This window comes from Methylocaldum sp. 14B, from assembly GCF_002005105.1.
In the GTDB taxonomy this organism is placed as follows: domain Bacteria; phylum Pseudomonadota; class Gammaproteobacteria; order Methylococcales; family Methylococcaceae; genus Methylocaldum.
Genome location: NZ_MSCV01000024.1, coordinates 1 through 57,671, shown reverse-complemented (window position 1 = coordinate 57,671; position 57,671 = coordinate 1). Strand labels below are relative to the sequence as shown.

Genomic DNA, 57,671 nt, shown 5'->3' with positions numbered 1-57,671 from the left:
CGTAACGCCGAGTCGCCCATTCGGCATCGTTCAGGGCTTGGCTCAGATCGGCGACATGAAACTCGACATTGCCGAGACCATTGGCTTCCGCATTCTGGCGGGCGCGTTTCACCGATTCGGAACTGCCTTCGACACCGACGACCCGGCTCGCACGCTTGGCGATCGGCAAGGTGAAGTTGCCGATTCCGCAAAAAAGGTCGAGCACCGATTCGCCGGGCGCCGGATCGAGCACTGCCATCACGCGATCGACCATCTTGCGGTTGATGTCGATGTTGACCTGGGTGAACTCGGTGGGCTTGAACAGGAACTCAATGCCCTGATTCAGCAGCGAATAGCTCAGCATCGGCGGATGCTCCGGATAAAGCGGAATGATCGAATCGGGACCCTGCCGCTGCACATAAACGTCGAACTCGAAGCGCGCGCCGAACGCCTTCAGCCGCTCCAGATCGTCCGGGGACGCATCATCGAGGATACGAAACACCAGCGCGGTGCGTTCATCGCCCACGGCGACCTCGATCTGCGGGAGCCTATCCTTGATACTCAGCGAACCGATCAATTCCGACAGTTCTCGGAGGCGCTCGCCGACCTTTGGATGCAGCACGGGGCAGGATTCCAAATCGGCGATGAAGGGGCTGGAGCGTTCGCGAAATCCGACCAGCACCCGCCCTTTCTTCGGCACGTATTTCACGCCGAGACGGGCCTTGTGGCGATAACCCCAGTGGGGGCCGGTCAACGGCGGCCACAGCGGCACCTCGTCGATTTTGCCGATGCGCCGGAACTGATCCGCCAAAAGCTTTTGCTTTTCTTCGATCTGCGCCGCGTCGGTCAGATGTTGAAAGCTACAACCGCCGCAGACGCCAAAGCTAGGACAACGGGGTTGAACCCGTCCCGGTGCCGGCGTTATGACCTCCTCGACCTTGCCTTCGGCATAATCGCGGCGAACGGACGTATAGACGAAGGTCACGTCCTCGCCCGGCAGCGCGCCGTCGATGAAAACGGCCTTGCCTTCGACGCGGGCGACGCCCCGTCCGTCATGAGCGAAGGAATCGATGTGCGCCCGGAAAGCTTCCTGGGGAAGGTTTTTTTTGCGTGCTCGTGCGGCCATGGTCAGTCCGGAAATACGCCGGTGGACAAATAGCGGTCGCCGCGATCGCAGATGATAACGACGATCACCGCGTTTTCGACTTCTTTAGACAGGCGCAGGGCCGCCGACACCGCGCCGCCGGACGAGATGCCGGCAAAAATGCCTTCGCGCGCCGCCAGTTGGCGAGTCGTTTCCTCCGCCTCTTCTTGCGTTACGTCCATGATGCGATCGACTCGGCTGAAATCGCAGATTTTCGGCAGGTATTCCTTGGGCCAGCGGCGTATGCCGGGAATCTTGGCCTGGTCCTTGGGCTGAACGCCGATGATCTGCACCGCCGGATTTTTCTCTTTCAAAAACGTCGACGTACCCATAATGGTGCCGGTGGTTCCCATCGAGCTGACGAAGTGGGTCACCGTGCCCTGCGTGTCGCGCCAAATCTCCGGGCCGGTACCTTCGTAGTGAGCGCGCGGATTATCCGGATTGGAGAACTGATCGAGGATTCGACCTTCACCCTTTCGCTCCATGTCCCGGGCCAGATCGATGGCCGCTTCCATGCTACCTTCGGCGGGCGTCAGGATGATTTCGGCACCGAATGCTTTCATCACGGCGCGCCGTTCTACGCTCATGTTTTCCGGCATGATCAGGGTCATCCGATAACCTTTGATGGCCGCCGCCATCGCCAGGGCGATGCCGGTGTTGCCGCTTGTGGCTTCGATCAGCCGATCGCCCGGCTTGATCTCGCCGCGCTCTTCGGCGCGCTTGATCATGCTGATCGCCGGCCGGTCCTTCACCGATCCCGCGGGATTATCGCCTTCCAGCTTCGCCAGAATGGTATTGCTCGTCTCGCCCGGAAGACGCTGCAATCTGACCAATGGCGTATTTCCGACAAAGGATTCGATGGTGGGAAAAATCATGTCCGTTCTCGAGAGGTTGATATTCCTGAGCGATACGCTCAACTATGGGATAATAGGAAAAGTTCAAATTTTACCATTTCACGTTTTGTGCCATGCAAAAAGTCGAATTGCTGTCTCCGGCAGGCACCCTCAAGAACATGCATTATGCCTTCGCTTACGGCGCCGATGCGGTCTACGCCGGCCTGCCGCGCTACAGCCTGCGGGTTCGGAACAACGATTTCCTGGAAAGGAATCTCGCAATGGGCATATCCGAGGCTCATGAACAGGGCAAATCCTTCTATCTCGCGACCAACGTCCTCCCGCACAACGCCAAGGTCAAGACCTTCATCAAGGATTTGGCGCCGATCGTCGCCATGGGGCCGGATGCCCTCATCATGGCCGATCCCGGCTTGATCATGCTGGCCCGGGAGGCATGGCCGGACATGCCCATCCATCTCTCGGTCCAGGCCAATACGCTCAACTACGCGGCGGTGCGCTTCTGGAAATCGGTCGGGATCGAGCGGATCATTCTGTCGCGCGAGCTTTCTCTGGATGAAATCGGAGAAATCCGGCAACAGTGCCCGGACATGGAGCTCGAAGTGTTCGTGCACGGCGCCCTATGTATTGCCTACTCGGGACGCTGCCTGCTGTCCGGTTATTTCAATCACCGCGACCCGAACCAGGGCACCTGCACCAACGCCTGCCGCTGGAAGTACGATTTGGCGCCGGCGGAAGAAAACGCCGAAGGCGATTACATTCCCGGACAACTCCGCCTGTCGTTGTCCGACCTCAATCAAAATCTCTCGGCTTGCGGCGATCAGGCCCGCCATCCCTTGGCCGACCAGGTCTATTTTCTCGAAGAAGAAACGCGGCCGGGCGAACTCATGCCGGTCATGGAGGACGAGCACGGCACCTATATTCTCAACTCGAAGGACCTGCGCGCCGTGGAGCACGTGCAGCGCCTGGTGGCGTTGGGCGTCGACAGCTTCAAGATCGAAGGGCGCACCAAATCCTACTATTACGTGGCGCGCACCGCGCAGGTCTACCGGCAAGCGATCGACGACGCCCTGGCCGGGCGGAAATTCGATCCCACGCTGCTGGGCGTGCTGGAAAACCTGGCACAGCGCGGCTATACCGACGGCTTTTACGTGCGCCACCACACCCAAGACTATCAAAACTACATCCGCGGCCATTCGGAAAGCCACCGCCAGCAATTCGTGGGGGAAATCGCCGATTTCGACGAGAACTCCGGACTCGCGGCCGTCTTGGTGAAAAACAAATTTGCCGTGGGCGACCGGCTCGAACTGATTCTGCCGCAGGGCAACCGCGACATCGTGTTGCAGCACATGGAAGACGAACGCGGCAACCCCATGCAGGAAGCACCGGGCGGCGGCTATAACGTCAGGATACCGGTGCCGGTCGGCGATTGCCGTAACGGATTGATCGCCCGGTATCTGTAAGCTTCCTGTAAGCTTCGGAAAGGCGGCCTCCTCGAATGGTCCACCCGCAAAGCTCGGTCGGGTATCATAACGCCTCCTGAATCTTACAGTGCGGAGACTGCTTATGACGTTTACCACCCCCGATCTTTGCGATCGATACTCCGGCACTCATCATTTGCAGATCGCCGAACCGATGTTTCGCCCTTTCGGCGGCAAGAGCGCCTTCAGCGGTCGCGTCACGACGCTCAAGATCTTCGAAGATAATATCCTGCTTCGAGCGGTGCTCGAAGAGAAGGTCGAGGACCGGGTTCTCGTCGTCGACGGAGGCGGTTCCCACCGCTGCGCGTTGCTTGGGAGCAATCTAGCCAGGCTCGCCTGCGACAACGGCTGGCAGGGCATCATCGTCTACGGCTGTATCCGGGACTCGGTGGAAGTCAACCGGCTACCCATCGGCATCCGGGCGCTGCATACCCATCCTTTGAAAAGCCACAAAAAAGGCGGCGGTGATCGGGACATCCTCGTCACTTTTGCCGGCATCAATTTCAGGACCGGTTATTACGTCTACGCCGACGAAGACGGCATCGTCGTGACCGAGGATCAGTTGGCCTGACCATGGGACACCGACTCACCAAGATCTATACGCGGACCGGCGACAAGGGCACTACCGGGCTCGGCGACGGAACCCGCGTCGGCAAGGATGCCCCGCGCGTCGAGGCCTATGGCGCGCTCGACGAACTCAACAGTCATATCGGATTGGTCCTAGCTTATACCGCACCGCCCAAGGTGGCGGACTGCCTGACCGAAGTTCAACAAGTTCTATTCGACCTCGGCGGAGACTTGTGCATTCCCGGACGCCGCTCCATCGACCAAAGTCATATCGACTGGCTGGAACAGTGGTTGGATCATTTCAATAACCAACTGCCTTGGTTGCAGAATTTCATATTGCCCGGCGGAAATCCGCCCGCGGCACATTGCCATGTCGCCCGTGCCGTCTGCCGCCGGGCCGAACGGGTGCTGGTTTCGCTGGGAAAAGCAGAGCCTGTAGATACGTTTGCCCTCGCCTATCTCAACCGTCTATCGGACTTCTTGTTCGTGGTCGCGCGTATCTTGGCTCGGCAGGGCGACGGAACGGAAACGCTGTGGCAGCCTCGTCGTCCCGCTCCGCAGCCGCCACATTGATTCGGCTTGCCTAAAATGTAAGAATCTCCCACCCTCTTAGTCAGAAATTACCCACACGCCTATGGAAATCATACTCGCCAATCCCCGCGGTTTTTGCGCTGGCGTCGACCGCGCCATCGAAATCGTCGAACGCGCCATCGAGGTTTTCGGAGCTCCGATTTACGTACGGCACGAAGTGGTCCATAACCGCTATGTCGTCGACGGCTTGCGCGATCGGGGAGCGGTATTCGTGGAAGAGCTTTCGGAAGTTCCGGAAAACTCCACCGTGATTTTCAGCGCACATGGAGTTTCCAAGGCCATTCAGGAGGAAGCTCAGGAACGCGGTCTCCAGGTGTTCGACGCCACCTGTCCCTTGGTCACCAAAGTGCATATCGAAGTACATCAACACGCGAACGAAGGGCGGGAAATCATATTCATCGGCCACGCCGGACACCCCGAAGTGGAAGGCACCATGGGACAGTACGTCAATCCGAACGGCGGGATTTATCTCGTGGAATCGCCGGAAGATGTCGACACGCTTCAAGTCACGAATCCGGACAATCTGGCCTATGTTACCCAAACCACCCTCTCCATTGACGACACTCAAGCCGTCGTGGATACCTTGAAAAAGCGCTTCCCGAATATCATCGGCCCAAGAAAAGACGATATCTGCTACGCCACGCAAAACCGCCAGGATGCGGTGAAGAAGCTCGCCACCCATTGCGACGTCATTCTAGTGGTCGGCTCCCCGAATAGCTCCAATTCCAACAGGCTGAGAGAAATCGCCGAGAAGCTCGGGCGTGCGGCCTACTTGATCGATGATGCCGATCAGCTTCAACGAAATTGGATAGACGGCGCTCAGAAAATCGGCGTTACAGCCGGCGCTTCGGCTCCTGAAATTCTCGTAACCAAAGTCATCTCCAAGCTTAAGGAATGGGGCGGACGGACGGTAATGGAGACCCGAGGCATCGAGGAAAAAGTCGTATTTTCTCTGCCCAAAGATCTTCGGCGCACGGCCTAAGAATCGTTATCCGCCGGTAAATCGCGTCGCAAGACCGGCGGATAAAACTCCTTTAGCACCTTCTGATCCGCGGCGGACCAGAAGGTGCACCTCCTCTCCCCGCGTCCCGCCTGACTCGTACCTCACTCTAACAATCGAGTTGGCACCGCCTCAGCAATCTATTCACTGCAATTCAACACTGGGAAGCTAGACTTACTTCTAGAGTGCCTCCATCTTGGTGTAGAGTCGCTCATTCGACCGGATTCCGGTCGAGACCGTTGAGACTACAGGAAGTCGGAACCGAAAATGCTCTTTTTGGAGCTTTTCAAGCATGCGGAATCGGGATTGAGCGCCAGATGTTAAGAGCCCAGGAAAATCGTTTCGAAGAACTGAAGACCACAGGGAAGCTGCCTTCCCCTTTCGGCGTCGCACTCGAAATCATGCGCCTGACCCACAAGAAAGACGCAACCGCACAGGAAATCGCCCAACTCGTGCAAATCGATCCGGCCTTGACGGGCAGAGTGATCCAATTTGCGAACTCGGCACACATCGGTGCACGTCGGCCGGTTGTAGCGGTCGTCGATGCCATTGGGCTTTTGGGCACGAATACCGTACGTCAGTTCGCGCTTAGCCTTTCAGTAATCCAAGGGAATCTGAGAGGGGCCTGCGGATCATTCGATTACCGGGTTTTCTGGTCCGATTCTTTAGCCCGGGCCCTATCCATCCAAGCCATAGCGACACGTGATCGTACTTTCGCTCCGGAAGAAGCGTTTACTTGCGCTCTTTTGTCCGAGATCGGCCAACTGGCATTGGCCAGCGTGTACCCGGATGAATACGCTCAGTGCCTAGCCGCATGCAGGCCCGGAGATGACGATGGGTTAATCGAGTCGGAACAGGAACGATTTTCCATAGACCATCGCCAAATCACGCTCGGTTTATTGAAAGAGTGGGGCTTCCCTGCCGTTATGCTCGAAGCGTTAGCGCTTAGTAATACCGACGCGGGGCCATTGACATCAGAGAGCACCAGAGCCGAGCGCTTTGCGGCGCAATTGCGGCTGGCGACTTTGCTCGGCCGCTGTTGCGATGTGGATGCGGACGCTAGAAACGCGCTGCTCCCGCAAATCATCGCCATGGCACAGACACTCGGCCTGGACGAATCCGATTTGGAGGAGCTTTGGGATCAAGTCACTCAACAGTGGCAGATAACGAGCCGTTTCCTGAGCATTCCGGTCGGCGAACTGCCGCTGATAAAACCGCCCGACACCGATCAAATCGGCATCGATCCAAAACCGGCTGGCCTCAAAATTCTCTTGCTGGATAGCGGTTACGAGCGCATATCCGATCTTGAAAAGCTATTAGACGCCGATGGCCACGAAGTGCTCACGACGAGCAACGCCGATGAAGGCATACAGATCACTGTCACGGAAAAGCCGCAGCTTATTATTGCAGCCTCCGACAAATGCCCCATCGACAGCATACAGTTCTGCAAAGCGCTTCGAGCCTCCGAGCTCGGGCGTCAAATCTATTTGATCGTTCTGACCTCCGCGCCGGACAACGAGTTCTTGGTGCAAGCTTTCGACGCGGGAGCCGACGATTTCATCGTAACCCCGGTCCACGACAGGGTGCTTATCGCTCGAGTGCGCGGCGGACAACGCATCATACAACTGCAGGAAGAAATGGCCCGCGAGCAGCAGGAAATCAGCCGATATGCCCGCGAACTGGCGATCGCAAAGCGAAAAATGGAAGTCATGGCGATGACGGACTCATTGACCAAGGTTCCTAATCGCCGCTACGCATTCGCCAGGCTCGACGAAGAATGGTCTGTTTGGCGCCGCACAGGCAGGCCCTTAACCATCATGCTCCTGGACCTGGACCATTTTAAGCAGATCAACGATATCTTCGGGCATCAAGCCGGCGACCAAGTATTGGTACACACAGCCAAAATCATACGCTCCATGCTGCGCTCCACCGATGTCGTGTGTCGATTGGGCGGGGAAGAATTTATCGTAATAGCGCCGAACACCGATGTAGCCGTTGCGAAAACCTTAAGCGAAAGGCTGCGAGGCGATGTCGAAAAGCATCAGATTCAGACGGTAAAGTTGACCAGACTGGTGACGATAAGTATCGGTGTCGCGGTTTCGACGGACCAGACGGTCAATGAGAACGACTTGCTTCACCGCGCGGATCAGGCCCTCTATCGCGCGAAGCACGCCGGACGCAACGCCGTTCGGTTCTACTCGCCGCAGCGAGCCGCTTAGAGATGTCGTAGCAAATCAGGAATTCATTTTCGGAGGGTAGGTTAGGCGCACATCAGCACTGACCAACCGCCGATCACTGCGCTTCGCGTGCGCCGTAACCCACCGAACGACCTAACTCACTCTACATAATGTTCACTCGAATGCCGAACGGAATTAGACTCGGCTTCAAAGAGGGTGAACGGAGGATAATACTTGCACCAGCCTGTCTGGCGCTTCCGCGAGCGATCAGCGAGAAGTACCGGCAATCTTTAATCGACGGACTCGTTTGGAATACTTCGAAAACGGTTTGAGCGCCTTGCGATCTGATGGCATGGAAAAATGATGATCGAACCTCGTTTCACGTGTCTTCCCGGGTTCGTTTGTATCTCCAGCCCCCTGCGGCGGCGGAATTTCTTCAGATGAATTCGTATCCACCAAGGGCAACCGCACCACGAATTCGCTGCCCGCGCCAGTGCCGGCACTGTAGGCTTCCACTTCTCCGCCATGCATTTCTACCAATCGCTTGACCAGGCTTAAACCGATGCCAAGACCGCCTTGTGCCCGATCAAGGGAACGCGGCTCCTGGGTAAACAAGTCGAAGATGTGCGGGAGACTCGAAGGCGATATGCCCATCCCGTTATCCTGCACCCGTATCACCGCCTTTTGCTCCTCCGCCTCGACCAGCAACTGGATAACACCGCCCTCGTCCGTATATTTCGCCGCATTATCCAAAAGATTGGAAAATACCTGCGTCAATCGAGCGAAATCGGCTTCCACCCAAAGCGGCGCGGACGGTAATTGTATGCACAACTCATGCTGACTGGCCTCGATAAGCGGACGACTTGCTTCGACGGCTTGCAGAACAGGCGTCGTGAGCTCCAGGACTTGAGGCTTGAGCGTTACCTTGCCACAGGTGAGGCGCGACATGTCCAGCAGATCGTCGACCAAGCGCGTAAGCTGGCTCAACTGGCGATCGATGATGCCCTGCGCCCAATCCACGTGAAACGGCGTAACATTCGGTTGTTTCAAGACTTCGACCGCATTGCGGATGGGCGCGAGCGGATTGCGCAACTCGTGGGACAGCATGGCGAGAAATTCGTCCTTGCGGCGGTCGGCCTCTTTCAGCGCCTCCTCGATTCGCTTGCGTTCTATGGCATAACGAATGGACCGGATGAGCAGGTTACCCTGAAACTGCCCCTTAATGACAAAATCCTGAGCCCCTTCCTGGATCAGGCGAAATCCGACAGCCTCATTGTCCAGACCGGTGAAGACGACGATGGGAACCGAACCCGCCATATCGCGGATCTTCAACAGCGTATCGACGCCTTCGGCATCGGGTAGATTGAGATCCAAAAGGATCACATCGAACCGCTGCCGCCTTAGGATTTCCTTCGCTTCGCTGAGCCGAGCCGCCCGTTCCAAATCGAAACACACCATGCCGACCTGGCCTAACGCATCTTCGACCAGGAAGGCATCGCTCGGGCTGTCCTCCACCAGGAGAACGTGGTAGTGCTGCTGCATAGGCTAAACTACCGGGTAGGAAGGCTCACCACCGTAAACCAGAAACTCTCGATGGCCTGAACCACTTTAACAAAACTGTCGAAATGGACCGGCTTGGTGATGTAGCAGTTGGCATGCAATCCGTACGCCCGAAGAATGTCCTCCTCCGCCTTGGATACCGTCATCACCACTACCGGAATCATTTTTAGATTCGCATCGCTCTTGATTTCGGCGAGAACCTCGCGGCCGTCCTTCTTCGGCAGATTAAGATCGAGAAGAATTAGGTCCGGACGTGGCGCATCAGCGTATTTACCCTCCCGCCGGAGAAACGAGGTGGCTTCCACGCCGTCCTCCACGATAAACAGCTCGGTGAGCAGCTTTGCGGATTCGAGCGCTTCTTGGGTGAGAAGCACATCGGTGGGGCTATCTTCAACCAGCAGGATATTGACGGGTCTCATCGGATCGCTCTGAGCTTGGTAGGAAAAGTAAAAAAGAAGGTCGTACCGCGGCCGGGCTCGGATTCCACCCAAATCCGCCCGCCATGTCGCTCCACGACTCTCTTACAAATCGCGAGTCCGATCCCGGTGCCGGGATAGTCGTTCCGCGCGTGCAATCGCTGAAAAATCCTGAATATCCGTTCGAAATAAGGGGATTCTATACCGATGCCATTGTCGGCGACCGCAAATACCCACTCGTTGTTTTGTTTTTTTACGCCGATATGAATCTGTGGTGTTCGGTCACCGCGGAATTTGACGGCGTTGCTGATCAAATTCTGAAACAGTTGGATGAGTTGGCCGGAATCCGCGGAAATCGTGGGCAGGTGGTCATGGGTTATCTTGGCTCCGCTTTCGCTGATGGGGACTTCGAGATTGGCCAAGACTGTGTTTAAGATCGCTTGACAGTCCGTCGGTTCAAAAGGTTGATCCCGTGAGCCGATACGCGAATATGCCAATAGATCATTGATGAGGTTTTGCATGCGTGCGGCGCCGTCCACCGCATGCGAAATCACCTCATCCGCCCGCACGTCCAGCTTTCCCTGGTATCGCCGCCGAATGATTTCCACGCAACCCGCCACTGCCCGTAACGGCTCCTGTAGATCATGGGAAGCCACATAAGCGAATTCCTGCAATTCGGCATTGGAGCGCGCCAGCTCCTGCGCTTGCGCGGCAAGTTGCTCCTCCGCCGTCTTGCGTTCGGTCACATCGAGCATGATACCGATCATGCGGACGGGACGACCGTACCGACCGTACAAGACTTGGCCTCGATCGTTGACCCACCGAATGCTGCCGTCGGTGTGCAAGACGCGATATTCCAGATTGAACGCATCCTGCTTCCTTTGCGTCATAAACCGTTTGATCACCGAATCCACAGCCTCTTTTACGACGGCTCGATCATCGGGATGCACTCTTTCGAGCCAATTCTTGGCGGACGCCTCGCACTCTCCCGGCTTGAGCCCAAGCAGATGATAAGAGCCATCCGACCACATCACTTTGTCCTGAAGTATGTCCCAGTCCCAGGTTCCCGCCCTTGCAGCGCTCAAAGCCAAATTCAAACGCGCTTCGCTTTGCCGCACAATCTCTTCGGCCTGCTTGCGCTGAGTGATGTCGGCTATGGCTGCCAACACATAGTTTTTCTTATCGACATGTATCGGATTCAGAGCGATTTCGACGGGAATTTCCTCGCCGTTCTTGCACAAACCGTAAAGGTCCCGCCCCATGCCCATGGGTTTTCGCTCGGGATCCTTGTTAAAGCTTTGGCGATATGCCTCGTGCCCGATTCTAAACCGCTCGGGAATGAAAACGTCGATCGAGCATCCAAGCAATTCGTCTCTTGAATAACCGAACAACTGCTCCAAATACGCATTGACTAAAACGATCCTGCCGTCATGGTCGACCAGCACCAGCGCATATGGCGCACTCTCCGTAATCATACGGAAGAAGGATTCTGGTCTGTTGCCTGCTTCATCCATGAGGAGAAACGAGAAGTGAGAATTTAAAGCGTCACAGATTGCGGGACTTATGTTGCCCCAAGCCCGGTCGAAAGCGCATCGACCATCAATAACAAGTGACCTGTTAGGGAATCAAATTTTTGCCCAAAGGTCAACCAGATGTTACGAATGATAGAAAACAAATTTGCATGCGTTTCTGATCATTATGCGCTGACAATTTATTTTCATTCGCGTTCCGGGAACGCATGGAAAATCTCGAGCCAGCGCTCTTTCAATTCGGGTGTAAAGGCAATCGAGTCGTCCCTGTACGTGCATTTAATTCCAAATCGCTTTCAATCAGGAATTAATTTTTGTAGGGTGGGTTAGGCGCACATCAGCACTGATCGACCGCCAATCACTGCGCTTCGCGTGCGCCGTAACCCACCGAGCGACCTCGGACCGGTGGGTTACGCTGCGCTAACCCACCCTACGATTAACGTGCATTCGAATGCCGAATGGAATAACACCGAATGTTGTTAACGCGGAATGAAAATGGTTTAGCGGGGCTGTTGCCCCGGCGTGGTCATAGTTGCAGGATTGTGGGCGCGATTGTGCACGCCGGTTGAAGATTGCAATGATGGCAGCAGCGGAATTCAGCCGTCTAGGTCCGCTGAAATTCGCGTCCTGCCTTGACTTCGAGTACATAGCCCGCCCGGATAACGAAATCGCCGAAAGACTCTCCCGTCCGGCGCTCGCGCGCATAGTGCGCGATGATAGGACCCAGTGCATCCACAATTTCGTCTTCCGAAAGCCCTTCCCGGTACAGGGAGTTCAAGCGGCTGCCGTCGGAGCCCGCCCCCAGATAAAGGTTGTACTTTCCCAAACTCTTGCCGACCAGTCCGATTTCGCCGAGATACGGACGCGCGCAGCCGTTGGGACAGCCGGTGACCCGGAGAGTAATGGCGTCTCTTTCCAATCCGGCCTTTTTCAGCAGCGGCTCGAGCCGCGCGAGAAGCGCCGGCAACCAGCGTTCGCTCTCGGCCATGGCCAATCCACAGGTGGGCAAGGCCACGCACGACAAGGCTTGCCGCCGCAAGCCGCTCCAGCGCTCGGCGTCCGGAATTCGATACCGGTCGAGCAAGGCTTCGATCTTAGGTCTAGCGGATTCGCCGATCTTGGCGATAATCAGATTCTGGTTGGCGGTCAAGCGGAAGTCGCCCTCATGGAACTCGGCGATTTCGCGCAGACCCGTCAGCCAGGCGGCCTCGGGCGTATCTCTCAGACGCCCGCTGAGGATGCCGAGCGTCAGGTGCCACTGCCCCCGGTCGTCCCGCACCCAGCCGAAGCGGTCGCCGGTGCTTTCGAAACGAAACGGCCGCGCCGGTTCGAGCCGCCAGCCGAGCCGAGTTTCCAATTCGGCCTTGAACCATTCCGTGCCTCGGTCGTCCAGGGTGTACTTCAGCCGGGCATGTTTGCGGTTACTCCGGTCGCCGAAGTCGCGTTGCACCTTGAGTACGTTTTCGGCGACTTCGATGAGACGATCGGGCCGGCAAAAACCGATGCCTTCGGCGAGACGCGGGTAAGTCAAAGGCTCGTTATGGCTCATGCCCATGCCGCCGCCCACAGCGACATTGAAACCGAGCAACTCTCCGCGTTCGGCGATGGCAATGAATCCCAAGTCCTGGGCAAAGACGTCGATATCGTTGTGGGGAGGCAACGCAATGCCGATCTTGAACTTCCGCGGCAGATAATGCTTGCCGTACAAGGGTTCTTCCTCGGCCGGCGTCCCGGCGATGCGCTCCCCATCCAGCCAGATTTCGTGGTAGGCCCGCATCTTCGGGAGCAGGTGCGCGCCAAGGCGTTTGCTCCAGTCGTAAAGTTCTTCGTGCAGCGGGGAAAGATAGGGGTTGTTGTGGCAAACCACGTTGCGGTTAACATCCCCGCAGGCGGCGATGGTATCCAGCAAGGCGTGATTGATGCCGGCGATAGTCGCCTTGAGGTGCCGTTTCAAGACGCCATGAAACTGGAAGGTCTGGCGGGTCGTGATGCGCAGCGAACCGTAGCCGTAACGGCGCGCCAGTTCGTCCAGTTGCAGCCATTGCCGAGGCGTGCAGACGCCGCCCGGCATCCGCACCCGGACCATGAAGCCGTAGGCCGGCTCCAGCTTCTGCCGCTGGCGCTCGTTGCGGAGATCCCGGTCGTCCTGCTGATAGGTGCCGTGGAACTTGAGCAGCTTGGCGTCTTCCGGGGATACGGCGCCGGTCGCCCGATCGGCCAGGCTTTCCTCGATTGTTCCCCGCAAATAGAGGCTGCGCGCCTTGAGGTCTTCGTCTTCGCTGGCTTGCATGCGTTCTTCCATCATCACCTCCTCAATACACGTCACGCTGGTAGCGCTTCGAGGACTGCAAGTTCCGGACATATTGCTCGGCCCGTTCACGGTCGATGCCCCCTTCTTTTGCCACGACGGCGATCAAAGCCTCGTGAACGTCGGGGGCCATACGCTTAGCGTCGCCGCAGACATAGAAATACGCCCCCTCTTCCAGCCACGCATACAGCTGACGGCTTTGTTCGAGCATCCTGTGCTGCACATAGACCTTATTGTCGTCATCACGCGAAAACGCCACATCGATCCGGCTCAAGAGACCGTTCCTCCGATGAGCTAACCACTCCCGCTGATACAGAAAATCGGTGTGGAAATTTCGGTCGCCGAAAAACAGCCAGCTCTTGCCCCTGGCCCCCGCGATCTCGCGCTCCGCCAGAAAGGCGCGAAAAGGCGCCACGCCCGTTCCCGGTCCGACCATGATGATCGGAGCGCCAGGGTCCTCGGGCAGCCGGAAATTGGTGTTGCTATCGACGTATACCGGCACCTGCCTCTCCTCGGCCACCCGATCGGCGAGAAATGTCGACGCGACGCCATGACGCTCCATCCCGTGACTTTCGTAGCGCACGACACCGACGGTGAGATGCACTTCGTCGGGATTGGCATTAAGGCTCGATGCGATGGAATAAAGCCGGGGCGGAAGTTTGCGCAGCATGGTGACGAACCGATCGGCGCTGATGCCGGGCACCGGATAGCGCCGCACCACATCGATGATTTCCCGACCGCCGAGAAAATCCCGAAAACGCGACCGGTTTTCGTCCTTGAGCAATTCGGCCAATTCGGCGGAACCGGACAGCTCTGCATACTTCTCCAAAAACGGACGGGTAAGCGTCGTAATTTCAAAATGATGCAGAAGCGCATCTTCCAACGTGGTTTCGACGCCGTCGGAGCCGGAAACGGCTGCGCTTGGATCGAGCCCGATGCTCTCCATAAGATCGGCCGCCCGCTCCGGCCGGTTCGAGGGAACCACGCCCAGAGCATCGCCCGGCTCGTAGCGCAATCCGGAGCCCTCGATGGAAAGTTCGATATGCCGCACGTCCTTGGTGGAGCCTCGTCCCGTCAATCGGACGTTTTCCAGCAGGGTAGCCGGGAACGGCTGTTTCTTAGAGTACGCGGATACCTGATCCGACGCGGCCGGGGTCGATACCTCCACCCGCGGCTCCCGAGATCGGGCCAAGGCCGCCAGTACGCCCTCCATCCAGCCTTCCGCCGTTTCCTCGTAATCGACGTCGCAATCCGCACGGGGATGAAGGCGGGTCGCGCCCAAGTCTTCCAACCGGCTGTCGAAATCGCGCCCGGTTTTGCAGAAATATTCGTAGCTGGTATCGCCAAGGGCCAGGACGGAAAACCGCAAACCCTCCAGCTTGGGTGCTTTCTTCCCGTGCAGGAACTCATAAAACGGGCGGGCATTGTCCGGCGGCTCGCCCTCGCCGTGGGTGCTCGCGATCACGAGGAGGCAACGGTCGCGTCTGAGTTGGGCGCTCTGGTAGCTGCCCATGTCCTCCAGCCGCGCCGCGATGCCGCTTTGCTGCAATCGAGCATGCAGCGCTTTGGCGATCTTTTCGGCGTTTCCGGTTTGCGAGCCGAAAAGCACGGTTACCCCCGCGGACGCCTCCGAAGATCGAAGCGGAGGTGATGGAATGCGTTTCTGCTCGGCATCGCCGAATCCCGCCAGATAACCGCTGGCCCAAACTCTCTGCTCGTGGGAAAGCCCTTCTGCCAAGCGTCTCAAGATATCCCATTGTTGTGGGTTCAAGGGGCCGCTGAGTGTGCTCACTGAATAGTCTCTTGAAGAAGTTGCTGCCGAACTGGCGATTAGACCGGTCCACATGGCCTGCTACGCCACGATCATGGACCTAAAGCCGGCGGCCTTGCCGCATCGCGGTCGGATTCGAATCGCCACTAAACGCCATGCCACAGGAAACCTGAGGATCCAACGCCCTACAAGACAAACGAAAGCCAGTGACCCGCACGGACGCACTGGCTTTCGGCCACCCTGTCGGCATGGCTTGAATACATTGGGAAAAAATATATCAAAAATGCATGAATAACGATAAAGAATATTAATTCATTTCATTAAACCATTTCGGAATAAAAAGATGCCGCAGAACCCGGGGGTGCGCTCTAATCCTTCCCGGCAGACCGAGTATCAATCCCTCACCCAATCCTCGATCAGCCGGCTCGGTATGTGAGGCGATTCGCTGAGCGGCGGATGGGGTTTCCGGGCCAGAATCAGCCCGCACACCCGCAAGGTGTCACCGGCCAGGATCCAGGAAACGGCCAGGAACAGCGCAGTCAACCCGGCGTCGAGATAATCGTTGAAGATGAGCTGTGACGCCTTGGCGGCTTGATCCTCGGGCAGCAGCCCCGCCGCCAGCTTGTCGCTTAAATCCCGTGCATGCGCCAGAAACCCGATGCGAAGCTCCGGGCTGAACAGCTTTTCCCATGCCGCCGAAGTGGTGATGATCAGAAGCCACGCGAGCGGCACGCCGGTTACCCAAGCGAAACGAAGCTTCCCCGTTTTGACCAGGATGGTGGTGGCCACGCAGAGAGCAATTCCCGCCAGCATCTGGTTGGCGATACCGAACAAAGGCCACAGGCTGTTGATACCGCCCAAGGGATCTATGGTGCCGATGTAGAGGAGATACCCCCAGCCGGCCACCACTAATCCGGACGTCAGAATCACGCCGGGATACCAGGAGGTCCGCCCAAGCGCGGGCATCCAGTTACCCAACACGTCCTGTAGCATGAAGCGGGCAACGCGGGTACCGGCATCCAGGGTGGTCAAAATGAACAGCGCTTCGAACATGATGGCGAAGTGATACCAGAGCGAGAGCAAGCCCTGCCCGAAAGCGCTGGCAAAAAGAGATGCCATACCCACCGCCAGCGATGGCGCTCCGCCGGTGCGGGCGAACAGGGTAGATTCGCCCATTTGCTGAGCCAGCGCATACATCTGCCCGACGGTTACCGGAAATCCCCAGGCGGAAATCTTCGCTACCGCTTCCGCCGCATCTTTGCCCACCACGCCCGCGGGGCTGTTGATGGCGAAATAAACACCCGGATCAAGGACGGTCGCCGCCACCATGGCCATGATGGCTACGAACGACTCCATCATCATCGCGCCGTAGCCGATGAATCGGGCGTCGGCTTCATTGGCCAAAAGCTTGGGCGTAGTCCCCGACGAAATCAGGGAATGGAAGCCGGAGATGGCGCCGCAGGCGATGGTGATAAAGACGAACGGAAACAGCTTGCCGCCGAAAATGGGTCCGCTGCCGTCGACGAACCGGGTCAGGGCCGGCATCTTCACTTCAGGGTGAAGGATGACGATGGCCACCGCCAAGGCTGCTATCGTTCCCAGTTTCATGAATGTGGACAGGTAATCGCGCGGAGCCAGAAGCAGCCATACCGGCAGCACGGCCGCTGCAAAGCCGTAAGCGATAACCATGAGCGCCAACTGCGGTCCCTCGTAGTCGAACCAGCCACGGAGGCCCGCCACCTCGTCGATGGCGCCGCCGCCCCAAACCACCAGCAGCAGCAGGCTAACGCCAAGCACCGTCGCTTCGATCACTCGTCCCGGCCTGAGATGCCGCATGTAGATACCGACCACCATGGCGATGGGAATGGTTGCCGCCACCGTGGATGTAGCCCAGGGACTGTGTTTCATGGCATTCACCACCACCAGGCCCAGCACCGCGATAAGGATGATCATGATGCACATGACGCCCAGCAACGCCGCGTTACCGCCGATGGGACCGAGCTCGTCGCGCGCCATCTGGCCTAAGGAGCGCCCGTCGCGCCGGATCGAACAGAACAGGATCACGAAGTCCTGCACGCAGCCGCCGATGACGGCTCCGATCAGTATCCACAAGGTGCCGGGCAGATAGCCGAACTGCGCCGCGAGGGTCGGACCGATCAAAGGTCCTGGGCCGGCGATGGCGGCAAAATGATGGCCGAATACGACCCAGCGATTGGTCGGCACGAAATCGCGCCCGTCGTTGAAACGCTCAGCCGGCGTCGCCCGCGTGCCGTCCAGACCCAGAACCTTGGCCGCAACGAAGGCGCTGTAGAAACGGTAGCCCAGAGCGTAGACGCAAACCGCCGCGGTCACGAACCAAAGGCTGTTGACGCTCTCCCCCCGATTCAAGGCGATCCCGCCGAACGCCGCCGCTCCGATCAGAGCCACCAAGAACCAAATCGCCAATTTTTGAATACTCGAACCCTGTTCTCTCATTTCTTGCGCTCTTTTCCGAAATAGCCGAGGCAAACGTCGTCAAAATGCGCCATAGGATAAAGCCAAATCCAGCCAAAGCGTGAATTTCAGATATGCCTGTTCCTGAAAGCTTTCCACTATGTTCGAGTCCGGCGCTCATTTTCTAGCGGTCATACAACCCATCGGCACCTGACAAAATTTGCAATCAACATGATCAGAACGCTGTGCTCGGCCTTGTCCTCAAAACTGTCATATTTCTGTGACATCTTCGTCACAAAATTCTTAGCTCTAGCAACACTGTTTCAAGCAGACGTCTCACTCATGACTTTCAAACAAAAAATTTTTCTCTCTGCCGTAATTGGCTTTTCCTGTGTCGGTCTGATTACCGGGCTCGCCTGCTGGGGGCTGTTTGCGCAGTCCGAAAGCGTCACCAAGTTGCACTTGAAAGTTCAAGCGCTGAAAAGCAGCGCCGAAGCGGATCGGTTGCATCACGGCTTGTTCGGCGCAGTCAGCCGCGCGTTGTTGCTGCACCCGGACGCTGCTTCGGAAGAACGTGAGGAAATTCGAGGCGTGTTGCGGGACACCAGCGAACGACTGCGGCAATCCATCTCATCGCTCAGCACCTACAATCTTCCCGAAGCGGCATTGCACGAACTGGACGCGGTCAAGCCGCTGATCGAGATCTACGAGTTCGACGCCAATGTACTGGTTTCGAGGGCCTTGTCGGACGGAGAAACGTCCCGTGATCTTCCTCCCGATTTCCTGGGCACGTTCCGGGACATCGAGACCAAGCTCTCGTCCTTGTCCAGCATGATCGAAAATACCGCCGACGAGGCCAGTGCCGAAGCCGACCGTTCCAAGGAAAAAACGCTGGCGATGCTACTCTCCTTCGGACTCGTGACCTTGACCTTATCAATGCTTTCCTGTGTTTACCTGTACCAAGGTGTTTATCTTCCCCTACGGACGGTCGCCGACCATTTCTCGACCATCAGCCAAGGTACCAGCGACTTGACGATTCGCCTGAACGATCAAGGCCGCAACGAAGTCGCGTCGATTGCCGGCAGCTTCAACCGCTTCGCCGCCAAGCTCCAGGACACCTTGCATCAGCTGCTGGCCTGCAGCGAAAGGATCAACCAGGAATCAAAACACTTGCTGAACGTCAGCGATTCCGCAAGTCAGGGCGTCCAGCAGCAGCAAAACGGAATACACCAACTGGTTGCGGCCGTGGAGCAGATGACGGTCGCGATTCAAGACGTTGCCCGTACGGCACATGCCACAGCCGAAGCGGTTCAGGCGACTAATCGGGAAACGCAGAACGCCAAACGGATCGTAGACAAGGCAACGGAAGCTATCGACGTCTTGGCGATCGATATGGGCAAAGCCACCGAGGTCGTCGGCATTCTGGAAAAGCAGACCGAACGCATCGGCGCTGTCTTGGATGTGATACGCAATATCGCCGATCAAACCAACTTGCTGGCCTTGAACGCCGCCATCGAGGCCGCGCGGGCCGGCGAATCGGGACGCGGCTTCGCGGTCGTCGCCGAAGAAGTCCGCAGTCTGGCGAGCAAGACCCAGCAATCGACCGCCGAGATTCAAGCCACTATCGAACAGCTTCAAGCGGAAGCGAAATCCGCGGTCCAAGCTATGGAAGACGGCCGCAATCAAATGAAAGCGACCATAACCGAGGCCGGCAAAGCGGGCGAAGCCCTTGCGCGCATCACCCAGATGATCGGCCAGCTCACCGACATGAACACGCAAGTCGCAAGCGCCGCCGAGCAGCAAACGGCGGTCGTGGGCGACATCAATCGCAACATCGTTGCCATCGGACGCATCTGCAATTCGACCGCGGAGGGCGCGACCCGGTCCGCCCAGGCCGCCCGCGATTTGTCGCTGACCGCCGATTCGATGAACCGCGTGACGGCGTTGTTCAAGGTCTAAAACTTCCGACGGATGCTCAGCTTCGGAGTCGCCACCCAGAATGCTCCAAAGTTGTAAGCCTTTGGCAGCTTCTCGGGGCAACTGAGATCCGAAGCCATCTTGCATCCATCTTCAGCGAGACAATCCCATGCGTCCAATGCATCCCTTTCCGGCAGTACACAAATATTTGGAGCAGAAATTTCCGGACATGGACGTCTCTGAGGTCATTCACCAAGGGACGGTGGCGCGCCTCTTGAAATACGTACCTCCTCTTTCGCGGAATACCGGCTGCCTTGATGTTTTGAGCTTGTTCATCAAGGATCAGGAGCTTTATTCGGCTGCCATAACGGACGAAAACCTCGTGCCGATCGGCATCGTCGATCGCCATTCCCTGGTCGAAATCTTTATTCAGCCCTTTGCACGCGACCTGAACTACAAGAAAACGATCGACGAGTTCATGGACCCCAGCCCCATCGTCGTCGAAGCGCATACTGGCATCGACGATCTGGCCAGCATCATCGTCGACGCTGGAATGCGGCACATGGTTAACGGCTATATCGTTACCAAAAACGGCATCTATGCCGGCATGGGCACCGGACACGACCTGCTCGACGAGATTACTCGAAGAAAACAGGCTCACCTCTATTATCTCGCCCACTTCGATCAACTCACCGGACTTCCGAATCGCTTGCTCTTCGAAGATCGACTGCAACGGGCATGTCTCAATGCGCAAAGACACGGCAGCAAGGTTGCGCTGCTCTTCATCGATCTGGACCGGTTCAAATTCATCAATGACACCTTCGGACACGCCAGCGGAGACTTGCTGTTAAAGGGCGTGGCCGAACGGCTCGTTGCCTGCGTCAGAAAAAGCGACACAGTGGCCCGGCTGAGCGGCGACGAATTCACCGTCATCCTCGAGAACCTTCACAACGCCTCCGATGCCGTCTTGGTGGCCGAATCGATAACGGCTGCCTTGGCCAGGCCTTTTTCCGTATTGACCAATGACTTGCATATCACTTCTAGCATCGGCGTCTCGCTTTTCCCCGACCATGATCTAACTACCGACGGATTGATGCGCAAGTCGGATGCCGCCATGTATAAGGCGAAGGAAAACTACGGAGGACAGTGCCTTGTTTATGACGAGCACATGGAGAACGGGGTGCTGGAACGGTTGACCATCGAAAAAGGGCTACGTACGGCACTCGACGACAAGGAATTCAGACTCCATTACCAGCCTCAATGCAATGCAGTCACGGGCGAAGTCTTGGGGGTGGAAGTCCTCCTCCGCTGGCATCACCCGCGGTTAGGGCTGGTCTCCCCAGCCAAATTCATCCCGATTGCCGAGGAAACCGGACTCATTGTCCCCATCGGCGAATGGGTACTGCGTGAAGCGTGCCGACAGCATATGGCCTGGCAAGGCGAGGGACTGCCCCCAATCCGCATAGCGGTTAACATTTCGGCCGTGCAGTTCCGCCAGAGGGATTTTCATGGCCTGGTGAAAGGCATCATCGAGGAGAGCGGCATCAAGCCCGAATACCTCGAACTTGAACTTACCGAAGGCGTGGTCATGGGCGATGCGCCAACTACGATCGATTCTCTGGCCCAACTCAGGCAGTTGGGAGTGAGGCTTGCCATCGACGATTTCGGTACGGGGTATTCGAGTCTTAGTTACTTGCGGGAGTTTCCTCTGGATCGACTCAAGATCGACCAGTCGTTCATCCGCAATATCGACAAGGTTCCGGCGAACCTTGCCATCGTGCGCGCCATCGTGGCGCTCGGAAAAAATCTGGGGCTGGAAATCATCGCCGAAGGCATCGAAACCAACTCAGAGTTGGCCTTGGTTGCGGCGAACGATTGTGCCGAGGTGCAGGGTTACCACATTTCCAAACCCGTGCCGCCCGATCATTTCGCCGCATGGTTCCTAAGCCGCCCCGATTGCCGAATGAACTTCGAATCCGGCATCGTCTAGCCCAGATGCTGCTCACCCAGACTCACGCATCGACAACGGCGCGCAATCCCCCCACGAGCCGCCGAGTTCCCTCGGCGGCCGTCTCGGGCTCCAGAGCACCGTAGGCAACCCGCAGATAACAGCCCGTTTCCAGCCCGAAAGCCTTGCCCGGAATGACGGCCACCTTGTGCTCACGGATCAGGCGTTCCGCGACCATCATTGAGTCGAGCTCGGTATCGAGCTTTAGCAGAAGATAGAAAGCGCCCTGGGCTTCCGGAACCCGGCAGATATCGGCCAGATTCCGCAGTCCGTCCAAAACGATCTCGCGAACCCGGCCGATGGTCTCCAGTTTCTCGCGGCAATAGCCGGAACCTGTCTCGAGCGCTCCGACCGCTGCGTGCTGCGAAATCGAGGGCGCGCAGATGAGATTGGTGTCCTGGGCTTTCAGCACCGCCTCGTACAAATGCTCCGGAATCACCATGTAACCAATGCGCCAGCTCGCGAAACCGTAAGCCTTGGAAAGCGAGAACAGCGATATGGTGTGCGGCTCGGAATTTTGCACGGAGGCCGGCGAAAAATGCTTCGCGCCGTAGGTGAAATATTCGTAAGCCTCGTCGCTGATATGGTATATCCCGTGTTCTCGGCAAATCGCGTTGACCGCCCGCAAGGCGTCTTCCGAATAAACCGCTCCGCTGGGATTGTTCGGCGAGATGGTGACGATTGCCCGGGTCCGATCGTTAACGGCGGCCCGGATGAGATCGGTCCGAAGTTGATAGTTCTCGTCCGTCGGCACGAACACCGGCGTGCAGTTGAGCATCCGGATCGCCATTTCCTGGTTGAAATAGTACGGAAGCGGCAGGATGATTTCGTCGCCCGGATCGGCGATGGCGAACAGAGCATTGAGAAAACCCATGTTTCCGCCGGCCGTTACTACGATGCGTCGCTCTGCGCCAACGCGGATACCGTTCTCTGCCGCCAGTTTTCGCTCGATCAACTCGAGCAGCCGAGACATGCCCTGGACGGGGCCGTACTTCTGATTTTCCGGTTTCGCGAAGAAACCGCGGATCGCTTCGTGGGCAGCCGCTGGCGGACCGTAGAACACCACGCCCTGCCCCAGCGAAATCGTTCCGGGATGGCTTCGGATCAACTCGGCAATTACCGGAATGATGGGGGCTTGCACGGCGCTCATGCGCCGGCTGACCTTCGGTCGATGCTTCGTCATGTCACACTGCCAAAAACGCGAATTGTAAGGCGCTTTCCCGCATCGGTTAAAATGCCTCTCGCTCGGCGCAGGATGCACAAGCCGGACGCCCCATGATAAAGTTTAGTGAAACACTAGGTTATCGAATGCAAATCGACACTCTGCTAAAGGCGCGCTGGATCATCCCGGTGGAGCCCGATCGTATTGTTCTGGAACATCATGCTCTCGCCATAGACGGCGGGCGGATCGTGGACATCCTGCCGATTTCCGAGGCCGAACTTAAATACCAAGCCGCGTCGGTGGAGTCGTTCGATCGTCATGCTCTGATCCCGGGCTTCGTCAACGCCCATACCCATGCCGCCATGACCTTGTTGCGCGGCGTGGCCGACGACCGTCCGCTGATGGAATGGCTGCTCGACCATATTTGGCCCTTGGAACAGAAATGGGTCGGCGAGAACTTCGTGCGCGACGGCACCGATCTGGCGATGGCGGAAATGATTCGCGGGGGCGTCACCTGCTTCAACGACATGTATTTTTTTCCCGAGGTTACTGCCCGCCAGGCGGCACGTTGCGGCATGCGCGCCGTGGTCGGCCTGATCCTTATCGATTTTCCGAGCGCATGGGCGAGCGGCCCCGACGAGTATTTATCCAAGGGACTGGCGCTGTACGACGAACTTCGCCACAACCCTTTGATCACCACGGCGTTCGCGCCGCATGCGCCCTATTCCGTTTCGGACGAGCCCTTGCTGAAGGTTCGCACCCTCGCTGCGGAACTCGACCGTCCGATCCACATGCATCTGCACGAAACTCGGGACGAAATCGATCAGGGCCGCCAGCGTTACGGCATGCGCCCCATGAAGCGGCTTCAACAATTGGATCTTTTGGGTCCGTCCTTCGTTGCGGTACATATGACCCAGCTCACGGATGAAGAAATCGGCCAGTTCGCCGAATCCGGCGGCAGCGTCGTGCACTGTCCCGAATCGAATCTGAAGCTCGCCAGCGGCTTTTGTCCCGTCGCGAAGCTCATCAAGGCGGGTATCAATGTCGCCATCGGCACGGACGGCGCGGCCAGCAACAACGATCTCGACCTGATGGGCGAAATGCGCGCCGCGGCCTTGCTCGCCAAGGCGGTATCGGGCGATGCCGCCGCGGTTCCGGCCCATACCGCGTTGCGGATGGCAACGCTCAACGGGGCCAAGGCCTTGGGACTCGAGGCGGAGATCGGTTCGCTGGAAATCGGAAAGTCTGCCGATGTCACGGCTATCCGTCTCGACGAACTCGAAACCCAACCCTTGTACGACCCGATTTCGAATGTCGTCTATGCGGCCGGACGCCATCAGATCACTGACGTCTGGGTGGCGGGACGCCAGCTTCTGAAAAACCGCGAGCTCACGACTCTGAACACCGAAGAACTTTTCCAGAAAGCCGCCGCCTGGCGGGAGAAATTAATCAGCGTACAGGAACGGCCATGACGAGCACCGAAAACGTCCACGAACACGAAATCCACAAATTCGGCGTGCTGGCCGATCGCTGGTGGGACCTCGACGGGGAATTCAAGACCTTGCATGCGGTCAACCCTTTGCGCATTCAGTTCATTCGCTCCTTCGCGGAACTCGAAGGCAGGCGTGTCGTCGATGTCGGCTGCGGCGGTGGAATACTGAGCGAAGGACTGGCGCGGGCCGGCGCCCAGGTAGTCGGTATCGACCTAGCCGAAGAGCTTTTGGACGTCGCGAAATCCCATGCGGACGAATCGGGGATCGGCGTGGATTACCGGCGGATCAGCGCCGAAGCGCTTGCCGAGGCGGAATCCGGCAGCTTCGACATCGTGACCTGCATGGAAATGCTGGAACACGTGCCGGACCCCGCTTCGGTAGTCAGAGCCTGCGCCAAACTGGTCAAGCCGGGCGGCCGAGTCTTTTTCTCGACGCTGAACCGGAAGCTCAAAGCCTATCTCCTCGCGATCGTCGGTGCAGAATACCTCTTGAACATGATTCCCAAGGGAACCCACGACTACGCGACCTTCATCAAACCGTCCGAGCTCAGCCGATGGGCGCGGGAATCGGGACTCGAGCTTCTCGGCATGGAGGGCATCGCCTACAACCCGATCACCGGGCAGTTCACCCTGAGCCGCGATTTGGATGTCAATTACCTGGCGGCATTCGCCAGACCCGAGGAATAAACGCATGGCAGCAAACCCGACGGTTTCCGCCGTGCTGTTCGATCTGGACGGAACTCTGCTCGACACCGCGCCCGATCTGGTCTTTGCCGCCAACGCCGCGCTCGCCGAGGCCGATATTCCGCCGCGTTCCGTGGACGAACTCAAGCCCTGCATCTCGGGCGGCGCCACCGTCATGCTGCGCTGCGCGTTCAACGGGGATTACGAGCCGGCGCTCTTCGGCCGAGTGCTGCAACGGATGCTGGAGCTTTACCACGCCCATGTCGCCGACCGCACCCGCTTCTTCGACGGTACCGAATCCGTGCTCGGCGAGCTCGAACGGCGCGGCATTCCCTGGGGCATCGTCACCAACAAGATGAGCAGGTTCACCGATCCCTTGCTGAAAAAACTAAATCTGGCCGACCGTGCCGGATGCGTCATCAGTGGCGACACCACCGCCGAAAAAAAGCCGCATCCCCTTCCCCTTCTGGAAGCCAGCCGGCGTTTGAATCACCCCCCGGAAGAGTGCGTCTACATCGGCGATGCTCCCGGCGACGTGGAAGCCGGCCGCCGAGCCGGCATGACGACCCTCACGGCGCTGTACGGTTATATCGCGGCGGAGCATGCGCCTCATGACTGGGGCGCCGACGGCCTCCTTGCGACACCTCGGGATCTGCTGCCCTGGCTGGACGGAGCGCTGTCATGAGCGGCTCGATGCTTGCTGACCGCGTCATTCTCGTTACCGGTGCCGGCGGCGGGCTCGGCTCGGCGGTTTCGAAGACTTGCGCCGCCGAGGGCGCGACGGTCATCCTGCTCGGAAAGACCATACCGAAGCTGGAGAAGGTCTACGACGCCATCGTAGCTGCCGGAGGACCGCAACCGGCGATTTATCCACTCGATTTGGCCGGCGCTACCGAGGACGATTACCGCGATCTCGCAGCCTCGGTCGAGCGGGAATTCGGCGCGCTGCACGGACTGGTGCATTGCGCTGCCGAGCTCGGCGCACTCGGACCGGTAAGCGATATCAGCGGTGGACTGTGGCAACGTCTGCTTCACGTCAACCTGACCGCGCCGTTCCTGCTGACCCGGGAACTCCTGCCATTGATAGCGAAATCTCCCGATTCGGGCATCGTATTCATCACCGACTCGGTGGCCCGAACCGGAAAAGCCTATTGGGGTGCTTACGGGGTGGCCAAGATCGGCCTGGAAGGCTTCGGGCGAATCCTTTCGGACGAGCTGGAAAGCCGCAAGGTTCGCGTTCACCTGTATTCGCCGGGTCCCATGCAGTCCCCGCTTCGCCGGCGCGCCTATCCGGCCGAGAACCCGGCGGGGCTGCCTTTGCCGGACATCCATGCGGAGCAAATCGCCCGCCTGCTGAGTCCAAACGAAACACCTTCAAACGCTTATCTGATTAACAACGCATAACACTTATGTACGGTTACGGTCGCGAAAGCATCGTCCTTCAGCGGGATGTCAACGTCGTCCAGATCCCCGACGGCACCCCCGGTTCACTGCCGAAAGGCCACGTAGTAAGTCTGTATCAGTCTTTGGGCGGCAACTTCACCGTGGTCACCGAAATGGGCCAGATGGTGCGCATCGCCGGAAACGACGCCGATGCCCTCGGGAAAGAACCGCCGATCATGGGCAATCTCGTGAGCGGCACGGATCCCGAATCCGTCGAAAAAAACGTTTGGGAAGTGCTGAGGACCATTTTCGACCCGGAAATACCGGTCAACATCGTCGACTTGGGGCTGGTCTACCACTGCAAGGTGACTCCCGTCGAAGAGGGCAAGAACGATGTCGACATCATCATGACCCTGACCGCACCCGGCTGCGGCATGGGCCCTGTCCTGCAATACGACGCCGAAGCGGCGGTAAGAAATCTCCCGGGCGTGAACAGGGTGAACGTCGAAGTGGTCTTCGATCCGCCCTGGTCGCGCGACATGATGTCCGAGGTGGCGAAACTTCAGCTGGGAATGATCTAGACCATTTTCCGGTTTGGTACGGTCCCCCAGGCTGCCCGTAAGTCGGCCATCCTTTGCCAACAAAACCTCTGGCCGATCTGTAAACGTCGGGAAAGGATTCCCGACCTACTCGGCCGCCCAGGCGCATCGTTGTAGGTCGGCAATCCCTTGCCGACAACCCGCTGTGTTGAGAACCGACGTCCTGGCGCTGCCGGAGCGTCCGTTTGCGATTGGGGTGGGATTCCCGACCTACAACTGATCACACGTCGCCAGACGCGCCTACCACATCAAATCGTCGGGGATCTTGTAATCGGCATATTCGTCGTCGGCATCTTGCGCTTGATCGGGCTGATTGAGCAGAACGATTCGGGTTTCATCCCGCTGCTTGATTTTTTCGGCCACCGGCAGCGGGACGATCTCATACCGAGACTCCAGGCTGGCTATTGCAAGCCTGCCCGCCACAAGACTTTGATGTACCGTTTTGGACACATAGAGGGTTTTGACCTTGTTGTCGTGCGCGAACCGGTAAGCGATCTCGTCCTCCCCCGGCGAGACGCGGTTCATCTCGATCAGCTGCTTGATTTGCGCGGCAAGCGCTTTTCTTTCCGCTTCTTTGGCTTTTTCCAGATTGAGCTGGCGGTCACGCTCGACTTTTGCCGCCATAGCGTCCTGAGCCGCGCGCTTGCTCTCGTCCTTTGCGGCGGCATTTCCGTGGCGATTCTGCTTTTCCTGTTTTCGTACTTCCTTGCTGGCCTGTTTGACCTGCTTGTCGTTGACCAAGCCCGCCTTTAGAAGCTGATCTCTCAGGGAGTTACTCATGCCCATGGCTCCTGTTTCGTCTCATATTCAATGCCACACCCACATCTTTCAATACCGACGGCAGAACGGTCAATCCACATCCCGTTTCCCAACGGACGGCCAGGCGACCAGTAAGGCCAATAAGCTGGAGCCCGCCGCCGCCGTATAAACCCAGTGAGGCCCCCACGCCGTCCAGAAGTATCCGCTGTATAGACTACCCAGCGCGCCGCCCAAACCGAAACTGAGGGCACTGTAAAGGGCTTGTCCTTTGCCGTGATGCGGACCGCGGAAATGGCGATGCACCAGATGGATGGCGGCCACGTGGGCCGAGCCGAAACTCGCCGCGTGAAGCAGTTGGCCGGAGAAAATCGCCGCAAGGCTATCGACACCCCAGGCAATCAATAGCCAGCGCACAACGCTCAGGGCGAAGCTCGCCAGAAAGATCCGGCGCAGACTGTAGCGCGCCAGTAAACGGTGCAAGAACGCGAACAGCACGATTTCCGCCAGGACGCCGAGTGCCCATAACTGACCGGTCTCGCCGCTGCTGAAGCCGTGATCCCGAAGATATACCGAGAAAAAGACGTAGTAAGGACCGTGTGCGAGTTGTTGCAGCATGCACGCCAGGAAAAAAGCAATGACGTCGCCACGCTTCAAGATATTCGACAAAGAGCTCGGTTCCGGGCCATGAATTTCCTTCGGACCTCTCGGCACAGCCAGGCTGACCAGCCACAGCCCGCCGAACAGCAGCACGATCAACTGCGGTAGACAACCGATCGAAAGGACGCGCTCCAAAGCCTTGCCGATCGACACGACCGCCGCGATGAAGCCAATCGAGCCCCATACCCGCACCCAACTGTAGCGATACGTATCATGGCGCAGGTGATTGAGCGTGACGGTTTCGAAAAGCGGCAGCATGGCATTCCAGAAGAAACTGAATACCAGCATGACCAGGGCGAATCCTGCGAATCCTTGCAGTCTTAAAACCAGGCTGAAAGCGACTAGGGTGAAAAATCCGGCGAGCCGGACGACGGACAGGGTCCGCCCCGTTCGATCCGCCAGCCACCCCCAAAGATTCGGCGCGACGACTCGGGTCGCAGCGGTAATGGCGATCAACTGGCCGATCTCCGCCGCAGAGAATCCCGTGTCCTGGAGATAAAGCGCCCAGTACGGCAAAAAGGCGCCCAGCGCCGCGAAATAGAAAAAATAAAAGCCGGACAACCGGCCGTAAGGCACTTTACGCGCCGAGAGCATGGCTGGCGGAAGATCGTTCGGGGCTACGGAGCCCTGGATGGAATCGGCGCCAATTCCGTCTTCACGTCCGGATTCTGGGCGCGATGCCGCAGGTAATGATCCATCAGCACTAGGGCCGTCATCGCTTCGGCGATGGGGGTGGCCCGGATGCCGACGCAGGGGTCGTGCCGACCCGTGGTGATCACCTCCACGGGCTCGCCCCTGACGTTCACGGAACGGCCCGGCAGGCGCAAGCTGGAGGTCGGCTTCAGTGCGATGCTGGCAACGATATCCTGTCCCGAGGAAATGCCGCCCAATACTCCGCCGGCATGATTGCTCAGGAAACCTTGCGGACTCATCTCGTCGCGGAACTCGGTGCCTTTCGCCTCGACGCAGGCGAAACCGTCGCCGATCTCCACCCCTTTGACGGCGTTGATGCTCATCAAGGCATAAGCCAGCTCGGCATCCAGCCGGTCGAAAATCGGTTCGCCCCAGCCCGGCGGCACGCCGGTCGCGACGACGTTGATGCGCGCGCCGATGGACTCCCCTTCTTTGCGCAGAGCGTCCATATAGGCTTCCAGTTCCGCGACCTTCTCGGGGTCTGGGCAGAAGAACGGGTTGTTGTCCACCTCCTCCCAAACCACCCGATCGATCTTGATCGGGCCGAGTTGGGCCAGATAAGCGCGGATCGTCACGCCGACCCGTTCTTTCAGATATTTCTTGGCGATGGCGCCGGCAGCCACCCGCATGGCGGTTTCGCGAGCGGACGAGCGCCCGCCGCCGCGGTAATCCCGGAAGCCGTATTTCATATGGTAGGTGTAATCGGCATGACCCGGCCGAAAGGAGTCGGCGATCGTGGAGTAATCCTTGGAACGCTGATCCACGTTTTCGATCAGCAAACCGATCGGGGTGCCCGTGGTACGCCCGTCGAACACCCCGGACAAAATCTTCACTTCGTCGGGCTCGCGGCGTTGCGTGGTATGCCGGGATTTGCCGGGGCGCCGCCGTTCCAGCTCCCCCTGAATGTCGGCCTCGGACAACTCCAGGCCCGGCGGGCAGCCGTCCACGATGCAGCCGATGGCGGGACCGTGGCTCTCGCCGAAGGAAGTGACGGTAAAGAGTTTGCCTAGGGTGTTTCCGGACATGGTAAAGATTTCAAACGTTCCTAAACGACGGAGCTATTAAGGTTCAAATCGCCCCCGCCACCTTGAGCCGATCCGCCACTGCCTCGGCCAGCATCCGATAGCCCGGCCCATTCGGGTGTACCCCATCGGATTTGAGCGAATTGTCCCGGATGATTTTGCTCAGCGTCCCGGTTTCGAAGGGAATCGCGAACTCTTCGGCGATCTTTGCATAAAACTCGGGCGGCGAGAACATCAGCCCGAACTTGGGCACGGCGATCAAAACCACGCTGATGCCGCGGTCCCTGGCCAATTTGACCATGGCCCGGACGTTGTCGGCCGCCTGCTGCTCGCCCAAGTTGCGCAGAAAATCGTTACCGCCGTGGCATAGAATCAACAGCGTGGGCTGATGCTCGTCCAGCAGTGCCGGCAGGCGCTCCAGACCTTCCGCACTGGTTTCGCCCGGCACGCCGGCGTTGATGACCTCTCGCCCGATCAAGCCTTGCAATACGGATGGATAACTCTGCTCGGAACCGGCGCCGGTTCCGAAAGTCAGGCTGTCGCCGAACGCGAGCACCTTCGCCTCCGTCGGAAGCTTCGGCAGTTTCGCGCTAGAGCCACAGGCCACCAGCCATAACAGCAGAACAGACATACCGGCGACTTTTAACTGAACTCTCATTGTTTCCCTCTGCTTGATCTTGTTCGTTAGTAACGGGTCGATCACGTTGAGTCAACGTGCAACAAATCCTGGGCTGTGGTTACGAGGAACCGCATAGTGAACGAAGCATACGGTTCGCGTACTCATCGCCCCCGACAAGAATAGTCGTGCCTCGGATTGCTGCTAGCAGAGATTCCATGAGAGATTGCAATATTGTCCCAGCGCTGGCGGACTTGTCAGCTTCTTCTAACTCTTCTGAAAAAGCTTGTTACACCGGTCGACCTGTTCGGCAGTCAGCAGGAACACACCCTCGCCGCCCCGCTCGAAATCCAGCCAGTAGAAGGGAACTTCCGGGTAGGCGGTTTCCAGGGCTTCGGCGCTGCTGCCGACTTCGACGACAAGAACGCCCTCCGGTTTAAGGTGGCGATGGGCGTCCCGGAGGATGCGGCGCACGCAATCGAGGCCGTCTTCGCCCGCTTCCAGGCCCAGCCTCGGCTCGGCGTGATATTCCGGCGCCAAGCCGCGCCACTCGTCGAGGTTTACGTAAGGAGGATTGCTGACGATCAGATCGTAACGCCGGTCGCCCAACTCGGAGTAAACGTCCGATTTGATGGCGTTCACCCGGTCTTCCAGGTGGTGCTTCTTGATATTGATACGCGCCACTTCCAGCGCGTCCGACGAGATATCGACGGCGTCGACCCGTGCCTCCGGAAAGGCGTAAGCGCAAGCGATGGCAATGCACGCGCTGCCGGTGCAAAGATCGAGCACGTCGTGCACCCGGTCCGCCTCGATCCAGGGAGCGAAATGGTTTTCGATCAGTTCGGCGATGGGCGAACGCGGCACCAGTACCCGTTCGTCAACATAGAAGGGCAAACCGGCAAAAGAAGCCTCGTGAATGAGATACGCCAGAGGCTTGCGCTCGACGATGCGGCGCTGGATGAGTGCGAGGACACGCTCGCGCTCGTCCATGGTCAACGTGGCCGCGAAATAGCCGCCCGGGAGATCGTAAGGCATATGCAAGGTATGAAGCACCAAGGCGGCGGCTTCGTCCAGTGCGCTGGCGGTACCGTGGCCGAAAAACAACTCCGCTTGCACGAAACGGCTGGCGGCCCAACGGATGTAATCGCGGATGGTGGTTAAGGTTACGGACGGATGGGGTGATGTCGACATGGCCGAAGATTCCGGTAGACCCGGTATTGTAATGGAAAATCGCCCCGTACCGACGAGGCTTATGGAAAATCCGCCGACGGACGCACTAGAACCAACGGGTACGTTACCACCAGAGCTACGGTTTACGCGAACGGTCTACTTGAGTCTCTGCCCGTCACCATTGAAACCGCTTTAGGGATAAAGCCCGATATTTCTGAGCCCTTTCGTTTCCTCCAGGCCAAACATCAGGTTCATGTTTTGCACCGCTTGGCCGGCTGCACCTTTCACCAAATTGTCTATGACCGACAAAATTACCACCGTATTGCCGTCCATAGGCCTATGGACGGCAATCTGGCATCGGTTTACGCCGCGCACGTTGCGAGTGTCGGGATGGGAACCCGCCGGCAGAACGTCGACGAAAGGTTCGGCTCGATAGCGCTCCTCGAATAGCGCCTGCAAGTCGCCGTGCGCGGCGCTCAGTTCGGCATAAACCGTGGCGTGAATACCCCGAATCATGGGGATCAAATGGGGCACGAAGGTGAGGCCCACGTCCTGTCCTGCGGCTTGGTCCAATCCCTGCTTGATTTCCGGCCAATGACGATGGCCTTTGACGCTATAAGCCTTGAGGCTCTCGCCCGTTTCGCTCATAAGCATGGGAATTTCTGCTTTGCGCCCGGCGCCGCTAACACCCGATTTCACGTCGGCGATGATGCGGTCCAAGCGAATCGCCCTCGCCTCAATCAATGGCAATAATGCCAGTTGAACCGAAGTCGGATAACAACCGGGGCATGCGATCAGCCGCGCCGACCGAATCAGTGCCCGATTCACTTCGGGCAGCCCGTAAACGGCTTCTTCCAACAGCTGGGGAGAAACGTGCGGCTCTCCGTACCAATGAGCCCATACATCCGGGTTTTTGAGGCGGAAATCGGCGGACAGGTCGATAACTTTGACGCCCCGCGCCAACAAGGCTTCGGCCGTCCGCATCACAGTACCGTTGGGCGTCGCAAAAAACACCACGTCGCATCCGGCTAGCGCATCCGCCGAGGGCTCGACGAAGATCGCATCGACGAAACCCCGCAGGTTCGGATACAACTCGTCGACTCGTTTTCCGGCATCGGCCCGCGAGGTGACGATGGTTATGGCGACGTCAGGATGAAGCGCGAGAATCCGCAGCAACTCCACACCGGTATAGCCGGTACCGCCTACAATGCCGACTCGGATCATTCTCGGCTCTCTCGTTCGAAACGAATTAGGGACGATTTCCGCGAAGGAAGCAGGTCAAGAAAACTCAAGACCCTCGAGATTTTTTCGCACTCGGCGCTTCGCTTTCTAGCCGAACGTTCTCGGCGTTTTGTCTCGAATACGCTTCCACGCTGACCTTCAATTTCTGTCCCGGCTTGAACGTCACCACACGGCGCGCGGTGATCGGAATCTCTTCACCGGTTTTCGGATTTCTGCCCGGCCGCTGATTTTTGTCGCGAAGATCGAAATTGCCGAACCCGGACAACTTCACTGAATTTCCTTGCGCCAGCGCGGCCTTGATCTCTTCGAAAAACTGATCGACCAACTCCTTGGCATCCCGCTTGTTAATGCCGTGGTTCTCGAAAAGCCTCTCAACCATGTCTGCTTTGGTCAGTGCCATCTTTTCAATCTCTCAACCTAGCATTGAATTCTCTGCTCAGACGTTCCAAAACGCGTCCTACTGTTTCATCGATCCTGGCGTCGGTCAAAGTTTCGGCCTCATCCTGCAACACCAAACCGAGAGCGACGCTCTTCCGACCGGTCTCGACACCCTGCCCCCGGTAAACGTCGAACACCACGACCTGGCGCAAGATAGAGCTACCCACTTCTTTCACGCACTCGATCAAACGATCGATCGTGACGGATTCATCGACGATGACCGCGATATCCCGGCGCACCTGCGGGAACTTCGATATTCCGTGGAATACCGGAATTTGCCTTCCCAGCAGCACGTCTTGATCGAGCTCGAACAGAAACACACTTTGTTCGAAGCTTAGTTGCTTTTCCAGGCGAGGATGCAGCATTCCGATCCAACCAAGCCGTTCACCGTCGAGCCGGATTTCCGCCGATTGCCCAGGATGAAGCGCCGGATGAGCAGCGGCGACAAATTCCAAACCAGCCTCCCGGCCGGTCAGTTTGACGATGCCCTCGACATCGGCCTTCACGTCGTAGAAATCTACGGAGCGGGCCGCTTCTCCCCACTGCTCTTCATGTACCGCCCCTATCGCCAGGCCAGCGATAGATTTCCGCTGTTCGATGCCGTCATCCCGCCTCGCGAAACGCAGACCTGCTTCGAACAGGCGCACCCGGTTCTGCTGGCGGAACGTGTTCTTGAGAGCCGCGTCCAGCAAACCGCACCAAAGGCCGGTGCGCATGACGGCCAAGTCGGAGGAAATCGGATTCTTCAAGGCCAAATAGGGAATTTCCGGCTCGATCAGCGCCTGCCGAGCTTCGTCCACGAAACTGTAGGTAATCGCCTCCTGGTAACCGCGATCGACCAGGAGGTTCTTAACCCGGTCCAGATCGAGTATTCGTTCGGACACCGGACGCATCGCCGTCGCCATGACCGGATGGCGGCGCGGCAACGATTCGTAGCCGTAGACCCTTCCGAGTTCCTCGATGAGATCGGCCTCTATGGCGATATCGAAACGAAATCCGGGCGGCGTCACGGTCCATCCCTCCGGATGGTCCGCGAGAGTCATTCCCAGCCGTTTGAGAATTTCGGCGACCTTCGGTCGCTCGATGCTCATGCCGAGCAGACGGGTAATCCTCTCGTAACGCAGCGGAATCGGCGCGCGTCGCGGCAAATGCGGGGGGCTGGCCGCTTCGACGATGGGTCCCGCTTCTCCGCCAGCAATGGATAATATAAGTTCGCTGGCCCGCTCGATGGCACGAGTCTGTAATTCGGGATCGACACCTCTCTCGAAGCGATGGGACGATTCGGTATTCAGCCCGTAGCGCCTAGCCTTGCCCATGATCACGCTCGGCGTGAAAAAAGCGCATTCGACGAAAATATCGGCAGTGCCATCGCCCACCGCGGAGTCGCTGCCGCCCATGATGCCCGCCAATGCCAAGGCTTTTCGTTGATCGGCGATCACCAAAACATCGGGGTCCAGCGCGACTTCCTCGCCGTTCAAGAGGCGCAGCTTCTCGCCCGGCGCCGCATAGCGAACGTGGATGCCGCCCTCCAGCTTGGCCGCGTCGAAGGCGTGCAAAGGTTGTCCCATTTCCAAGAGCACATAATTGGTAACGTCAACTACCGCATCCAGCGATCGGATACCGGCGCGCCGCAAACGTTCGCGCATCCATAGCGGCGTCTGAACGGTACGCGATACGCCTTTGATCAGCCGCCCCAAATAGCGCGGGCACGCTTCGGGTGCGGAAACGCTCACCGGGTGCTCTTCTCGAATCGTTGTAGGAGCGGCAGGGACGTCCGGTACCGCCCAATCCAGAGCGTTGAGCGAGGCCACTTCGCGCGCAATGCCTTCTACGCTTAGACAATCCGCGCGGTTCGGTGTCAGATCGACCTCGATGATGCAATCGTCCAGCTTCAGATAATCCCGAACATCGGCCCCCACTGGAGCATCCGAGGGCAATTCCATCAGCCCTGTTTGGGGATCGTCTATTCCCAACTCCTTGGCCGAACACAGCATGCCGAACGAGGCGATGCCGCGAAGCTCCGATTTCCGAATGGAAACATCCCCCGGCAGACGTGCCCCTTCGATGGCGAGCGGCACGCGCATCCCGGCCCGGACGTTGGGCGCTCCGCATACTATTTGAAGAGGCTCACCGGAACCGCCGGACACCAGACAGACTCGCAGCCGGTCGGCCTGTGGATGCGGCGAGACTTCGAGGACTTCGGCCACGATAACGCCGCTGAACGATGCAGCGGCGGGTTCGGCGCTATCGACCTCAAGACCCGCCATCGTCAACTGATGAACCAGTCTTTGCGTGTCTATCGATGGATTGACGTATTCTCGTAGCCAGGCTTCGCTGAAGCGCATGGGAAGGACCGTATGTTGTTCTTAAAATGCCGCGAATTGCGAGAGAAATCTAAGATCGTTCTCGAAGAACAGCCTGAGGTCGTTGATGCCGTAGCGCAGCAACGCGAGCCGTTCCACGCCCAAACCGAAGGCGAAACCGGTATAGCGTTCCGGATCGATTTTGACGAATTCGAAAACCCGCGGATGGATCATCCCGCAACCCATTACCTCCAGCCAACCGGTCTGCTTGCAAACGCGGCAACCTTCGCCTCCGCACATGACGCACTCGATATCGACTTCGGCGGACGGTTCGGTAAACGGGAAATAAGACGGGCGGAAACGTACCTGCATGTCCTTTTCGAAGAACAAGGTCAGGAACTCGTAGAGAATACCCTTGAGGTCGGCAAAGCTGACGTCCCGATCGACGACGAATCCTTCCACTTGATGAAACATCGGGGTGTGGGTCAAATCGGAATCGCAGCGATAGACGCGGCCCGGCGCGATGACCCTAAGCGGCGGGCTCTGGGTCTCCATGATCCGCACCTGCACCGGTGAGGTATGGGTACGCAGGAGGGTGTGCTCGTCGAAATAAAAAGTGTCGTGCATCGCCCGCGCGGGATGATGGGCGGGTATGTTCAATGCTTCGAAGTTATGGTAATCGTCCTCGACTTCGGGGCCTTCGACGATGTCGAATCCGATGTTCTTGAATAGTTGGCTAATGCGCCGCAACGTCAGAGTGACCGGATGGAGCCCTCCCGTACGCTGCCCGCGCCCCGGCAGGGTAACGTCGATGGTTTCCCGCTTGAGACGTTCTTCCAGCTCGCTCGCCTCCAGAACGCTCTTTCGGGCCTCCAAATCGGCTATAAACCGGTCTTTGGCCCGATTAACCCGGCCTCCGGCCTCCCGTCGCTGTTCCGCCGGAAGCGTACCGAGTTCTTTCATGCGCTCGGTAAATACACCTTTCTTGCCGAGATAATGTACTCGCACTTGATCGAGTTTTCCGAGCGTATCGGCCTCGGCCACTTGCTTTCTGGCCTGCACGAGAAGCTCTTCAAGGGGTGTACTCACAGCCTTGCTCGCTTGGACAACGGTTTTGAAATGAAGAACGGGAAAAACTCGGGGCGAGTCTTTCCCGTGAAGATCAGGCGCGGGCTAACCCTGGGCGATCTTGGCCAATTCAGCGAACGCATCTTTGTCGCGAACAGCCAAATCCGCCAGAACTTTACGGTCGATTTCGACGGACGCCTTTTTTAGGCCATCCATAAAACGGCTATAAGACAGTCCGAATTCGCGTGCCGCGGCATTGATTCTCACGATCCAAAGCGCACGGAATTGGCGTTTTCTCTGTCTGCGATCCCGATAAGCGTATTGGCCGGCTTTGATAACCGCCTGCTTGGCAACGCGATAAACTCGGCTACGGGCGCCGTAATAACCTTTCGCCTGCTTGAGAACCTTTTTGTGCCGGGCTCTCGCAGTGACGCCTCGTTTTACTCTAGGCATGGGCTTCTCTCTCGATGGGCAAGAAAAAATCAGCTATAAGGCAACAAGCGAGTCGCGCTCCGCACATCCGAAGGGTGCAAGGCAGCGGGATTGCGCAGTTGGCGCTTTCTCTTGGTGCTCTTCTTCGTCAGAATGTGACGACGATGCGAATGATTGCATTTGAAACCGCCGGACGCAGTACGCTTGAAGCGTTTCGCTGCGCCGCGATTGGTCTTCATCTTAGGCATATAAATCTCCAACAACTCAAGATTATTTTTTTCTCTTCGGCGCAAGCGTCATGCTTAACTGCTTACCTTCCATTTTCGGAAACTGCTCTACGACGGCGTGCTCCACGAGGTCCGTCTCGATCCGCTTCAGAAGGTCAATGCCTAATTCGCGATGACTCAGTTCTCGACCGCGAAACCGAACAGTGACCTTTGCCTTATCGCCGTCCGATAGAAAGCGAATGAGATTGCGCAGCTTGACCTGGTAATCGCCCTCGTCCGTACCCGGCCGGAATTTGATTTCCTTAACCTGAATCTGCTTTTGCTTTTTCTTGGCCGCTTGCAGCTTCTTATTCTGCTCAAAACGGAATTTACCGTAATCCATTACCCGGCAAACGGGAGGATCGGCTGCCGGCGAAATCTCGACCAGATCCAGATTCGCATCATAAGCAATTTGCCTGGCTTCTCTGGTCGACACGACTCCTACTTGATTACCGTCGGGTCCGATCAACCTGACAGTGGGCGCCGTGATCTCTTCATTCAGGCGCGGCTCTTTTCTTTCAGCAGTGATATCCTATTCCTCCGAACGCAATTATTGAAACGCAGCGCGACTCGCCACCTCGTCGGTAAACTTGCCGATCAAATCCGGCAAGCTGAAACCGCCTAGATCCTGGCCTTTCTGTGTACGAACAGAAACGGTACGGGAATCCAGTTCTTTATCGCCGACGATTAATAAATAAGGCACACGCTGCACGGTATGCTCGCGGATTTTAAAGCCGATCTTCTCATTTCTCAAGTCGGACTTTACCCGAAAGCCTTGTTTTACAAGCTCCGCAGCCAATTCGGCGGCATATTCGGCTTGATTTCCGGTAATGTTGAGCACCACCGCCTGAACCGGCGCCAGCCAAAGCGGAAAATACCCTGCGTAATGCTCGATGAGAATGCCGATGAAGCGTTCCATCGATCCTATGATCGCCCTATGCAGCATGACCGGCGTATGGCGGGCATTGTCTTCGCCCACGTATTCGGCACCGAGACGCCCCGGCATCATGAAATCCACCTGAATCGTCCCGCACTGCCATACCCGACCGATCGCATCCTTCAACGTGAACTCGATCTTGGGGCCATAGAAAGCTCCCTCACCGGGCTGCAATTGGTATTCGATGTCTTGCGCGGCCAAAGCAGCCATCAGCGCAGCTTCGGCCTTATCCCAAATTTCATCGCTGCCGAGCCGCTTGGGCGGGCGCGTGGACAGTTTGTACTGGATATCGGTAAAGCCGAAATCCGCGTACACCTTACGCAAGACACCTATGAATGCGACAACTTCCGCCTGAATTTGATCCTCGGCACAAAAAACATGGCCATCGTCCTGATTGAAACCGCGCACACGCATGATCCCGTGCAAGGTGCCGGAGGGCTCGTTGCGATGACAGGAACCGAATTCCCCGAACCGGATCGGCAGTTCGCGATAGCTATGCAGATGCTGTTTGAAAACCTGGATGTGACCGGGGCAGTTCATGGGCTTTACCGCATACTCTCTATTCTCGGACGCGGTAAAAAACATATTCTCGTGAAAGTTGTCCCAGTGGCCCGAAGCTTTCCAAAGGCTTACGTCCAGAATCTGAGGACAGCGGATTTCTTGATAGCCATTCTCACGGAACACCCGGCGCATGTACTGCTCGACCTGCTGATACAGCGCCCATCCATTGGGATGCCAGAACACCATTCCGGGAGCTTCCTCCTGAGTATGGAACAGGTCCTGCAGCTTGCCGATCTTGCGATGATCGCGCTTATCCGCCTCTTCCAGCCGATGCAGATAGGCGTCCAAATCCTTCTTGTCGGCCCAGGCGGTGCCATAGACACGCTGCAGCATGGCATTGCGGGAATCCCCCCGCCAATAGGCACCCGCCACCTTCATGAGCTTGAAGGCTCTAAGCTTTCCGGTATCCGGCACATGGGGACCGCGACAAAGATCGGTAAAATCCCCTTGCGAGTAGAGGGAGATTTGCTCGCCCTGAGGTATGGCTTCGATAATTTCGGCCTTATAGTGCTCGCCCTGGTCACGGAAAAATTTGACGGCTTCTTCCCGACGCATCACCTCCCGCCTGACGGGAATCGCCTTTGCCGCCAATTCCGTCATTTTCTTTTCGATTGCCTCGAGGTCTTCCGGCGTAAAGGGACGTTCGAAGGCAAAATCGTAGTAAAACCCGTTTTCCACCACCGGACCGATCGTCACTTGCGCGCTCGGATACAACGCCTTAACGGCCTGAGCCAGCAGATGGGCAGTTGAATGGCGAATAATCTCCAGCCCGTCCGCGTCCTTACCCGTGACGATTTCGACTGCGGCGTCATGTTCGACAAGAGTCGACAAATCGACCAGTTTCCCGTCGATTCGACCAGCCAATGCCGCCTTAGCCAATCCCGGACCAATGGACTGCGCCACCTCCATAAGCGTTACGGGGTGATCGAATGTGCGAGCGGAACCATCCGGCAGACGTATCACGGGCATCAGTCGAAACCTCTTCAACAAAAAAAGCATCGCCCAGCGATGCTTTTCGGAATTGGTAGGCGCGATTGGACTTGAACCAACGACCCCCACCATGTCAAGGTGGTGCTCTAACCAACTGAGCTACGCGCCTAAAATCAAGAGACGCAATTATAGAGCTATTTTTTGTTTAATTAAAGCCTTTCGTTCTCATCGCATTTAAGCGGCAAAATTTCACGGGTGGCAACGACGGGAATTGGTTATGATGGCCACTAGATGTGAATTCGGCAGGAGCAGTTCTGTCCAATTAAGAGGAAAGCAGTTCCGCAAGGGTGATAAACATGGCCATGTCACCGATCGAAACCTCGATTTCGGAAGTTTGTTTGGGTAGATCGAAGTTGTTCCGATTAGTATTGTTATGGATAACGCTCTTAAGCATAGCGGGGTGCGCAACCAGCCCGTTTTCGAAACCCATTCGGACGGCGACGAAAACGCAGCCATCGTTCTCGGAAATCAGCGCCCGCCCCGACGCCTACAAAGGCAGGACGGTCATGCTGGGCGGCGTGATCGTCCAAACCAGCAACCGCCCACAGTTCACCGAAATCGAAGTCTTGCAAAAACCGCTAGAAAGTTCGGATCGCCCGGAAGACGTCGACACTTCCGCCGGACGATTCCTGATTCACTGCAACCGCTTCCTGGATTCGGCGGTCTATGCGAAGGGACGCGAAGTGACGGTCGCCGGAGAGGTCCAAGGCAAGGAAACCAAGCCTCTCGATCAAATCAACTACACCTACCCGGTAATCGGTTGCAAGGAAATTCATCTTTGGGCCAACCGGCCGACTTACACCTATTATCCGACGCCATACTGGTACGATCCTTGGTGGCGAGGCTGGCCCGGCTATTACCCTTATTGGTACCCTTATTGGTAAGACTCATTCAACTCAAAAGGCTGCAACGCTACTGTGAGAGAATCTCGGATCTCGAAAAAGGACATCCGATCCGGCTACCCAATATCCTGGCCCCGCTTTCTCGGCCTGGCCGCCTTACTTGCGATCACGCTACAACTCAGCGGTTGCGGCTCGGTACTGTCGCGAGCGACCATGGACCAGGTCGATCCGAAACTTTCGCCCGAAACTGTCCTGAATAACCCAAAAGCGTTTATCGGCCAAGCCATTCTCATCGGCGGAACTATCCTTAGCGCCGAAAATCTACAGGAAGGCACGTTAGTCGAAGTACTGACCTATCCCACCGATAGACGAGGCGAGCCGGAACTCAGTGAGCCCGCATTGGGCCGATTCTTAATATTGTATCCCGGCTATTTAGACACACTCATCTACGAACAAGGCCGGCGAATTGTTGCAGCCGGTCGCGTCATCGGCGAACGCACGACGGAAACCGGCGAAGCGACTCGTGCATTTCCGTTGTTACGTCCTTTGGAGATCAAACTGTTATCCGAATATGACACCGGACCTCGGATCGGTATTGGCTTAGGCGTTGGATTTGGCTTTTGATCGATGATCATAGCCTCGCGTCTTGCCGGTCCCTGCAACACTCAATCCCACCCGATAAACCAGTTAGAAAACGTGCGGATTGAAAATCCATTCGATGCTATCCAAAATGGCGTCGCGTGCATTCGCCAAGGCGGATGCTTTTTCCAATTCGTGCTCTTTGAGGCAACTCTATGGAAAGATTTGCAGCCCCTTAAGGATTGTTAGTTAATGCCCATCTCTTATTTTTTATTTTTATAGTGAAAAAATGATTAACGGTTTACTCGACCTCCCCTGGTGGGGACTTATTGCCGTTACGCTCGGTCTGACCCACATCACCATTGCCAGCGTCACGATTTTCCTACATCGCCACCAGGCGCATCGCGCTTTGGACCTTCATCCGGCGGTCAGCCATTTTTTTCGGCTCTGGCTGTGGCTGACAACTGGCATGGGCACCAAGGCCTGGGTCGCGATTCATCGCAAACACCACGCCAAATGTGAAACCCCGGAAGACCCCCATAGCCCTCGCGTGTTTGGCATAAGCAAGGTCTTATGGGAAGGCGCGGAACTCTACCGGACCGAAGCAGCCAATCCGGAAACCTTGGATCAATACGGCTACGGCACGCCTGATGACTGGCTGGAGCGAAAACTTTACTCGCCGCACCCCGGTCTTGGCGTCGCGCTTATGTTTCTCGCCGACGTTGCGCTGTTCGGCTTCTTCGGCATTACCATTTGGGCCGTACAAATGCTCTGGATTCCCTTTTGGGCAGCGGGCGTAATCAACGGCCTGGGGCATTTCTCCGGTTATCGCAATTTTGAAACCCGCGATGCGTCCACCAATCTCTTCCCGATAGGCTTACTGATCGGCGGCGAGGAACTTCACAATAACCACCATGCCTATCCCTCTTCGGCGCGGCTATCCTCCCGTTGGTGGGAATTGGACATCGGGTGGGCCTACATTCGCCTGATGGAACTATTGAAGTTAGCAACGGTTCGCCGGGTTGCTCCAAAAATTCGCATTCTTCACGACAAGAAATTGATCGATTTGGCGACAATACAGGCCGTAATGCGTAACCGGGTCCATGTGCTGGCTTTATACGGCCGTAGCGTGGTGCTTCCGGTCCTGCGTCAAGAATTAAAGACTGCCCTCCCGGCATCCCGACGCCTGCTCCGCGATGCAAAGCCGCTCTTGGTTCGAGAGGATATCCAATTCGATGAGGCCGCCACCCACATCCTTGATCGAGCACTGAACTTGAGCCAAACACTTCACACCGTTTACCAATTCAAGGAGGAATTGAAACAGCTTTGGGCGAACTCTTCAGTCGGCTACGAAGCACGTGTGCAGTCGCTCAGAGAGTGGTGCCAACGAGCGAAGGAGACTGGCATCCAATCACTTCATGAGTTTGCCGACTTGTTGCACGGCTATACCATTACAAATCGGCTGTCCGTCAATTATTTACCCAGCACTTAAGCCAAGCACCACTCACATGCTGCCGTGCGGCGTCTCATGTGAGTCATGATATGGTCGGGAAAGTAGCGACCTGTTCATCCAGGATCAGGCTTTCTCGGCCTTCCGCAACGATCATTTGCGATTGATAAGAATCCCCGATTTACTTGGCGCACCGGTCCTTAGGTCGGCAATCCATAGCGACAAACCCATTGCGTAGAAAAAGGATTTTCGACTTACAAGTCGTGCAGCGCTGTAAGCCGGAATAAGCATTTCCGCGGGTTTATCCATGTAGCTTTGGACAGCGATGCCAAGGACACGGGCCCAAAGCTGAAAATGCTTCAAAAAAAAGCCCCATCCGAAGATGGGGCTTTTTTACACTTAAATGATCGGTCGGCGATTACATCATGTCGCCCATGCCGCCCATTCCACCCATGCCTGCCGGCATCGGAGTCTCTTCCTTCGGCTCTTCGGCAACCATTGCCTCAGTGGTGATCATGAGACCCGCCACGGAACCGGCGTTCTGCAGCGCGGTACGGGTCACTTTCGCCGGGTCCAGAATGCCCATGGCGACCATATCGCCGAATTCGCCGGTTGCTGCGTTGTAGCCGAAATTTCCGGAACCCTCGGCTACCTTGTTCAGAACCACGGACGACTCGTCGCCGGCATTGGCCACGATCTGGCGCAGCGGCTCTTCCATCGCGCGGCGGGCGATGCTGATGCCGACATCCTGATCGTGGTTTACGCCTTTCAGATCCTTGATCTTTTGCAGAGCGCGGACCAGAGCCACGCCGCCGCCCGGCACGATGCCTTCTTCAACCGCAGCGCGGGTCGCGTGCAACGCGTCTTCCACGCGGGCTTTCTTCTCCTTCATCTCGACTTCGGTGGCCGCGCCGACCTTGATCACTGCCACACCGCCGGCCAACTTCGCCAAGCGCTCTTGCAGCTTTTCTCTATCGTAGTCCGACGTGGTCTCTTCGATCTGCTTACGGATCTGGGTGATACGGCCCTGGATTCTTTCCTTAGCGCCGGCGCCATCGATGATGGTGGTCTCTTCCTTGCTGATCTGAACCTTCTTGGCATTGCCCAAATCGTTCAGACTCGCTTTCTCCAGGCTCAGACCCACTTCTTCGGAAATTACGGTGCCGCCCGTCAGGATAGCGATGTCTTCCAACATGGCTTTACGGCGATCGCCGAAACCGGGCGCTTTAACGGCGCAAACCTTGATGATGCCGCGCATGTTGTTGACGACCAAGGTCGCCAGCGCTTCGCCTTCGACATCTTCCGCGATGATCAGCAGCGGACGACCGGCTTTAGCGACGCCTTCGAGTACCGGCAGCATGTCGCGGATATTGGAAATCTTTTTCTCGCAGATGAGGATCAGCGGGTTTTCCAGCTCGGCGCTCATGCTTTGCTGATTGTTGATGAAGTACGGCGACAAATAGCCGCGGTCGAACTGCATACCTTCGACGACATCCAGGCTGTTTTCAAGGCCCGAACCTTCCTCGACCGTGATCACGCCTTCCTTGCCCACCTTGTCCATCGCTTCGGCAATGATCTTGCCGATGCTCTCGTCTGAGTTGGCGGAAATGGTGCCGACTTGAGCGATCGCGTTGCTGTCGGTGCAGGGAACGGACATCTCGTGGATAGCGTCGACGGCGGCGGTGACCGCCTTGTCGATACCGCGTTTCAGATCCATAGGATTCATGCCGGCGGCCACGGCCTTCAGGCCCTCGACCAGAATCGATTGCGCCAGAACGGTGGCGGTGGTGGTGCCGTCGCCCGCGACATCGGAAGTCTGAGACGCGACTTCCTTCACCATCTGAGCGCCCATGTTTTCGAACTTGTCGGAGAGCTCGATATCTTTCGCCACGGATACGCCGTCCTTGGTGACGGTCGGCGCGCCGAAACTCTTTTCGAGCACCACATTGCGGCCTTTCGGACCCAAGGTCACTTTCACCGCCTGTGCCAGAATATTGACCCCGCGAACCATGCGGATCCGCGCGTCATCACCGAATCTTACGTCTTTCGCTGCCATTACGATTTACCTTCGTTGGTTGATGTTGAATTCCGGGCGTGCTCAGTCTTCGAGCACAGCCATGATGTCGTCTTCGCGCATGACAAGGATATCCTCGCCATCGAGTTTCACCTCGGTGCCGGAATATTTGCCGAACAGCACCTTGTCGCCCGCTTTGACTTGCAGCGCGCGCACTTGCCCGTTATCCAGAGTCTTGCCGTTACCCACCGCAAGAACTTCACCGCGCATCGGTTTTTCCGCAGCCGTATCCGGAATCACGATTCCGCCCGGCGAAGTCCGCTCCTCTTCGAGGCGCCTCACGATAACACGGTCATTCAAAGGACGAATTTTCATCATACTCTCCTGTTCCTACTGATGATGTATTGACTGACGAGCGGTCGACCAGACCCTAGCTTTGTTAGCACTCGACTAAAACGAGTGCTAATCATAGCCGTCGAATATTTCATGTCAAGATCAACGCTCCCCCACCACATGTGGAAGAGCTGCGCGAATCCGCGTTTTTCCTGGGTTAAGATTCGTGCGCAACCAGCTTCGAGAAAAGAACATGGACCGCACCGAACGCTTCTACAAAATCGATCAACTGATCCGCGACCGGGAAAACGTCTCTCAAAAGGCGTTTCTTGAAGAATTGGGTATATCGGCAGCCACTTTCAAGCGTGATATCGAATATATGCGTAGTCGATTCAACGCGCCGATCGTTTGGGACCGAAAAACCCGCGGCTACCGCTTCGGGCCCCATGGCGGCGATGCGGCCTACGAGCTGCCCGGCCTTTGGTTCAACGCCTCGGAAATTCACGCTCTTCTCACCATGCGCCAACTGCTCGCAGACCTTCAGCCCGGACTGCTCGAACCGCATATCCAGCCGCTGCTCGCTCGCCTCAATGCCCTGCTCGGCGCCGGCGATCACGAGTGGCAGGAAGTCGAAAAACGGGTCCGGGTGTTCCATGTCGCACGGCGAACGGTGGATCTACAGCATTTCGAAGTGGTTGCGACGGCTCTGCTCAGACGCCGCCGGCTGCGAATTGTCCATTACAACCGCAGCACCGATGAAACATCCGAACGCACGGTGTCGCCGCAGCGCCTGATCCACTACCGCGAAAACTGGTATTTGGACGCCTGGTGCCATCTCCGTGAAGCGATCCGAAGCTTCGCCGTGGATGCGCTCCGCTCCGCATCGGCGCTCAACGAACCCGCCGTAGACATCCCGGACGAAGAGCTGGATCGAGAACTGGCATCCGGTTACGGCATCTTCTCCGGCGCCGAAATCCACTGGGCGGAATTGCGTTTTACGCCCGAACGCGCGCGCTGGGTCAGCCATGAAATCTGGCATCCCAAGCAAAAGACCCGGTTCGAGCCGGACGGCAGTTACACCCTCGAAATCCCCTACGCCGACGACCGCGAACTGATCATGGACATCCTCAAGCATGGCGCGGACGTCGAAATCCTCGCTCCCGAATCGCTCAGGAGCAAACTGCAAGAAACGGTTCGGGCAATGGCGGCCCGCTACGAATAAAAATTTTTACCGATAGAGTTAGTGGCTCACGCCCTGAGCGACTACCTGTCGTAGAGTATCTCCGTCGTTACACCCATCGGAGATACGATCATGTTCAACGTCTTCTCTTCCATCCGCAAAATCCGGAACGCTCGGGCTTCTGCAAGCTCCGCCACCAGCCATCCCGCCTGTCCTTTACAGCCGAGCCCGTTATCCCGCCAAACGCCGGATGCTTCGGCGCGCGTCAACTACGATATTCCGACGTACATCCGACGCGGTATCAAACTCAGCAGCTTGAACTAAGAAACAAGCACGGAACGGCACGATAAATACCAAGCCGAGAATTCGATACAATGACCATATTAACTGGTCATATAGTATCGAGGTATCAATCATGGAAATCACCGCAGCGGAATTCAAAGCCAAATGTTTGAAACTGATGGACGAGGTCAGCAAAACCCATGAGCCCGTCGTCATCACCAAGCGAGGCAAACCGATTGCCAAACTGGTACCGATCGAAGAACCGTCGGAAACCCAATTCGGTTACATGAAAGGCACGGTCACCGTTCTGGGCGATGTCGTTTCCCCTATCGACGAACCCTGGAGCGCGTTAACGGGCGACGAGGATGATCTCTACCGTGATCTCGCGCCGGGTGGACAACCCAACGATGGATGCCGGGCAAATAAATGAACGGACTGTTGCTGGATACCCACGCGTGGCTTTGGTACGCGGAAGGCAATTCCGAGCGCTTGCCGGCGGATGCGGTCGCACATATCGAAGCCATGCGCCGACAGTCGAGACTATTCGTTTCCACGATTTCCATTTGGGAAATCGGCATGTTGCAGAACAAACGCAGACTTACGCTCTCGGCGGCGTTCAATGTTTGGGTCGAGCACGCAACGGCTCTACCGGGGCTTCGATCACTGCCTCTGGATGCCGAAAGCGCGGTGGAAAGCACCCAGCTTCCCGGATCGATCCACGGCGATCCCGCTGATCGTTTTCTTATCGCTATTGCGCGAGTCAAGGGGCTGCATCTGATGACCGCCGACGAGAAGATCGCCGAGTATGCGCGGGAAGGTTATCTCAAAGTTTTCGGTTTGGCGGGCTGAAGGAAATCACATTGCCCGAAGACGATGTAAAAGGCCCAAATCCCTTATTGGAGTCCATGTAAATGTATGGAGGTGCGGTGATCTACTATGCACACAGCGATAACAAGGCCGGATCCAAGCATCCACTAGCAGAGCATTTGCGGGACGTTTCGAAACTCGCAGGAAAATTCGCGGAAGCTTCCAGCTTCGCGGACGAAGCCGGCCTTGCCGGGCTCTTGCACGACCTCGGGAAATATGGCGATCGGTTTCAGGCACGGCTTGAAGGAAAGGACCATGGACTGGATCACTGGTCGATAGGTGCTTGGCTGGCGCTACAAAAGGACTATCAAGCCGTCGCTGCGGCGCTGGCGATTCAAGGTCATCACATTGGCCTGCAATACTTGCGCGGGTCCGAGTTGGCGAAACTAAACCCGACCAAGCTCGTTCAAAGCCATCCCCAACAACTCAGTTTGAGTGAAACGGATCTGGCAACCCTCAAATCACGCCTCCTCGCCGACGGTCTGACTCCGGCAAAGCCCGAGAAAACTGTCTGTGGAACGGAAATCAGATCGGGCTTCGATCTTATGCTCGACATTCGCCTGCTGTTCTCCGCCCTGGTCGATGCCGATTTCCTCGACACCGAAGCACATTTCCAAGGCGGACCGGACGGCAAGCGCCACCGGCCGGACGGGCCGAAGTTGCAAGCTAGCGATGCGCTGGAAATTCTGCTGGCCCATATCGACAAACTCGGCCGCAGTTCGAAGGCCGATCCCGGAGTGGCAAAAGTCCAACAATGGCTGCGCGACGACTGCCTGAGCGCCGCGGAACATCCGCCGGGGCTATTCACACTGACGGCACCGACCGGCAGCGGAAAAACCCTCGCCATGCTCGCCTTCGCCCTGGCGCATGCTGCGAAATACGAATTACGACGGGTGGTCGTCGTCATCCCGTATCTCTCGATCATCGAACAGACGGCTGCCATTTACCGAAGTCTGTTCGAACCGCACTTCGGTACCGACTATGTCTTGGAACATCACTCGCTGGCCGGTTTGGGGAAGGAAGAGTGCGGGTCCGATGCGGAGGGGGAATTTGGTGACTCCGACGAACGCCGACGGCGACAACTCTCGGAGAACTGGGATGCGCCGATCATCGTTACGACCAGCGTGCAGATGTTGGAATCATTGTTTTCGAACCGGCCGTCCGCCTGCCGCAAGCTTCACCGCCTGCCCCGGTCCGTGATTCTGTTTGACGAGGTCCAAACGCTGCCCGCGCCGCTGGCAGTACCGACGCTGGCGACGCTTACTCACTTGGCTCACGCCCATAAGAGCAGCGTCGTGTTCGCGACGGCAACGCAGCCGGCGTTCGAGCATTTGCACGCCCATGTTCGAACGCATGCGCCAGCGGACTGGCAGCCTCAAAAAGTCGTTCCGGCACCGGAGCGCCTATTTACACCGATGCAGCGAGTTAAAAGAATATGGGCTGATCCAAGCCAGCCCGTAGTTTGGCCGGAATTGGCCGAGCAAATCCGTGAAAAACAGCAAATCCTGTGCATCGTCAATCTCAAGCGTCACGCGCGTAAGCTTTGGGAAGAGTTCGACGATCCGAATACCTTTCACCTTTCCACAAATCTTTGCCCTGCGCACCGGCAAGTGTTGTTGGCGGATATCCGTGAACGGCTTGCCACGGATAAACCAGTACGCCTGATCGCCACCCAATGCGTGGAAGCCGGTGTGGACCTGGACTTCCCATCGGTTTTTCGCGCTTATGGCCCGCTCGAAGCTATCATCCAAGCTGAAGGCCGTTGCAACCGAGAGGGAAGACTCGTCGATTTGGGAGAGCTGCGGATATTCATGCCCGAAGACGAAAACTATCCACCGGGCGGTTACCGCCAAGCTGCGCAAATCACCAAGATGCTGTTACAGCGGTTCGGGCCGGAAGGCATGACATTGGATAACCCCGATTTCATCACGGCCTACTATCGGGAGCTTTACGACATCGGAAAACCGGAGGCTTCGAAAAAAACGGAGGAACTCCTCCAATATGTCCGGGAAGGCTCCTTTCCGGATGTTGCTCGCACTTACCGCCTGATCGAACAGGATGCCATTAACGTAATAGTGCCCTACCAGGGAGAAATGGCCTTGTTCGAAGAACTCCTCCGGATGGCGGAAGAAACCGGATTAACCGGAGAGTTCATCAGAAAGGCACGACCGCTCGCTGTCAGCCTGTTTCGCCCCGAATCTGGTAGCCCGGTATGGGACAGTCTGTTGGAAGTTCAGACTCTGAAAAAAGGGCGACGGGGGCGACAAGAAGAATGGTATATCGCCGCGAAATCCGAGCACTATCATCCGCAATTGGGTTTCATGCCGCCGGAAAGCTTGAATTTGTGGATTGCATGAACCATGCGATTAAATCAGTCATCAGCCGCCGAATAAGACTCACTACTACAATTGATCGAGTGCATTGCTCGTTCGAATTATGACAAAGGGGGGATTACTCATGCGTGGACAAACGCACTGCTTGGAAGTGTGGGGCGATTTCGCTTGCTTCACCAGGCCGGAAATGAAGGTCGAGCGCTTCAGTTACCCCGTCATTACGCCGTCCGCCGCCCGCGGCATCTTCGACGCGATTTATTTCAAACGGAGTTACGGGTTCTACTGGCAAATAGAGCGGGTAGAAGTTTTGGCATTTCCGAAATACGTCGCTCTGCGCCGCAATGAAGTAAAAGACAAAGCTCCCAGCGAACGCACGCTGTGGGCATGGATGGAACGAAGAGAGGAACCCGAACCATTGTGGGCGGACGGCGATCGGGACTCCCTCGGCACCGATCAGAAAGGGCGCACACAAAGGCAAACCATGGCGCTTCAAGACGTGCGCTACCGGATTCACGCCCATATTCGGTTACGACACGAAACCCACGACATTCGCGAACTCGACGAACAATTCGCCCGCCGTGCACGAACCGGCAAATGCTTTTACCAGCCCTATTTCGGCTGCCGCGAATTCCCGGCTTATTTCGAACCCGTCGACGAGACCTCTCCGCGGAAACCAGCAATCGGCCTCGATTTGGATTTGGGTTGGATGCTGTATGACGTATTCGACTTGAATCTTGCCAACGATTCTTTCGGAAAACCCTCCATCAGCGTATTCCACGCTCGAATGTCACGCGGAGTGATCGAAATTCCGCCCTATAACAGTTCCGAAGTCCGTAAGAACGAGGAAGCCGGACATGCTTGATTCGGTTCTTAAGCAAGCCGGTAACTCCGAGCCAGGCTTTTCCGAAAAGACCGTCAAATGGCTGATTACCTGCACGAGCGAAGGGCAATTTACCGGGCTGGTCTCTTTAGGCGAAGGCAGAGGCCGTACATTTTCTTCCTGCCCGAATCTGACCCAACCCGAATTGGTCGGCGGCGGTGAGGTACGCAGTCATTTCCTGATCGAAGGACTCCCTACTGTCGCTCTGTATCTTGATCCGAAAGCCGACGAAAAAGAGAAAGCCAAGTTCGAAGCAAAGCACGCGTATTTCATTCATCTACTTAAGCAGGCCGCGGAGCATGCGCCGTATTTGACTGTTGCGGCGAGCCTTCTAGAAAATCCCGAGGCGCTGGCAGCAATTCGGGAAGAACTGCGCGGAGCTAAAGCCAAGTTCACCGAAACCGCAACGCTGCGTATCGACTCCATCACTCCCTTAGAACGAGACGAATGGCGGAACTGGTGGCGGACATTCCGCTCGGGCCTACGAACCGCAAAAGGTAGAAAAGCATCGCCGATGCGCTGTCTCGTTACCGGGGAACTGATCGAGCCAGCCCCTACTCATCCCAAAATCAGCGGCTTGGCAAGCGTAGGGGGTCTCCCTGCCGGTGACGTCCTGGTGGGTTTCGACAAAGCCGCATTTCAATCCTACGGACTGGATCAATCGGCCAACGCCGCCATGTCCGAGGAAATCGCAACGGCCTACACGGAAACCCTCAAACAGCTCATCGCCAAAAAGAGCGTCAAACTCGCCAACACTCTTGCCGTCTATTGGTACACCGAGACTCCCGAACTACCTGATGAAGAGAATCCGCTCAGCTGGATAACCGAAGCACCGGAACTGACCGCCGCAGGCGCCGAAGCCCTGGCCCGCGATCTGCTAGAAGCCATCCGCGAGGGCAAGCGCCCCCCCGACCTTGCCAACAATCGTTATGTCGCCCTGATGCTATCCGGCCAAGCCGGCAGAGTCATGGTGCGGGACGTAATGCAGGGCTGTTTCGAGGAGCTTACTGAGCGTGTTGGTAATTGGTTCGATGACTTGGCCATCGTTACCCGCGATGGCAAAAGCGTGGCCAAATCGCCCAAGTTTCTCGCTGTAGCCGGAAGCTTGGTCCGCGATCTCAAGGATTTACCTTCGCCCTGGCTCCAACAGCTTTGGCGAGCGGCGATAACCGGCGCGCCGATTCCAACCTTCGCTTTGGCGCAAGCGGTTCTGCGCGCCCGCATCGACGTCATCAACCACAACCTCGCATCCCATCCCCGCATGGGTCTCTTGAAAGCCTTTCACATCCGACAAGGAGATCGAGCCATGAGCGCATATTTGAATCCGGAACATCCAAACTCCGCCTATCACTGCGGCCGTTTGCTGGCCGTCTTCGCTAGACTGCAACGAGCCGCTCTGGGCGATGTCGGCGCCGGTGTCGTGCAACGCTACTACACGGCCGCCAGCCAAACGCCGGGACTGGTATTGGGACGATTGGCCGCGAACGCCAAAAATCATTTAAGCAAGCTGGAGGGAGGCTTGGCGTGGTGGTACGAAAACCAGATCGCCGACGTAATGAGCCGGATTCGCGACCAAATTCCAGGCACCTTGACCTTGGAAAATCAAAGCCTGTTCGCCCTCGGTTATTACCAGCAGCTCGCCGCATTGAATGCCGGCAAAGGCAATGGCAATAGAAATTCAGGCATAGAGACTGATCAAAGCACTTCACCCGAATCACAAGACTAACAACAACGACAAGGATCACGGACTATGGCTATCGTAAACCGTTACGAATTCCTGTTTCTGTTCGACTGCGAAAACGGCAACCCCAACGGCGACCCGGATGCGGGCAATGCGCCCAGGATCGATCCCGAAGATATGCGAGGACTGGTTTCGGATGTCGCTTTGAAACGGCGGGTGCGGAACTATGTACAGATAGCGCGAAATAACCAGATGCCCAACGCCATTCTGGTGGAGCATGCCACCAATATGAACCGGCCGATACTTAAGGCGCATGAAGAAACCGGGGGTATCCCGGAAAAAGGAGCGTCCAAGAAAAAGGTCGGCGAAGCTAGGAAATGGATGTGCCAAAGCTTTTTCGACGTACGCACATTCGGCGCCGTAATGAGCACCGGCACTAACGCTGGTCAGGTACGCGGCCCGGTCCAATTCACTTTCGCCCGATCGCTCGACCCGGTCCTGCCGCTGGATATTTCCATTACGCGCATGGCCGTTGCCGAGGACGTCAAAGGCGCAAAAACGTCGGCGGAATTTCAGCAGTGGGAGGAAGAACAGCCCGAAGACAAACTCCGCACCATGGGCCGCAAAAACCTGATTCCCTATGGTCTCTATGCTGCCAAGGGTTTCATCAGCGCCAATCTAGCCCAAGATACAGGCTTCGGCGACGACGATTTGGCCTTGTTTTGGGAGGCGCTCGCCAATATGTACGACCATGACCGTTCCGCCAGCAAGGGTTTTATGTCGTGTCGCGGCCTTTACGTGTTCAAGCATGTCGGCACCGATTCGAATCTGGAACAGCGCAAACGCCAAGCGATGCTCGGTTGCGCTCCCGCTCACAAGCTGCTGGATATTGGCAGGACCCCGGAGGAAGGCAAAGTAATCGAGATTTGGCTGAAGAAACAACTTGAGACGGCATCGCCCCGTCGCTTCAACGATTACGAAATCAATGTCCGCGCAGATAGGATCCCCGCCGGTGTAGAACTCTGGATGTGGGACGCTGAACGCGGGGCGTTGGTCAAGCAATGACCGACACAAAACCACCTGATCTCATCCCCCTCTCCGCTCTCAACCAATACGCCTATTGCGCGCGGCGCTGCTTCCTCATTCACGGTGAGGGCGAGTTCACGGACAACGTGCATACCGTGAGCGGATCGCGGGAACACGAACGGGTCGATAACGCCGGCTATGAACACAAAGCCGATGTCCGGGTCGAGTATGCGGTACCCGTTTGGTCGGATCGCTTGGGGCTGACCGGGAAATGCGACGTACTGGAGTTTCGAGATGACGGAACGATTTATCCCGTGGAATACAAGCACGGTCCCAAACGGCGCTGGCTAAACGATGACCTGCAGCTCGCAGCTCAAGCCATGTGCGTGGAAGAAATAACCGGCAAACTCGCGCCCAAGGGAGCGATCTTTCACCAAAAATCGCGACGACGGCGCGAAGTGATTATCGACGATTCCCTTCGCTCGCTGGTGAAAGAGACGGCCTCAGCAATTCGCTCGATGCTTGCCGCAGGCGTCAGCCCACCTCCTATCGAGGACTCACGGCGTTGCGGGGAATGCTCTCTCAAGACGATATGCGAACCGGAGCTTCTGCGGGCGGTTGCCCATGTATCGAAATTGGCAGCCGGTCTGTTCCAGCCTGAAGAGGACGCCGTATGACCGTTCTTCTCAACACCCTTTACATCACCACGCCGGATGCATACTTGCGCCTCGAAGGCGAAACCGTGTGTGTGATGATCGAAGAGGAAAAACGGCTACAGGTACCGCTGCATCATTTGGGAGCCTTCGTGCTGTTCGATCATGTAATGCTGAGCCCGGCACTGCTGGGGCGCTGCGCGGAGGATGGCCGCTCCATCGTTTGGCTGGACCGGTCGGGACGCTTCAAGGCACGGCTCGAAGGCCCGGTCAACGGCAACGTGCTGCTGCGCCAGGCCCAGTATCGGGCGGCCGACGACGAGTCGCAAACGCTGGCAATCGCCCGCGCCACCGTCGCCGGCAAGCTGCGCAACAGCCGCCAGGTGCTCATGCGGGGTGCACGGGAAACCGACAGCCCGCCGGAGCGGGACGCACTGGTTCAGGCGGCGCGTCTCATCGCCAATCAGATCCGCAAGATCCCCCAAGCGGACAATCTCGACACGTTGCGGGGGCTCGAAGGCGATTCCGCGCGCATTTACTTCGATGCCCTGCCCTATCTGATGAAGCCGTCGGCCCGCGAAGCTTTTCCTTTCTCGACCCGAAACCGCCGCCCGCCGCGAGACCGCTTCAATGCTCTGATCTCGTTTCTCTACGCCTTGAAGCTGGCCGACTGCCGATCGGCGCTGGAAACGGTCGGGCTCGATCCGCAACTGGGATTCCTTCACGCGGTTCGGCCGGGGCGTCCGGCACTGGCGCTCGATTTGTTGGAGGAATTCCGCGCGCCCCTGTGCGATCGGCTCGCGCTGACCCTGATCAATCGCGGCCAGATTCAACCCAAGGATTTCGACGAACGGGAAGGCGGTGCGGTGCTGCTCAACGACAGCGGCCGGAAGACCGTGATCGCCGCGTATCAAACCCGCAAGCAGGAAACCTTGAAGCATCCGGTGCTGGATGCCGAGGTATCCATCGGTCTCTTGGCGCAATTGCAGGCGAGGCTGTTGGCCCGCTATCTACGCGGCGATATCCCGCACTACGTTCCCTTCCTGAACCGCTGAGGTAAACATGTTGCTTCTGGTCAGTTACGACGTCTCGACCGAAACCTCGGAAGGCCGCCGACGGCTCCGGCGAGTCGCCAAGGTCTGCCTCAACTACGGTCAGCGTGTGCAAAAATCGGTGTTCGAGTGCAAGGTCGAGCCGATGCAACTGGAAATCTTGAAGAACGACCTGCTGGACATCATCAATGAAGAGGAAGACAGCTTGCGGATTTACCGCATCGTAGAGCCGCTTGAAAAAAACGTCATGGAATTCGGCAAGTTCAAGGCGGTCGACTTTACGGATACCTTGATCGTATGAGTGCTCTGCCGATGCGCGAACTGGAAGCAATGGCAAAATGCCGGGACATTCGCGCAGACCATAAACTTATGACTTTATTCCCTTTCGTTGCCAAGAATTCAAAATTTCTTCCGGCTTTGACACTCCCGGTCCTCCCGTTCGCGCTTTCCTGCCGTTTTTTCCTGATTTATTCTTGCTTTGCCGAAAGGCTGTATCTCCCGGCTTAATAGCCGGGAGTGGATTGAAACTTCGCCAATTCCTTCGAGCTGCGGGAAAATAAGCGGTATCTCCCGGCTTAATAGCCGGGAGTGGATTGAAACTCCAAATCAATTTTGAATGCTTAGTGTTTAAGTGCTGTATCTCCCGGCTTAATAGCCGGGAGTGGATTGAAACTCAAGACCCGCTGCGGTTCGCCTACGGGTTCGGCCTGGTATCTCCCGGCTTAATAGCCGGGAGTGGATTGAAACCCGCGTAATCAGTGTACACGGCCAGTCCAATCATGTATCTCCCGGCTTAATAGCCGGGAGTGGATTGAAACTCGAGCCGGTCGGCGAGATCGTCGCGTACAGCGGGTATCTCCCGGCTTAATAGCCGGGAGTGGATTGAAACCGGCTTTGCGGTATCGACGAGTCACCCTGGGAAGATGTATCTCCCGGCTTAATAGCCGGGAGTGGATTGAAACATCGGAGATTACACCGCGCGGGCGTTCGAGTGGCGCGTATCTCCCGGCTTAATAGCCGGGAGTGGATTGAAACAACAATCAAGTCGGAGTGGTGGAACTTTACGGACGTATCTCCCGGCTTAATAGCCGGGAGTGGATTGAAACTGGACGATCACTATTTATCTACACCAGGTCTCAGGTATCTCCCGGCTTAATAGCCGGGAGTGGATTGAAACTGAAATCGACGCTCAGAACCTGTTCGGCAACATCGGTATCTCCCGGCTTAATAGCCGGGAGTGGATTGAAACGCTGTGCCTCGGCTATGGGCCTATGTCGATTGGCGGTATCTCCCGGCTTAATAGCCGGGAGTGGATTGAAACACTGGACGGAAAACAGTTCACGAACCCGGATTTCGTATCTCCCGGCTTAATAGCCGGGAGTGGATTGAAACCGCTCAACGTCCTGGGCTACCGCGTCCCGAACGGAGTATCTCCCGGCTTAATAGCCGGGAGTGGATTGAAACCCGTCACGGCATGGATTCCGACGAACACCGTGATGGTATCTCCCGGCTTAATAGCCGGGAGTGGATTGAAACTTCTCAGGGATAATCGAACGCTGTTGTAATATCGAAAGTATCTCCCGGCTTAATAGCCGGGAGTGGATTGAAACAATCGGAACGACGACGGAGACATAGCAATCAACGGTATCTCCCGGCTTAATAGCCGGGAGTGGATTGAAACTGGATATGCTTGTTTGTATAACTCCATCCTCGAGTATCTCCCGGCTTAATAGCCGGGAGTGGATTGAAACTACAGAAAACTATCGCCTCGCGAGCTTGAAGCGCGAGGTATCTCCCGGCTTAATAGCCGGGAGTGGATTGAAACATCCTGCCGCTGCATAAGAATCCGCTGGCAATACTGTATCTCCCGGCTTAATAGCCGGGAGTGGATTGAAACTTGTTCCAAAAAACCGTTGGAACCAGTCCATACGAGTATCTCCCGGCTTAATAGCCGGGAGTGGATTGAAACACGGAGATGGCGCGGTGGCTCCGGATTCCTCCGCGTATCTCCCGGCTTAATAGCCGGGAGTGGATTGAAACTTCTCGGCTAGTTCCTTCTGCATTACAGCGCTATCGTATCTCCCGGCTTAATAGCCGGGAGTGGATTGAAACCCGCTTAATGCGTTTCTCGTGTAACTCCAAAATGCGTATCTCCCGGCTTAATAGCCGGGAGTGGATTGAAACCAATTCGCCGTCACGTAATGCGTCATGAAATCGTGTATCTCCCGGCTTAATAGCCGGGAGTGGATTGAAACATGATTGCCCATTTAATTTTATGGGCAGAAGCGCGCGT

Annotated in this window: 49 protein-coding genes, 1 tRNA gene and 1 CRISPR repeat array (1 of these 51 running past the window's edge); of the genes, 25 read left to right on the top strand and 25 right to left on the bottom strand. The window is 57.1% G+C overall.

Going from position 1 to position 57,671, the window contains the following annotated elements:
* Together rlmD and cysM are read right to left on the bottom strand one after the other, a co-directional pair.
* Positions 1 to 1,105, bottom strand: partial view of a 23S rRNA (uracil(1939)-C(5))-methyltransferase RlmD gene (gene rlmD / locus B2A78_RS16865; protein WP_077731179.1) — the 5' portion only. It extends 230 nt beyond the left edge of the window; 1,105 of the gene's 1,335 nt are visible here — the first part of the coding sequence; it begins with the start codon at positions 1,103 to 1,105; its stop codon lies beyond the left edge, outside the window.
* Positions 1,106 to 1,107: 2 nt separating this feature from the next.
* On the bottom strand, positions 1,108 to 1,998 hold the full coding sequence (gene cysM, locus B2A78_RS16860; protein ID WP_205780814.1) for a cysteine synthase CysM: 891 nt from the start codon (positions 1,996 to 1,998) through the stop codon (positions 1,108 to 1,110).
* Positions 1,999 to 2,090: 92 nt separating this feature from the next.
* Between cysM and yegQ the strand changes: the two genes are divergently transcribed.
* The 5 genes from yegQ to B2A78_RS16835 all read left to right on the top strand — a co-directional run bounded on the left by yegQ (position 2,091) and on the right by B2A78_RS16835 (position 7,832).
* The gene (gene yegQ, locus B2A78_RS16855) at positions 2,091 to 3,437 is read left to right on the top strand and encodes a tRNA 5-hydroxyuridine modification protein YegQ (protein ID WP_077731178.1); all 1,347 of its coding nucleotides are present in this window, start codon (positions 2,091 to 2,093) and stop codon (positions 3,435 to 3,437) included.
* 103 nt (positions 3,438 to 3,540) lie between these two features.
* Positions 3,541 to 4,026, top strand: a complete 486-nt coding sequence (rraA, locus tag B2A78_RS16850; protein ID WP_077731177.1) for a ribonuclease E activity regulator RraA — start codon at positions 3,541 to 3,543, stop codon at positions 4,024 to 4,026.
* A gap of 2 nt (positions 4,027 to 4,028) precedes the next feature.
* A complete protein-coding gene (locus tag B2A78_RS16845; protein WP_077731176.1) occupies positions 4,029 to 4,595 on the top strand; it encodes a cob(I)yrinic acid a,c-diamide adenosyltransferase in 567 nt (188 codons plus the stop codon).
* 61 nt (positions 4,596 to 4,656) lie between these two features.
* Positions 4,657 to 5,595, top strand: a complete 939-nt coding sequence (gene ispH, locus B2A78_RS16840; RefSeq protein WP_077731175.1) for a 4-hydroxy-3-methylbut-2-enyl diphosphate reductase — start codon at positions 4,657 to 4,659, stop codon at positions 5,593 to 5,595.
* Positions 5,596 to 5,930: 335 nt separating this feature from the next.
* On the top strand, positions 5,931 to 7,832 hold the full coding sequence (locus tag B2A78_RS16835; RefSeq protein ID WP_139841148.1) for a diguanylate cyclase: 1,902 nt from the start codon (positions 5,931 to 5,933) through the stop codon (positions 7,830 to 7,832).
* A 225-nt stretch (positions 7,833 to 8,057) separates the two neighbouring features.
* Here the strand turns inward: B2A78_RS16835 and B2A78_RS16830 are convergent, their stop codons facing one another.
* The 6 genes from B2A78_RS16830 to B2A78_RS16805 form a co-directional block, all read right to left on the bottom strand.
* The gene (locus tag B2A78_RS16830; protein WP_077731173.1) at positions 8,058 to 9,332 is read right to left on the bottom strand and encodes a hybrid sensor histidine kinase/response regulator; all 1,275 of its coding nucleotides are present in this window, start codon (positions 9,330 to 9,332) and stop codon (positions 8,058 to 8,060) included.
* A gap of 8 nt (positions 9,333 to 9,340) precedes the next feature.
* Positions 9,341 to 9,769: a response regulator gene (locus B2A78_RS16825; protein ID WP_077731172.1), complete on the bottom strand. Its 429-nt coding sequence runs from the start codon at positions 9,767 to 9,769 to the stop codon at positions 9,341 to 9,343.
* Positions 9,766 to 11,280 carry a PAS domain S-box protein gene (locus tag B2A78_RS16820; RefSeq protein WP_077731171.1) on the bottom strand — a complete coding sequence of 505 codons (1,515 nt, stop codon included), beginning with the start codon at positions 11,278 to 11,280 and terminating at the stop codon, positions 9,766 to 9,768. The genes B2A78_RS16825 and B2A78_RS16820 overlap by 4 nt, the downstream gene beginning before the upstream one ends.
* A gap of 619 nt (positions 11,281 to 11,899) precedes the next feature.
* Complete coding sequence (cysI, locus tag B2A78_RS16815) at positions 11,900 to 13,600, bottom strand: assimilatory sulfite reductase (NADPH) hemoprotein subunit (RefSeq protein ID WP_077731170.1); 1,701 nt, start codon at positions 13,598 to 13,600, stop codon at positions 11,900 to 11,902.
* A gap of 7 nt (positions 13,601 to 13,607) precedes the next feature.
* On the bottom strand, positions 13,608 to 15,395 hold the full coding sequence (locus B2A78_RS16810) for an assimilatory sulfite reductase (NADPH) flavoprotein subunit (protein ID WP_240502568.1): 1,788 nt from the start codon (positions 15,393 to 15,395) through the stop codon (positions 13,608 to 13,610).
* A gap of 372 nt (positions 15,396 to 15,767) precedes the next feature.
* A complete protein-coding gene (locus B2A78_RS16805; RefSeq protein ID WP_077731168.1) occupies positions 15,768 to 17,849 on the bottom strand; it encodes a carbon starvation CstA family protein in 2,082 nt (693 codons plus the stop codon).
* Positions 17,850 to 18,149: 300 nt separating this feature from the next.
* On the opposite strand from B2A78_RS16805, the gene B2A78_RS16800 reads away from it, so the two are divergent.
* Both B2A78_RS16800 and B2A78_RS16795 read left to right on the top strand, forming a co-directional pair.
* Positions 18,150 to 19,766: a methyl-accepting chemotaxis protein gene (locus B2A78_RS16800; protein ID WP_168175462.1), complete on the top strand. Its 1,617-nt coding sequence runs from the start codon at positions 18,150 to 18,152 to the stop codon at positions 19,764 to 19,766.
* Positions 19,767 to 19,893: 127 nt separating this feature from the next.
* Positions 19,894 to 21,714, top strand: coding sequence for an EAL domain-containing protein (locus tag B2A78_RS16795; RefSeq protein WP_077731166.1), 1,821 nt, complete (start codon positions 19,894 to 19,896; stop codon positions 21,712 to 21,714).
* A gap of 22 nt (positions 21,715 to 21,736) precedes the next feature.
* Here B2A78_RS16795 and B2A78_RS16790 read toward each other — a convergent pair whose 3' ends face one another.
* Entirely contained in the window at positions 21,737 to 22,915 is a 1,179-nt protein-coding gene (locus B2A78_RS16790) for a pyridoxal phosphate-dependent aminotransferase (protein ID WP_205780813.1), read from the bottom strand.
* A 125-nt stretch (positions 22,916 to 23,040) separates the two neighbouring features.
* Between B2A78_RS16790 and B2A78_RS16785 the strand changes: the two genes are divergently transcribed.
* From B2A78_RS16785 to sufT, 5 genes are read left to right on the top strand one after another with little or no spacing between them, the layout of a single operon-like run.
* On the top strand, positions 23,041 to 24,366 hold the full coding sequence (locus tag B2A78_RS16785) for a TRZ/ATZ family hydrolase (protein WP_077731165.1): 1,326 nt from the start codon (positions 23,041 to 23,043) through the stop codon (positions 24,364 to 24,366).
* Positions 24,363 to 25,073: a bifunctional 2-polyprenyl-6-hydroxyphenol methylase/3-demethylubiquinol 3-O-methyltransferase UbiG gene (gene ubiG / locus B2A78_RS16780; protein ID WP_077731164.1), complete on the top strand. Its 711-nt coding sequence runs from the start codon at positions 24,363 to 24,365 to the stop codon at positions 25,071 to 25,073. Before B2A78_RS16785 ends, ubiG begins: the two co-directional genes overlap by 4 nt.
* A 4-nt stretch (positions 25,074 to 25,077) precedes the next feature.
* Entirely contained in the window at positions 25,078 to 25,755 is a 678-nt protein-coding gene (locus B2A78_RS16775; protein ID WP_077731163.1) for an HAD-IA family hydrolase, read from the top strand.
* Positions 25,752 to 26,474: an SDR family NAD(P)-dependent oxidoreductase gene (locus B2A78_RS16770; protein WP_077731162.1), complete on the top strand. Its 723-nt coding sequence runs from the start codon at positions 25,752 to 25,754 to the stop codon at positions 26,472 to 26,474. The genes B2A78_RS16775 and B2A78_RS16770 overlap by 4 nt, the downstream gene beginning before the upstream one ends.
* A gap of 5 nt (positions 26,475 to 26,479) precedes the next feature.
* The gene (gene sufT, locus B2A78_RS16765; RefSeq protein WP_077731161.1) at positions 26,480 to 27,034 is read left to right on the top strand and encodes a putative Fe-S cluster assembly protein SufT; all 555 of its coding nucleotides are present in this window, start codon (positions 26,480 to 26,482) and stop codon (positions 27,032 to 27,034) included.
* Positions 27,035 to 27,292: 258 nt separating this feature from the next.
* Here sufT and B2A78_RS16760 read toward each other — a convergent pair whose 3' ends face one another.
* The 14 genes from B2A78_RS16760 to B2A78_RS16695 all read right to left on the bottom strand — a co-directional run bounded on the left by B2A78_RS16760 (position 27,293) and on the right by B2A78_RS16695 (position 40,315).
* Positions 27,293 to 27,832 carry a DUF2058 domain-containing protein gene (locus B2A78_RS16760; RefSeq protein WP_077731213.1) on the bottom strand — a complete coding sequence of 180 codons (540 nt, stop codon included), beginning with the start codon at positions 27,830 to 27,832 and terminating at the stop codon, positions 27,293 to 27,295.
* A 69-nt stretch (positions 27,833 to 27,901) separates the two neighbouring features.
* On the bottom strand, positions 27,902 to 29,062 hold the full coding sequence (locus B2A78_RS16755) for an MFS transporter (RefSeq protein WP_077731160.1): 1,161 nt from the start codon (positions 29,060 to 29,062) through the stop codon (positions 27,902 to 27,904).
* 23 nt (positions 29,063 to 29,085) lie between these two features.
* Complete coding sequence (aroC, locus tag B2A78_RS16750; protein ID WP_077731159.1) at positions 29,086 to 30,186, bottom strand: chorismate synthase; 1,101 nt, start codon at positions 30,184 to 30,186, stop codon at positions 29,086 to 29,088.
* A gap of 43 nt (positions 30,187 to 30,229) precedes the next feature.
* A complete protein-coding gene (locus tag B2A78_RS16745) occupies positions 30,230 to 30,841 on the bottom strand; it encodes an arylesterase (RefSeq protein ID WP_077731158.1) in 612 nt (203 codons plus the stop codon).
* A 225-nt stretch (positions 30,842 to 31,066) separates the two neighbouring features.
* Positions 31,067 to 31,990: a 50S ribosomal protein L3 N(5)-glutamine methyltransferase gene (gene prmB, locus B2A78_RS16740; RefSeq protein WP_077731157.1), complete on the bottom strand. Its 924-nt coding sequence runs from the start codon at positions 31,988 to 31,990 to the stop codon at positions 31,067 to 31,069.
* Between the two features lie 171 nt (positions 31,991 to 32,161).
* On the bottom strand, positions 32,162 to 33,193 hold the full coding sequence (gene argC / locus B2A78_RS16735) for an N-acetyl-gamma-glutamyl-phosphate reductase (protein WP_077731156.1): 1,032 nt from the start codon (positions 33,191 to 33,193) through the stop codon (positions 32,162 to 32,164).
* A 64-nt stretch (positions 33,194 to 33,257) separates the two neighbouring features.
* Positions 33,258 to 33,611 carry an integration host factor subunit alpha gene (locus B2A78_RS16730; protein ID WP_077731155.1) on the bottom strand — a complete coding sequence of 118 codons (354 nt, stop codon included), beginning with the start codon at positions 33,609 to 33,611 and terminating at the stop codon, positions 33,258 to 33,260.
* Between the two features lie 4 nt (positions 33,612 to 33,615).
* Complete coding sequence (pheT, locus tag B2A78_RS16725) at positions 33,616 to 35,994, bottom strand: phenylalanine--tRNA ligase subunit beta (RefSeq protein WP_077731154.1); 2,379 nt, start codon at positions 35,992 to 35,994, stop codon at positions 33,616 to 33,618.
* 21 nt (positions 35,995 to 36,015) lie between these two features.
* Positions 36,016 to 37,041, bottom strand: coding sequence for a phenylalanine--tRNA ligase subunit alpha (gene pheS / locus B2A78_RS16720; RefSeq protein ID WP_077731153.1), 1,026 nt, complete (start codon positions 37,039 to 37,041; stop codon positions 36,016 to 36,018).
* A gap of 84 nt (positions 37,042 to 37,125) precedes the next feature.
* The gene (rplT, locus tag B2A78_RS16715; RefSeq protein WP_077731152.1) at positions 37,126 to 37,473 is read right to left on the bottom strand and encodes a 50S ribosomal protein L20; all 348 of its coding nucleotides are present in this window, start codon (positions 37,471 to 37,473) and stop codon (positions 37,126 to 37,128) included.
* 29 nt (positions 37,474 to 37,502) lie between these two features.
* Positions 37,503 to 37,700 (bottom strand): 50S ribosomal protein L35, encoded by a 198-nt coding sequence (gene rpmI / locus B2A78_RS16710; RefSeq protein WP_077731151.1) that lies wholly within the window; start codon positions 37,698 to 37,700, stop codon positions 37,503 to 37,505.
* Positions 37,701 to 37,722: 22 nt separating this feature from the next.
* The gene (gene infC / locus B2A78_RS16705) at positions 37,723 to 38,247 is read right to left on the bottom strand and encodes a translation initiation factor IF-3 (protein WP_077731150.1); all 525 of its coding nucleotides are present in this window, start codon (positions 38,245 to 38,247) and stop codon (positions 37,723 to 37,725) included.
* Between the two features lie 21 nt (positions 38,248 to 38,268).
* Positions 38,269 to 40,185: a threonine--tRNA ligase gene (gene thrS, locus B2A78_RS16700; protein WP_077731212.1), complete on the bottom strand. Its 1,917-nt coding sequence runs from the start codon at positions 40,183 to 40,185 to the stop codon at positions 38,269 to 38,271.
* A 53-nt stretch (positions 40,186 to 40,238) separates the two neighbouring features.
* Positions 40,239 to 40,315 (bottom strand) — tRNA-Val (locus B2A78_RS16695).
* Between the two features lie 229 nt (positions 40,316 to 40,544).
* Between B2A78_RS16695 and B2A78_RS16690 the strand changes: the two genes are divergently transcribed.
* The 3 genes from B2A78_RS16690 to B2A78_RS16680 all read left to right on the top strand — a co-directional run bounded on the left by B2A78_RS16690 (position 40,545) and on the right by B2A78_RS16680 (position 43,119).
* Positions 40,545 to 41,090, top strand: a complete 546-nt coding sequence (locus B2A78_RS16690) for a Slp family lipoprotein (protein ID WP_166642486.1) — start codon at positions 40,545 to 40,547, stop codon at positions 41,088 to 41,090.
* Positions 41,091 to 41,123: 33 nt separating this feature from the next.
* Complete coding sequence (locus B2A78_RS16685) at positions 41,124 to 41,672, top strand: Slp family lipoprotein (RefSeq protein ID WP_276205404.1); 549 nt, start codon at positions 41,124 to 41,126, stop codon at positions 41,670 to 41,672.
* Between the two features lie 244 nt (positions 41,673 to 41,916).
* On the top strand, positions 41,917 to 43,119 hold the full coding sequence (locus tag B2A78_RS16680) for a fatty acid desaturase (protein WP_077731147.1): 1,203 nt from the start codon (positions 41,917 to 41,919) through the stop codon (positions 43,117 to 43,119).
* 376 nt (positions 43,120 to 43,495) lie between these two features.
* On the opposite strand, the gene groL is transcribed toward B2A78_RS16680, so the two are convergent.
* The gene (gene groL / locus B2A78_RS16675; protein WP_077731146.1) at positions 43,496 to 45,133 is read right to left on the bottom strand and encodes a chaperonin GroEL; all 1,638 of its coding nucleotides are present in this window, start codon (positions 45,131 to 45,133) and stop codon (positions 43,496 to 43,498) included.
* Between the two features lie 42 nt (positions 45,134 to 45,175).
* Positions 45,176 to 45,466, bottom strand: a complete 291-nt coding sequence (gene groES / locus B2A78_RS16670; RefSeq protein WP_077731211.1) for a co-chaperone GroES — start codon at positions 45,464 to 45,466, stop codon at positions 45,176 to 45,178.
* A 211-nt stretch (positions 45,467 to 45,677) separates the two neighbouring features.
* Between groES and B2A78_RS16665 the strand changes: the two genes are divergently transcribed.
* From B2A78_RS16665 to cas2, 10 genes are all read left to right on the top strand, one after another.
* Complete coding sequence (locus tag B2A78_RS16665; RefSeq protein ID WP_077731145.1) at positions 45,678 to 46,646, top strand: WYL domain-containing protein; 969 nt, start codon at positions 45,678 to 45,680, stop codon at positions 46,644 to 46,646.
* Between the two features lie 373 nt (positions 46,647 to 47,019).
* Positions 47,020 to 47,316: a type II toxin-antitoxin system Phd/YefM family antitoxin gene (locus tag B2A78_RS16655; RefSeq protein WP_077731143.1), complete on the top strand. Its 297-nt coding sequence runs from the start codon at positions 47,020 to 47,022 to the stop codon at positions 47,314 to 47,316.
* Positions 47,313 to 47,735, top strand: a complete 423-nt coding sequence (locus B2A78_RS16650; protein WP_077731142.1) for a type II toxin-antitoxin system VapC family toxin — start codon at positions 47,313 to 47,315, stop codon at positions 47,733 to 47,735. Before B2A78_RS16655 ends, B2A78_RS16650 begins: the two co-directional genes overlap by 4 nt.
* A 77-nt stretch (positions 47,736 to 47,812) precedes the next feature.
* Positions 47,813 to 50,110 carry a CRISPR-associated endonuclease Cas3'' gene (locus B2A78_RS16645; protein WP_168175461.1) on the top strand — a complete coding sequence of 766 codons (2,298 nt, stop codon included), beginning with the start codon at positions 47,813 to 47,815 and terminating at the stop codon, positions 50,108 to 50,110.
* Between the two features lie 100 nt (positions 50,111 to 50,210).
* Positions 50,211 to 50,948, top strand: coding sequence for a type I-C CRISPR-associated protein Cas5c (gene cas5c, locus B2A78_RS16640; RefSeq protein ID WP_077731140.1), 738 nt, complete (start codon positions 50,211 to 50,213; stop codon positions 50,946 to 50,948).
* A complete protein-coding gene (cas8c, locus tag B2A78_RS16635) occupies positions 50,941 to 52,692 on the top strand; it encodes a type I-C CRISPR-associated protein Cas8c/Csd1 (protein ID WP_077731139.1) in 1,752 nt (583 codons plus the stop codon). The genes cas5c and cas8c overlap by 8 nt, the downstream gene beginning before the upstream one ends.
* A 24-nt stretch (positions 52,693 to 52,716) precedes the next feature.
* Positions 52,717 to 53,712 (top strand): type I-C CRISPR-associated protein Cas7/Csd2, encoded by a 996-nt coding sequence (gene cas7c / locus B2A78_RS16630; RefSeq protein ID WP_077731138.1) that lies wholly within the window; start codon positions 52,717 to 52,719, stop codon positions 53,710 to 53,712.
* On the top strand, positions 53,709 to 54,350 hold the full coding sequence (cas4, locus tag B2A78_RS16625) for a CRISPR-associated protein Cas4 (RefSeq protein WP_077731137.1): 642 nt from the start codon (positions 53,709 to 53,711) through the stop codon (positions 54,348 to 54,350). The genes cas7c and cas4 overlap by 4 nt, the downstream gene beginning before the upstream one ends.
* The gene (gene cas1c, locus B2A78_RS16620; protein ID WP_077731136.1) at positions 54,347 to 55,381 is read left to right on the top strand and encodes a type I-C CRISPR-associated endonuclease Cas1c; all 1,035 of its coding nucleotides are present in this window, start codon (positions 54,347 to 54,349) and stop codon (positions 55,379 to 55,381) included. The genes cas4 and cas1c overlap by 4 nt, the downstream gene beginning before the upstream one ends.
* 7 nt (positions 55,382 to 55,388) lie before the next feature.
* A complete protein-coding gene (cas2, locus tag B2A78_RS16615; protein WP_077731135.1) occupies positions 55,389 to 55,679 on the top strand; it encodes a CRISPR-associated endonuclease Cas2 in 291 nt (96 codons plus the stop codon).
* Positions 55,680 to 55,869: 190 nt separating this feature from the next.
* Positions 55,870 to 57,633: a CRISPR direct-repeat array (repeat unit 37 nt; unit sequence GTATCTCCCGGCTTAATAGCCGGGAGTGGATTGAAAC).
* Positions 57,634 to 57,671: the final 38 nt, after the last annotated feature.

What these genes read in the sequence shown, in the direction of transcription:
- cysM (WP_205780814.1), bottom strand. Translation starts at nt 1,998, where the DNA reads ATGATTTTTCCCACCATCGAATCCTTTGTCGGAAATACGCCATTGGTC.
- yegQ (WP_077731178.1), top strand. Translation starts at nt 2,091, where the DNA reads ATGCAAAAAGTCGAATTGCTGTCTCCGGCAGGCACCCTCAAGAACATG.
- rraA (WP_077731177.1), top strand. Translation starts at nt 3,541, where the DNA reads ATGACGTTTACCACCCCCGATCTTTGCGATCGATACTCCGGCACTCAT.
- B2A78_RS16845 (WP_077731176.1), top strand. Translation starts at nt 4,029, where the DNA reads ATGGGACACCGACTCACCAAGATCTATACGCGGACCGGCGACAAGGGC.
- ispH (WP_077731175.1), top strand. Translation starts at nt 4,657, where the DNA reads ATGGAAATCATACTCGCCAATCCCCGCGGTTTTTGCGCTGGCGTCGAC.
- B2A78_RS16835 (WP_139841148.1), top strand. Translation starts at nt 5,931, where the DNA reads ATGTTAAGAGCCCAGGAAAATCGTTTCGAAGAACTGAAGACCACAGGG.
- B2A78_RS16830 (WP_077731173.1), bottom strand. Translation starts at nt 9,332, where the DNA reads ATGCAGCAGCACTACCACGTTCTCCTGGTGGAGGACAGCCCGAGCGAT.
- B2A78_RS16825 (WP_077731172.1), bottom strand. Translation starts at nt 9,769, where the DNA reads ATGAGACCCGTCAATATCCTGCTGGTTGAAGATAGCCCCACCGATGTG.
- B2A78_RS16820 (WP_077731171.1), bottom strand. Translation starts at nt 11,280, where the DNA reads ATGGATGAAGCAGGCAACAGACCAGAATCCTTCTTCCGTATGATTACG.
- cysI (WP_077731170.1), bottom strand. Translation starts at nt 13,600, where the DNA reads ATGATGGAAGAACGCATGCAAGCCAGCGAAGACGAAGACCTCAAGGCG.
- B2A78_RS16805 (WP_077731168.1), bottom strand. Translation starts at nt 17,849, where the DNA reads ATGAGAGAACAGGGTTCGAGTATTCAAAAATTGGCGATTTGGTTCTTG.
- B2A78_RS16800 (WP_168175462.1), top strand. Translation starts at nt 18,150, where the DNA reads ATGACTTTCAAACAAAAAATTTTTCTCTCTGCCGTAATTGGCTTTTCC.
- B2A78_RS16795 (WP_077731166.1), top strand. Translation starts at nt 19,894, where the DNA reads ATGCGTCCAATGCATCCCTTTCCGGCAGTACACAAATATTTGGAGCAG.
- B2A78_RS16790 (WP_205780813.1), bottom strand. Translation starts at nt 22,915, where the DNA reads ATGACGAAGCATCGACCGAAGGTCAGCCGGCGCATGAGCGCCGTGCAA.
- B2A78_RS16785 (WP_077731165.1), top strand. Translation starts at nt 23,041, where the DNA reads ATGCAAATCGACACTCTGCTAAAGGCGCGCTGGATCATCCCGGTGGAG.
- ubiG (WP_077731164.1), top strand. Translation starts at nt 24,363, where the DNA reads ATGACGAGCACCGAAAACGTCCACGAACACGAAATCCACAAATTCGGC.
- B2A78_RS16775 (WP_077731163.1), top strand. Translation starts at nt 25,078, where the DNA reads ATGGCAGCAAACCCGACGGTTTCCGCCGTGCTGTTCGATCTGGACGGA.
- B2A78_RS16770 (WP_077731162.1), top strand. Translation starts at nt 25,752, where the DNA reads ATGAGCGGCTCGATGCTTGCTGACCGCGTCATTCTCGTTACCGGTGCC.
- sufT (WP_077731161.1), top strand. Translation starts at nt 26,480, where the DNA reads ATGTACGGTTACGGTCGCGAAAGCATCGTCCTTCAGCGGGATGTCAAC.
- B2A78_RS16760 (WP_077731213.1), bottom strand. Translation starts at nt 27,832, where the DNA reads ATGAGTAACTCCCTGAGAGATCAGCTTCTAAAGGCGGGCTTGGTCAAC.
- B2A78_RS16755 (WP_077731160.1), bottom strand. Translation starts at nt 29,062, where the DNA reads ATGCTCTCGGCGCGTAAAGTGCCTTACGGCCGGTTGTCCGGCTTTTAT.
- aroC (WP_077731159.1), bottom strand. Translation starts at nt 30,186, where the DNA reads ATGTCCGGAAACACCCTAGGCAAACTCTTTACCGTCACTTCCTTCGGC.
- B2A78_RS16745 (WP_077731158.1), bottom strand. Translation starts at nt 30,841, where the DNA reads ATGAGAGTTCAGTTAAAAGTCGCCGGTATGTCTGTTCTGCTGTTATGG.
- prmB (WP_077731157.1), bottom strand. Translation starts at nt 31,990, where the DNA reads ATGTCGACATCACCCCATCCGTCCGTAACCTTAACCACCATCCGCGAT.
- argC (WP_077731156.1), bottom strand. Translation starts at nt 33,193, where the DNA reads ATGATCCGAGTCGGCATTGTAGGCGGTACCGGCTATACCGGTGTGGAG.
- B2A78_RS16730 (WP_077731155.1), bottom strand. Translation starts at nt 33,611, where the DNA reads ATGGCACTGACCAAAGCAGACATGGTTGAGAGGCTTTTCGAGAACCAC.
- pheT (WP_077731154.1), bottom strand. Translation starts at nt 35,994, where the DNA reads ATGCGCTTCAGCGAAGCCTGGCTACGAGAATACGTCAATCCATCGATA.
- rplT (WP_077731152.1), bottom strand. Translation starts at nt 37,473, where the DNA reads ATGCCTAGAGTAAAACGAGGCGTCACTGCGAGAGCCCGGCACAAAAAG.
- rpmI (WP_077731151.1), bottom strand. Translation starts at nt 37,700, where the DNA reads ATGCCTAAGATGAAGACCAATCGCGGCGCAGCGAAACGCTTCAAGCGT.
- thrS (WP_077731212.1), bottom strand. Translation starts at nt 40,185, where the DNA reads ATGCCCGTGATACGTCTGCCGGATGGTTCCGCTCGCACATTCGATCAC.
- B2A78_RS16680 (WP_077731147.1), top strand. Translation starts at nt 41,917, where the DNA reads ATGATTAACGGTTTACTCGACCTCCCCTGGTGGGGACTTATTGCCGTT.
- groL (WP_077731146.1), bottom strand. Translation starts at nt 45,133, where the DNA reads ATGGCAGCGAAAGACGTAAGATTCGGTGATGACGCGCGGATCCGCATG.
- groES (WP_077731211.1), bottom strand. Translation starts at nt 45,466, where the DNA reads ATGAAAATTCGTCCTTTGAATGACCGTGTTATCGTGAGGCGCCTCGAA.
- B2A78_RS16665 (WP_077731145.1), top strand. Translation starts at nt 45,678, where the DNA reads ATGGACCGCACCGAACGCTTCTACAAAATCGATCAACTGATCCGCGAC.
- B2A78_RS16655 (WP_077731143.1), top strand. Translation starts at nt 47,020, where the DNA reads ATGGAAATCACCGCAGCGGAATTCAAAGCCAAATGTTTGAAACTGATG.
- B2A78_RS16650 (WP_077731142.1), top strand. Translation starts at nt 47,313, where the DNA reads ATGAACGGACTGTTGCTGGATACCCACGCGTGGCTTTGGTACGCGGAA.
- cas5c (WP_077731140.1), top strand. Translation starts at nt 50,211, where the DNA reads ATGCGTGGACAAACGCACTGCTTGGAAGTGTGGGGCGATTTCGCTTGC.
- cas8c (WP_077731139.1), top strand. Translation starts at nt 50,941, where the DNA reads ATGCTTGATTCGGTTCTTAAGCAAGCCGGTAACTCCGAGCCAGGCTTT.
- cas7c (WP_077731138.1), top strand. Translation starts at nt 52,717, where the DNA reads ATGGCTATCGTAAACCGTTACGAATTCCTGTTTCTGTTCGACTGCGAA.
- cas4 (WP_077731137.1), top strand. Translation starts at nt 53,709, where the DNA reads ATGACCGACACAAAACCACCTGATCTCATCCCCCTCTCCGCTCTCAAC.
- cas1c (WP_077731136.1), top strand. Translation starts at nt 54,347, where the DNA reads ATGACCGTTCTTCTCAACACCCTTTACATCACCACGCCGGATGCATAC.
- cas2 (WP_077731135.1), top strand. Translation starts at nt 55,389, where the DNA reads ATGTTGCTTCTGGTCAGTTACGACGTCTCGACCGAAACCTCGGAAGGC.